This is a genomic window from Pseudomonas sp. BN102, assembly GCF_029871245.1.
GTDB lineage: Bacteria > Pseudomonadota > Gammaproteobacteria > Pseudomonadales > Pseudomonadaceae > Metapseudomonas.
This window is the reverse complement of the sequence record NZ_SSON01000021.1, coordinates 1-44,458: the sequence shown is the minus strand read 5'-3', so window position 1 is coordinate 44,458 and position 44,458 is coordinate 1. Positions and strand designations below refer to the sequence as shown.

Sequence of the window (44,458 nt, the reverse complement as noted above, 5' to 3'; positions counted from 1 at the left end):
GCGCTGACGGCCAGGCCGCCGCGCGAGGTTTCCTTGTACTTGTCGTGCATGTCGGCACCGGTGTCGCGCATGGTGCGGATCACCTGGTCCAGCGAGATGAAGTGCTCGCCGTCGCCGCGCAGCGCCATCTGCGCCGCGTTGATCGCCTTCACCGCGGCGATCGCGTTGCGCTCGATACACGGCACCTGCACCAGCCCGCCCACCGGATCGCAGGTCAGCCCCAGGTTGTGCTCCAGGCCGATCTCCGCCGCGTTCTCCAGCTGCGCCGGGGTCGCCCCCAGCACTTCCGCCAGCCCCGCCGCGGCCATCGCGCAGGCCGAGCCCACCTCGCCCTGGCAACCGACTTCGGCGCCGGAGATCGAGGCGTTCTTCTTGCACAAAATGCCCACCGCCGCCGCGCCGAGGAAGAAGTTCACCACGTCGTCCTCCGACGCCTCGGGGTTGAAGCGCATGTAGTAGTGCAGCACCGCCGGGATGATCCCCGCCGCGCCATTGGTCGGCGCGGTGACCATGCGCCCGCCGGCGGCGTTTTCTTCGTTCACCGCCAGGGCGTAGAGGTTGACCCACTCCATGGCACTCATGGTCGAGCCGATCACGTTGGGCTTGCCCAGCTCCTGCAGGCTGCGGTGCAGCTTGGCCGCGCGGCGGCGCACATTCAGCCCGCCGGGGAGGATGCCTTCGTGGCCGAGGCCGTTGCTCACGCACTCCTGCATGGCGTCCCACAGCTTGAGCAGCCCGGCACGGATCTCCGCCTCGCTGCGCCAGGCCTTCTCGTTGGCCAGCATCAGTTCGGCGATGCGCAGGTTGTGGCGCTGGCAGAGCTGCAGCAGCTCCTCGGCGCTGGAGAAGTCATAGGGCAGTGCGGTGGCGTCCTGATCCAGCTGGCCGGCCTTGGCCTGGGCCTCGTCGACCACGAAGCCGCCGCCGATCGAGTAGTAGGTGTCGCGGTGCAGTTCACCGCCCTCGCCTTCGACGATCAGGGTCATGGCGTTGGGGTGGTAGGGCAGGTTTTCTTCCAGCAGCAGCAGGTCGCGGCTCCAGTCGAACGGCACCGGCTGGCGGCCGTCCAGCAGCAGCTCGCCGGCGGCCTGCAGCGCCTCGATGCGCGGGCCGATCTGCGTCGGATCGATACGGTCCGGCCATTCGCCCATCAGCCCCATCAGCGTGGCGCGGTCGGTGCCGTGGCCGACGCCGGTGGCCGACAGCGAGCCGTACAGGCGCACCTCGACGCGGCGCACCTGCGCCAGCAGGCCGCGCTCGCGCAGCGCCGTGGCGAACAGCGCCGCCGCGCGCATGGGGCCCACGGTGTGCGAGCTGGAGGGGCCGATACCGATCTTGAACAGGTCGAACACGCTGATGGCCATGCCGGTTCCTCGACGCCGGATGGGCGCCTTGTGGGAGCGATTTCAATCGCGATGCAGGCCGCAGGCCTGCCCTTCGAAGGGCCTCAGGGGACGCTGCACGTCCCTTTCGCGAATGAATTCGCTACAGACATCCAGCTCTGGGCTCCTTGCTGGCGATTCTCCTGGCCCGGCACCCGGAAAATCTGTCCGTTTCCGACCCGAAAATGCACCTGCCCACCGCCATCGCCCACAGAATCCGGGGATCAAGCTGTGGATAAGCTGTAGACCCCCTGCCCGGCCCCAGACCCATCGCCGCCTCCGGCAGAGTGATCATTTCCTGAGCTATTTCAGGAGCTTGGAAAATAGCTGCCCCCAGAATCCGTGCATCGCACTGTGGATAAGGTGTGAGTGGACGGCTGGGGCGTGGATGGCTGGTGGCTCGGGCGAAACTGATCAGAAAGCGATCAGGCGCGGAGAGAATTAAACACGCGCTTAAATTTTGTAACCCCTGCCGCCAAGGGATTTCGCCGCTGCTATAAATGGCGACGTGCAAATATCGACCAACCTAGAACTCGATACCGAGTTCCAGTCACGCGCCAATCTTTTCCGGGACCACCATGACTCGACCCGACCCCAGCCTCGGCGGTTGCGGCTGCCTGACAGCCGCACCCTGGCCTACCAGCAATCGCAGCTGCCGCGGGCGAACCTGTGGCTTTGTCCACAGGCAGAGGGTCCTGGCGGACGTCATCCATTCCAACAAGAACGAGGAAACCTGACATGCACGACAACCTGACCTACCGCGGTGCCGTCTATCCCTGGCATTGCGACCACATGGGCCACATGAACGTGATGTGGTACGTCGGCAAGTTCGACGAGGCCACCTGGCAGCTGTTCACCCTCCTGGGCCTGGCGCCGTCGCGGCTGCGCGAGGAGAACGCCGGCATGGCCGCGGTGGAACAACAGATCGAGTATCGCCGCGAGCTGCATGCCGGTGATGTGCTGTCCATCCATTCCCAGGTGCTGGAGGTGAAGGACAAGTCCATCCGTTTCCGCCACGAAATGCGCAATGACGAAACCGGCGAGATTGCCGCCGTAACCACCCTGGTGGGCGTCCACCTCGACACTTTGGCGCGCAAGGCGCGCGCCTTCCCGGCCGATATCCGCGAGCGGGCCACCGACTGGCAACCGGCCGCCTAGGGCTTACCCCCGAAAAGGGTGGATCGAGCTGTGGACAACCTGTGTAGTCGGCCCTGCAGCCCACGTCAGGCGGGGGCTGCGGCCAACTGGTCAGATTCCGTTCAACTGGCTCAGCTGTTCAGCTGGCTCAGGCAGGACTGGGAGACCTTCAGCAGGCGCTGGTGGGTTTCCTGGGGCAGCGGGGTTTTCTGGGCCTTCAGCTCGTCCAGTTCGGCGCGGCTGAATTCGTTGCTGACCTTGTCGGCTGCGCAGCTGCAATAGCGCTGCAGCTTGTCCGGCGCGATGGTGGCCTGGGCGCTGGTCTGGCACTCCTGAATGAAATGGTCGCGCTCGCCGGCAGGCCACTCGCCGGCGACTACGGGCAGGCCGATCAGCATGGGGACGAACAAGGCGATCAGGGTCGGGTAACGCATGTCGGTACCTCCTTCCGGGACGGAGACGCGCCGCGGCACGCTCTTGAGTTCTGAGGCGGCCTGGGCCCTCGGAGTTCCTTTTCACCGACCAGGCGCAAGGCGGTGAAAAGGATGTCGCCATGAACGAAACCTGCGAATGCAACCTGGCGTAAAGTTAGCCCCCATACGCCTGTGCCTGCAGGCGAACGGACAGAAGGACCAGGAAATGACCGACCAGACCCAGCAATTCGCCAGCGACAACTATTCCGGTATCTGCCCGGAAGCCTGGGCCGCGATGGCCGAGGCCAATCGCGGCCATGAGCGCGCCTACGGCGAGGACCAATGGACGGCCCGCGCCTCCGACCACTTCCGCCAGTTGTTCGAGACCGACTGCGAAGTCTTCTTCGCCTTCAACGGCACCGCCGCCAACTCCCTGGCCCTGGCGTCGCTGTGCCAGAGCTACCACAGCGTGATCTGCTCCGAGACCGCCCACGTCGAGACCGACGAATGCGGCGCGCCGGAGTTTTTCTCCAACGGCTCCAAGCTGCTGCTGGCGAAAACCGAGAACGGCAAGCTGACCCCGGAGGCCATCCGCGAGATCGCCCTGAAGCGCCAGGACATCCACTATCCCAAGCCTCGCGTGGTCACCCTCACCCAGGCCACCGAGGTAGGCACCGTCTACCGACCCGAGGAAGTACGCGCCATCAGCCAGGTGTGCAAGGAGCTCGGCCTCAACCTGCACATGGACGGCGCGCGCTTCGCCAATGCCTGCGCCTTCCTCGGCTGCTCGCCAGCGGACCTGACCTGGAAGGCCGGCGTGGACGTGCTCTGCTTCGGCGGCACCAAGAACGGCATGGCCGTGGGTGAGGCGATCCTGTTCTTCAACCGCGACCTGGCCGAAGACTTCGACTACCGCTGCAAGCAGGCCGGCCAGTTGGCGTCGAAGATGCGCTTCCTCGCCGCGCCCTGGGTCGGCCTGTTGCAGGACGACGCCTGGATGTACTACGGCAACCACGCCAACGCCTGCGCACAACTGCTGGCGAAACTGGTGAGCGACGTGCCAGGCGTCAGCCTGATGTTCCCGGTGGAAGCCAACGGCGTGTTCCTGCAGATGTCCGAACCCGCCCTGGAGTACCTGCGCGAGCGGGGCTGGCGTTTCTACACCTTCATCGGTGCCGGCGGCGCCCGCTTCATGTGCTCTTGGGACACCGAGATGGACCGCGTGCGCGAGCTGGCGGCGGATATCCGTGCGGCGATGGGGGCCTGACGTTCCCGTCCCCAGGCCTTTCGCTCCCTGTGGGGGCGAATTCATTCGCTAAGGGCAGCGCAGCTGCCCCCTGTGATCTCGACGGCAGGCCTTCGGCCTGCAAAGCGATTGAAATCGCCCCCACAGGTGAAGCATTTCCCACCATATCTCCCGCCTTACCCCCGATTTCCGTGGACCAACCTGTGGACAATCTGTAGAGCCATGCCTGCAGCCCAGACCATCCGGGGCTTCCCGCGGTTTGGATATTTCCTGATCGATTTCAACGACTTGCCATTTCTTCACACAGTTTCTGTGCAACGAAAGGTACACAAGCTGTGGAAAAGAGCCTGGAGCCCTTGTCTCATCAGCGATACAGTCAATTGTTCTTTTTTTGACCAACAGCAGAATCTGAAGCGCTTACCCCCAGACAACGTGGATAAGTCTGTGGAAAAGCTGTTGACCGCCCTGTATAGCAAAATCCCCGTCGTTCCTGGCTTGCAGCCGGACTCATGAAAAGATCGGCTGCCTCGTGGAAAATTTGCACACAAATCCCGTGCACAGTCCTGTGGAAAAACTGTTGAGACCCGGCTCAACCTCAGTAACCACGGGCTGTACAGAGAGCAGATCAAGCCCTGACCACCCACTCTTTCACAGGCAAAATCCCGCATCCAGCCTCCAGACGCAGTGGAAAAACCCGCTATTACCCACAAAGTCCGTGGAGCGTTCTGTGGACAAGCTGTACAGACCGCGCCCAGGGCCTGGACTGCCGGGGGCTGCCGGACTTCGTTCATTTTTCGAGCGATTTCAAAAGCTTGCGCTGAAACACGAGGACCAGCTGCGGTTTACGGCAGTCCCGGGGCGCCTGCCTATACTGGAAACACCCCAGCGCGCGGAGGTGCTCATGGCGAACTACTCGGTGGAATCCATTCGAACGATCGCCCTGGTCGGCCATGGCGATAGTGGCAAGACCAGCCTGACCGAGGCGCTGCTGCAATGCAGCGGCGCCATCGCCAGTGCCGGCAGCCTGGAACGCGGCGACACGGTGTGCGACTTCGATCCCCTGGAGCGCGAATACCGCCACTCCCTAGCCTCGGCGCTGGCCCACTGCAGCCATGCCGGCGCCGAACTGAACCTGATCGACACCCCCGGCTACCCGGACTTCATCGGCCAGTCCATCGCCGCGCTGGCGGCGGTGGAAACCGCACTGGTGGTGGTCAATGCGCAGAACGGCATCGAACTCACCACCCGCCGCATGATGGCCCTGGCCGCCGAGCGTGGCCTTTGCCGCATGCTGGTGGTGAACAAGATCGACGCCGAGCGGGTGGACCTGCCCGCCCTGCTCGCCAGCCTGCGGGAAGCCTTCGGCAAGGAGGTGCTGCCGCTGAACCTGCCGGCCGACAATGCCAGCCGCGTGGCGGACTGTTTCTTCGAACCCGACGGCGCAACTGACTTCTCCTCGGTAGACGAAGCCCACCAGGCCCTGGTGGACCAGGTGGTGGAAGTGGACGAAGAGCTGATGGCACGCTACCTGGAACAGGGCGAGATCGCCCCTGCCGAGTTGCACGAGCCCTTCGAGCGCGCGCTGCGCGAAGGTCATCTGATCCCCCTGTGCTTCACTTCCGCGCGCACCGGCGCGGGGATCGCCGAGCTGCTGGACGTGTTGGCGCGCCTGGCGCCCAACCCCACCGAGGGCAACCCGCCGCTGTTCCTCAAGGGCGAGGGGGCGGAGGCCAAGGCCTTCCGCCCCCAGCCGGACCCGCAACAGCATGTGATCGCCCATGTGTTCAAGGTGGTGATCGACCCCTTCGTGGGCAAGCTCGGAGTCTTCCGTGTGCACCAGGGCACCCTGGAGCGGGATATGCAGTTGTTCGTCGGCGACGGTCGCAAGCCCTTCAAGCTCGGCCACCTTCTGCGCCTGCAGGGCAAGCGCCACGAGGAAGTGACCCGGTTGATCCCCGGCGACTTCGGCGCCCTGACCAAGGTCGACGAAGTGGAGTTCGATTCGGTGCTGCACGACTCCCATGACGAAGACCAGATCCACCTCAAGCCCCTGGATTTCCCCGCTCCCATGCAGGGCCTGGCCATCGAGGCCAAACGCCGCGGCGACGAACAGCGCATCGCCGAAGTGCTGAACCGGCTGCAGGCCGAAGACCCCTGCGTGAAGCTCGACTATCAGGCCTCCACCCAGGAGACCGTGCTGCGCGGCATGGGCGAATTGCACCTGCGCTACCTGCTCGATCGCATCACCGGCACCTACAAGCTGGAAGTGGAAACCCGCCCGCCCAAAGTGCCCTACCGCGAAGCTATTACCCGCCCTGCCGAAGGTCACAGCCGGCACAAGAAACAGACCGGCGGCGCCGGTCAGTTCGGCGAAGTGTTCCTGCGCATCGAGCCCCTGCCGCGTGGCACGGGCTTTGCCTTCACCGATGAGGTGAAGGGTGGCGTGATCCCCTCGCAGTTCATCCCCTCGGTGGAGAAGGGTGTGCGCTCGGTGCTGGCCGGCGGTCCCCTGGCCGGGCTGCCGGTGGAAGACCTCAAGGTCACCGTCCACGACGGCAAGCACCACCCGGTGGACTCCAAGGACATCGCCTTCCAGGCCGCCGGGCGCAAGGCCATGATCGACGCCCTGCGGGCGGCCGGCGAAGTGGTGCTGGAGCCGATAGTCGCGATCGAAGTCAGCGCTCCCGAAGGCAATATCGGCGACATCACCACCGACCTGATCGGCCGCCGCGGCCAGGTCACCGGCACGGAGTCCCTGTCCCAGGGCATGGCCCTGGTCCACGGCCAAGTGCCCCTGGCCGAACTGGACGGCTATGCCGGACGGCTCAAGGCGATTACCGCCGGCCATGGCGCCTTCAGCATGCTGCTCAGTCACTACAGCGCAGCGCCCCAGGACGTGCAGCAGAAGCTGGCCGGGTCCTACAAGGCGGTGCAGGAAGAGGATTGAGACAGCGGATGGCATGTCCGCGCCAGCAACAGCCTCAGACCAACCCCTCCGCCTTCAGCGCTGCCTGCACCGCCGGCCGGGCCGCGACCCGGCCCTGGAAGGCCTGCAGGTCCGGGCAGTCGGAAAGGTCGATGCCGACATGACCCGACCAGCCGGCGACGGTAAAGAGGTAGGCGTCCGCCGCCGTGAAGTCATCGCCGGTCAGGTACTGGCGACCACGCAGCTGTTCCGAGACCCACTGCAGGCGCTTGTGGGCCATGCCTGAAAAGATCGCCTTGGCGGGCTCATCCAGCGCCGGGTTGAACAGCGCACCGAAGCTCTTGTGCAACTCGCTGGTGATGAAGGACTGCCATTCCATGACCCGATAGCGCATCAGGCTGCCGGCGGCGGGCATCAGGTCGGTGCGGCCGGCCTGGTCGCACAGGTACTGGTTGATCACCGGCCCTTCGGTCAGCGTCTGGCCGTTTTCCAGTTCCAGAAGGGGTACATAGCCCTTGGGATTGTTGCGGTAGTAGTCGTCGCCGGATGCCGTCCTGTGGGCACCCAAGTCGACCTTTTCCAGGCTGAAGGGCTGACCGGTTTCGCGCAGGATGATGTGCACGGCGAGCGAACAGGCTCCGGGGGTGTAGAAGAGTTTCATCGCGATTGCTCCTCTGGCAGGCCACGGGAAACCGGCGCCGAGGTCGCGCCGGCGGGTAGGCATTGAACAAGCATAGTGGGATTACCCCCACAAGCCGTGGACCATCCTGTGGACAAGCTGTTCGCCCCTGGCGCGGGCGGCCGGCCGGCAAGGGCTCCGGAGAATTGGTCGTTTTTTCCGCGATTTCAACGAGTTGCACACAGTAGCTGTGCACCTTGGGGCGCACAAGCTGTGGACAGATGGTGCCAGCCCACGGCGGGCGCGGGCTGGCGGGAGGTGCTCAGAAAACCATCAATAATCGATGGCCACGTCGCCCTTGGGAATGCTGCAGCAGGAGAGGATGTAGCCCTCGGCCACGTCTTCGTCGGTGATACCGCCGTTGTGCTCCATTTCCACTTCGCCGGCGGTCTTCATCACCTTGCAGGTGCCGCAGATACCCATGCCGCAGGCCTTGGGGATGTGCAGCCCAAGCTTGGCGGCAGCGGAGTGCACGGTTTCGCCGGGTGCAACACGGATGCTCTTGCCGGTGCTGGTGAAGTCCACCAGGTTCATGTCGCCAGCCGGGATCTCTGCCGCTCCGGCAGCCTCTGCGGCATGTCCCTGGGCCTCTTCGCGGATTTCCGGCGGCGTCGGGCCGAAGGCTTCCTCGTGGTAGCGCCTCATGTCGAAGCCGGCGGCTTCCAGCAGGCGCTTGATCGCCGACATGTAGGGCGTAGGACCGCAGCAGAAGACCTCGCGCTCCATGAAGTCCGAGGCGATCAGGTCGAGCATCGCGCGGCTCAAGTAGCCCCGGTAGCCGGACCAGGTCTCGCCGATCTCGTACTTCTCGCAGATCAGATGCAGCTTGAAGTTCTCGATGCGCGAGGCCATATGGCGCAGCTCGCGGTGGTAGATGATGTCCTTCGGCGTACGCGCGCTATGCACGAACACCATGTCCACCGCGCCATTGGTATCGAAGAACCAGCGCGCCATGGACATCACCGGGGTGATGCCGACACCGCCAGAAAGGAACAACACCTTGTCCGCCGGGAAGTCGATGGCGTTGAACAAGCCCACCGGCCCGTGCACCGGCAATACATCGCCTTCCTTCAGGTTATCGTGCAGCCAGTTGGACACCTTGCCGCCCGGCACGCGCTTGATAGTCAGGGAGAAGCTGTAGGGCACCGAGGGCGAGCTGGAAATGGTGTAGGAACGCATGATGGGCTGGCCGTCGATCTCCAGTTCCAGGGTCACGAATTGCCCCGGCTTGAAGAAGAACACCATGGGCTGGTCGGCCATGAAGCAGAAAGTGCGCACGTCCGAGGTTTCCTGGATGGCCTTGACGCACCGCACCAAGTGGCGGCCGTTGGTCCAGGTCTGGGTGGTCACGGGATTCAGGAAGTTGTTCGTCATGGAGGCTGCTCCGCGCGCGGCCGGATATCGGCCTATTGCGGCGGATTGTGAATAACGCAAAAACGGCCCATTTACCTGTCTGCGACATTCACATGCTCATCGCGACCTGCCAGCAACCATCGGGCCTCCCGCGTCGGAAACGGATGTCCCCATGTCGCCCGCAGATAAGGTCGTGCCTGTCAGCGCCAGCACACTCAATCCCAGCCGAAACATAAGGTTTCAGAGCGAACCACCCTCGCACCCGCAGCAGGGCAGCCAGTCGGCAGGCGAGCAACGAGGGCAGGTCACGCCGCCTTGCGTGACAACCGAAACAGCCACTTTTTGCGGCGGTCGCGAATGCGACCAGCCATTGAGGAGTTACCGATGGACGTCACTTCCACCCTGAGCCTGGGCGATCCGCTTGAACCCGCACGCAAGGCCACGGCCGAAATGCTCCGCGAACGCGACCACAGCTTCTCCCTGCCGCAGCCGTTCTACAACGACGAGCGCCTGTTCCAGATCGACATGCAGGAGATTTTCCACAAAGAGTGGCTGATCGCCGGCATGACCTGCGAGATTCCCGCCAAGGGCAACTACCTGACCCTGCAGATCGGCGATAACCCGATCATCGTCATCCGTGGCGCCGAAGGTCAGGTCCACGCCTTCCACAACGTCTGCCGCCACCGCGGCTCGCGCCTGTGCGTCAGCGAAAAGGGCAAGGTCGCCAAGCTGGTCTGCCCCTACCACCAGTGGACCTACGAACTGGATGGCCGCCTGCTGTTCGCCGGCACCGAAATGGGCGCCGACTTCGACATGAAGGAATACGGCCTCAAGCCCGTACACGTGAAGAGCGCCGGCGGCTACATCTTCATCAACCTGTCGGAAAACCCGCCGGCCATCGACGACTTCCTCTCCACGCTGGCTCATTACATGGAGCCGTACGACATGGAGAACACCAAGGTGGCCGTGCAGACCACCCTGAAGGAAGCCGCCAACTGGAAGCTGGTGATCGAGAACAACCGCGAGTGCTACCACTGCAACGGTTCGCACCCGGAACTGCTGAAGACCCTGCTGGAGTGGGACGACGTCACCGACCCGCGCGCCAGCCAGGCCTTCAAGGACCAGGTCGCCGCCTGCACCAGGGCCTGGGACGAGGAGAAGATTCCCTACGCCCACGCCAGCTTCGGCCTGCGCAACCGCATCGTGCGCATGCCGCTGCTCGACGGCACCGTATCCATGACCATGGACGGCAAGCAGGGTTGCAAGAAACTCATGGGCCGCATCAAGAACCCGGACCTGGGCTCCATGCGCATCCTTCACCTACCCCACGCCTGGAACCACTGCATGGGCGATCACATGATCGTCTTCACCGTGTGGCCCATCAGCGCCCAGGAAACCGTGGTCACCACCAAGTGGCTGGTACACAAGGATGCCGTGGAAGGTGTCGATTATGACGTAGCGCGCCTGCGCGAAGTCTGGGACGCCACCAACGACCAGGACCGTCGCCTGGCGGAAGAGAACCAGCGCGGCATCAACTCCACCGCCTACCAGCCAGGCCCGTACTCCAAGACCTACGAGTTCGGCGTGATCAACTTCATCGACTGGTACAGCGAGCGGGTGCTGAACAACCTGGGCGACACCCCGGCCACCAAGCTGCGCCAGGTCGGCGCGGAGTAAAACGGAAATATCCCGAGGGGCGGTCGCAAGCGTGATCGCCCTGACGGAAGAGGACGTCAGCCATGTCGATCTGCCTCGGCTTCGCCATCCTCCTGACGTTTTATGGACTGGCCTCGAGCCTGCTCAAGGCCTGGTCCGAACGCTCACACTGAGGTCCCCTCAAGGACCACCCTCGCCCTCGTCGGGATGTCGGCCCTGACGGGGGCTTTTTTTCGCCACCCGGTTTGCACGGCGCCCCTATTCCCGACGCTCCGCTGGAGCAAGATCTCGCCTCGTGCCAATCACTTCCTGCTCCGGCACAAAAGAAACCTAACCGTGGGATTGTCGCCCTGTTGACCAGGAAGTTTCGTGTCGGATTTTTCCGATAACTTCACGACTGAGTAGTGCTCCACACTTTTCCCATCAATTTGTCGGAACCGTGGACGGTCCTAAGACGAAAACGGGATTCCTACAAAAAAAACGGAACGATCGGGCATGGAAGTGTAGGAACTATCCGACTATTACTGGACATATGTCTCAGTAAGGAGAGTCAGCCATGAAAGGATTATGGGTTTCTGCCGCGATTGCGCTCGCTGTTTCGTCAGGCGTGTCCCACGCTGGCGAACCCGGGACTCACCATGGCGTCATTCAATTTGTGGGAAGTATCGTCAGGGCGCCCTGCGATTTATCGCCAAGCGACTGGTATCAGCACCTGGGCCGCGTGCAAGGCGTCAGCCCAACCGGCGCCGACTCGGTCCCTGCTGCCAGTGGCGAGTGCGCGGGTATTGCTGATACCACCTCCATCAGTAGCCGGAAAGTGAGCAGCACAAACAGTGCCGTTCAAAGTGAGCTGGTGACCATCACGTTCAACTAGGAACCTGATGGTTCGCTGACCGTGGGGCGGCCCTTTCACCCGCCGGGCGGGGCCGCCCAACCTGCACATGACTGCAGCCTTCTAAAGTTCTGTGACAAGTGATTTCGTCCGGACACTGCCTGACGGGAGGCTGCAGCTTCAGCAACGATTCCGGTGGGAGCCAAGCCCGGCTCTTACCGGGCCTAGACGCGTCACCAACAGAACCCTGGCGCGCTAAACAATAATTTCATGCGAAATTATTTATTCAGATCTTGAAACAATTAAAACAATTCAATCACTTGTCTAAAACCGAATTACCTGATTCAGAAACAAACATATAACGACCCACTTCAGGACACATCTGATCTGGCGAGCAGATCTCCTATTTACTTCAGATCACTCCAGTCGTATCCATCCAGCTCAAATACCCGCCCCCAGCGCTCACCATAGAAAGCGGCGGAATCAACCAGGTTCCGCAACATATTCGCAATTCACCAGATCTTGCAGAAAACAGCCTTCAACTGCGCCCTCGGAAAATGACTACTGACCATGCAGTCAGTTCTTACATTGCCCAAAAGCATCGCCCGATAGTCATTGAACGGCCTGAAAACTATCGTGGTCCAGCATTTCGATGCAGCACTTTTGCCAACACTTTTGGAGTTAATGATGAAACAGTTTTCCCTGGCATTTCTGACCCTGTCCATGCTCGCAGCCACCGGTTCCGCCTTCGCTGCTGACCCGGTTACCCCGACCAAGGCAGGTAGCGGCCAGATCAACTTCACCGGCGTGATCAACAACGACGCCTGCTCGGTTGAAGGCGCGGCCGGTAAAGAAAAAGCGATTGCCGTAGACATGGGCGCCGTATCCATCAAAGACATGGGCACCGACACCGCTCCGACCGGTGGCCGCCTGGCTGCCAGCGACTTCAACCTCAAGGTCAACTGCAACCAGGGCACCAAGGTCTCCATGCTGTTCGATGCCAAGGCCGGCTCCGGTGTGGTCGCTGGCAAGAAAGTCCTGGCCCTGAACGCAGGCACCGAGTCCGCGAAGAATGTGGGTATTGCCATCCTGGACAGCAACGGCCAGGTCATCGACCTGTCCGCGCCGGCCACCGCCAAGATTGAAAGCGCGCTGAACGGTAGCGACGCCACCCTGACCTTCGCTGCGGCCTACGTAACTACCGCTGACCCGAAGACCGCCACCGCCGGTAACGGTAACGCGACCCTGCCGTTCACCCTGCAGTACGAGTAAGCAGGGCCCACGGTTCTCAAGATTGGCGAGGCCCAACGGCCTCGCCACCTCGTTCTTGCTCCAAGTGGTAAAGCCTATGCTCCGTCGCACAATTTCAGCCTGCCTGGGCGCCTTGAGCCTCGTGCTGGCGTCTCAAGTTTCCGCAGGAATCTCCCTCAACTCCACGCGCATCATCTTCAACGGCTCCGACAAGGAAGCCAGCATCACGGTTCGCAACGGCGGCCAGCAGGCCCTGATCCAGTCCTGGATCGACAACGCGGATGCGACAGATACCCCTGCGCCGTTTGCTGTGACGCCGCCCCTGGCCCGTATTCCGGCAAATGAGCAACAGCTGCTACGCCTCCTCTATGAAGGTAGCGGCATGCCGACCGACCGCGAATCGGTGGTGTGGCTGAATGTCCAGGAAATTCCCCAGGCCGTCGATGGGCAGAACACCCTGCAACTGGCTGTGCGTCAGCGGATCAAGGTGTTCTTCCGACCTGCCGGCCTTGCCGGAGAAGCCCACCAGGTCCCTGAAGAGCTGCAGTGGAAGCTGGAACTCCAGGGGGGCAAGCACGTGCTCAAGGTCAGGAATCCCAGCCGGTATCACGTTTCCATGGCCAACGTGACGCTGGGCAGCGCCAGCAGGGCGGACGTTGCAGTCGACTCCACCATGGTCGCCCCTGGTGAAGAGAAAGAGTTCACCGTCAAGCAACCCGCCTCCTCAAGCAGCGTGGAGCTCACATTCTCCAGCATCAATGACTACGGGGCACAGGTCCCCTACGCCGCAAAACTCTCGGCAGGCAACTCCGTTGGCGCAACGGCCACGCGGTCCAACCGAGATTCATAACGGGCTCTACCCGACTCGCAACTTCACCCCTGGTGGGCATCCGATGCCCCAGCGCAACGCATTTCTTTCAGGGGGGTGATTCAGGATCCTCGCAGGCATTGAGAAATGAGCAACAGACCCAATCACTCCCTTGGACGGAGCGGGCGGACTTCGGCTGAAAACCATCAGCCAGTGCCCTCCGGCAGTCCCAACCGGCTCGCGCTGGCGATCACCCTCGCGGTGCCCGCCATGGTGCTTGGCGCAGAAACTCCGGTGGTTCAGCCAACCGATGAGGCACAGGTCGAGTCATTCAACACCACTTTCCTGAAGGGTGCCCCATCGTCGGTGGACCTGCAGCTGCTGCTGCGCGAAAACAGCGTCCTGCCCGGCAACTATCGGGTTGACCTCTACAGCAACCAGGTGATCGTCGGCCGTCGCGACATCGACTTCGTGCGCAATCCGCAAACCGGCATCGTCGAGGCCTGCCTGAACTACGACCTGCTTCACCTGCTGGGCATCGACATGGCCAAGCTGATCGAGCAGGGCAAGTTGCACCCTGAGGCACCCGAGACCTGCTACGACCTGCCCACGTTGATCGACCAGGCCACGCTGCGCTACGACTCCACCCGTTTGCGCCTACTCGCCAGCGTTCCGCAAGTGGCCATGGCCCGGGGCATGCGTGGCTACGTCGATCCGGCACTGTGGGACAGTGGCGTTACAGCCGCGTTCGTCAACTACCAGTTCAACACCAACCGGAACCGGGACGATTTTGGGCGGCAGGTTTCCAACAACCTGGGCCTGCGCAATGGCATCAACCTGGGAGCCTGGCGCCTGCGCAACGAGTCCAACTACAGGACCGGTACCGGCCGCCCGAGCCAGTTCACCAGCAACCGCACCTACCTGCAGCATGACGTTACGCCCCTCAGGGGGCAGTTCAGCGTCGGCGAAATTTATTCCGACGCCGACCTGTTCGATAGCGTGCGCTACCGCGGTATCAAGCTGGCCTCAGACGAGGGCATGAAGGCGGATAGCGAACGCGGCTATGCGCCGGTGATCCGTGGCGTTGCAGAAACCAACGCCACCGTGGAGATCCGCCAGAACGACTACATCCTCTACTCGGCGACCGTTCCGCCGGGTCCGTTCGAGATCAGTGACATCTACCCCACCGGGTCCAATGGTGACCTGGAGGTGACCATCATCGAAGCGGATGGCCGGCGTCGCGTGACCAAGCAGGCCTTCTCGAGCCTGCCGACCATGGTGCGTGAAGGGCAGGTGAAGTACAGCGTTTCGGCGGGCGAGTTCAACAGCAACAGTGACGGTCTGGAAACGCCGAAGTTCGTCAGCGGCACAGTGGCTTACGGCGTGAACAGCAACCTGACGGGCATTGCGGGCGCACAGGTAACCCAGGATTTCAATGCGGTATCACTCGGGGCGGGACGGAACACTTCGATCGGTGCCTTCTCGGTTGACATGACCCACTCGTCCAGCCGGGTGAAGGGCCTCTCCGCGCAGGGCAACAGCTTGCGCGCGCTCTACGCCAAGACCTTCACTGGCACCGACACGAGCTTTACCCTGGCCGCCTATCGCTATTCCACCGAGGGTTATCGGACGCTCTCGGACCATGTGCTGGAACTCAGCGAAGGCATCCAGTCCCAAGGCAGCCGCTCGAAAATCCGTACCGACCTGACAGTCAACCAGACGCTGGGCGGGCGTAAGTACGGCAATCTTTACATCAACGCCAGCGACGAGCGCTACTGGAACCGGGGAGGATCGCGCAGCCTTTCCGCCGGCTATTCCAATGGCTGGCGGGATGTCAGCTACAGCTTCAGCGTCACCCAGACCAAGGACATTGGCAGCACGAATTCCTCAAACAACGACACGCAGGTGAACCTCTCCGTGTCCTTCCCGTTGGGGTCGAGACCACGAGCGCCCAGGGCGTACCTGACAACCACCAGCCAGAAGCACAGTGACAATACCCAGCTTGGCGTGAACGGCTACCTCTCCGAGGACAGCAATACGTCTTACTCGCTTCAGGGCGGGAACAGCAGCAACAGTGGCAATTCCGCTTCCGCCAGCCTGAACAGCCGCACCTCTATCGCGGATATCACGCTGGGCTATAGCAAGGGCCGCGACTACACCTCGGAAAACCTCAACGTGTCCGGTTCCCTGGTAGCCCACGCAGGCGGTATCAACCTGGGCCAACCTGTGGGGGAAACCTTCACCCTGGTCGAAGTACCCGACATCTCGGGCGTGGGCATCAGCAACTACACCGGTGTAAGCACCGGCTACAACGGCTACGCGGTGGTACCCAACGCCCAGCCCTACCGTGTCAACTGGATCACCCTGGACACGCGCAATCTCGGTGGCGACATCGAAATCGAAAACGCCACCCAGCAGGTGGTGCCACGCCGTGGCGCGGTAGTGCTAGCGCGTTACGTCGGCAAGAAAGGGCGCCGAGTGCAGTTCGAACTGTTCGACGCCAACCAGCAGCCCATCCCGTTTGGCGCTTCGCTCGAAGATGCCGATGGCAAGCAACTCGCCATCTCGGACCCGGGTGGCCGGGCGCTGGCACTGGTCGAGGAAGACGAGGCCACGCTGACCATCAAGTGGGGCACCCACGAGTGCCGATCCAGTTACTCGTTGCCGCCGCAAGACAAGGCGACGAACTACGAGCGCTACCGCCTCACCTGTCAGGGCTGATGGGGCAGATGAAACGCCTCCTGCAGGGCGCTAGTCCTCCCGGTGTGCGGCGAGGTCATTGCGCCGGGCAAACTCGATCAGTTCCACCAGCGAGCCAAGGTTCAGCTTCTGCAGGATACGAGTCTTGTAGGTGCTGATGGTCTTGTTGCTGAGCAGCATCCGCTCGCCGATGTCCTTGTTGGAAAGCCCCGAGGCCAGGTACTGCAGCACCATCAGCTCCTGATTGGACAGCCGTCCGACCATCTCGGCCTCGCTGGGAGCAGGTGCCTGACCACCACTCAGGACGCTGGCGGGAAAGACGGTAAAACCGGCGTTAATGGCGTTGATGGCAGTCACCAGGTTCTGCAAGTCCTCTTCCTTGCTGACGAACCCCTTGGCGCCGGCCTGGAAGCAACGCTGGGAGAAGCTGTCGACCGGCTGGGAAGTGAGCACCAGCACCTGGCTGTCGAGCCCGAGCGAGCGAATGCGCGAGATGACATTCAAGCCGTCGAGCTTAGGAATGCCGATGTCCAGGATGACGAGGTCCGGCTCATGCTGACGAATCAGTTGCAGGGCATCCACCCCATTGTCGGCCTCACCAACAATCTCCATGCCGTTGCGTTCGAGCAACATGCGAACGGCCATGCGTATGACCGGATGATCGTCGACTATCAGCGCATTTCTCATTGATACCCCTGAGTTTCTGGAAGCTCGTCCGTGCCTGGCGCGACATCGCGATCCGAAGCCGACACTGACGAATTTGTCCTACAAGCTAGCAGGAAATTTCGGCTACCAGGCAACGCCAAGCCTGCGTACCGTGACCCGCACCGCAAGCCTCCCGAGCGAATTCCCATGAAGAACATGAGCATCCTGGTGCTGGAAGACGAGCCCTTTCAGCGCCTCGTCGCCGGTACCGTCTTGCGCAAGCTCGGCGTCGGGCGCATACGCGAAGCGGCCGAAGGCGCCGAGGCGCTGCGCATACTCGAGACCTTCGGAGACGTCGACATTGTCCTGTGCGATCTGCGCATGGCCGGCATGGATGGCCTGACCTTTCTGCGTCACGCCAGCCACGCGGGGGGGATTCGCTCGGTCATTCTCAGCCGTGCCACGGTTCACTGAACCTCCAGCGCCAGATGTGCCTCCAGAGCGTGGTCCAGCTCCCGCATCGCTCGTAACAGGTCGTCAGCCCGCTCCTGAAGGAACTCAGGCTCTGGGGAGGGTGCGTGGCAGGCCTGTTCCAGGCGCTCGCATGCAGCAACCAGCCGGTCTGCACGCACCACCCGCCCCGCTCCCTTCAGCCGATGGGCCAGCTCCGCAAGCCCCATGGCGTCGCCCTGATCCGCCAGGGACGTCAGCGACCCCAGATCACGGCGGTTGGCGCTCAGCAACTCGCTCAACAGATTGCGAATGAGTCCGGCATCGCCTCCCGTCAGCGTCGCCAGGGATAAAAGGTCGAATAGGCCAGGGGCGTCTGTTGCTGCCTGCGACTGCGCGTCCGTCTCCAGCGGCAGCTCGGGTGCGGTCTGGCAAAGTATGTCCGCCAACACGTCCAGCCCAATGGGCTTGATCAGGCAGTCGTCCATACCCGCCTGGATGGCGCACTCGACTTCCTCCTGCTGGGCATCCGCGGTCAGCCCCAGGATCGAAGTCGGTGCCAACTGCCGCGCCCGCTCCTCAGCGCGAATGGCGCGGGCCAGCTCGGCGCCGTTCATCCGCGGCATGTGACAGTCGGTGACCACGACGTCGAAAGGCTCCGCACGCCAGCTCGCCAAGGCCGCCACGCCGTCCTCGGCTTCCACCACTTCGTGCCCGAGATAGCCCAGCTGCTGGGCAAGGATCTGCCGGTTCACCGGGTGGTCGTCCACCACCAGCACCCGCAGGCGACGCCACGAGCGGTCGCGCCGAACGAGTGCCGATGGCACCTCTTCAATCGGGTCCAGCCGATGCAGGCGCAGTTCCACCTCCACCCGCGTACCCTTGCCCGGCGTACTCTCGAGGCTGAGCCGTCCGCCCATCATCTCGCACAGGGAGCGGCTGATGATGAGTCCCAACCCCGCCCCTTCGGCCTGGTGGAACCCTCGCTGCACCTGGGAAAAGGGCCGGAAAAGGCGCTGCTGATCAGCCTCGGAGATGCCGATGCCGGTGTCCTCGACACAAACCTGCACCTGCAACAGGCCAGGCTCCGGCTCCTCGCCCTGGATCGACAGGCGAACGCTTCCCTCGTGGGTGAACTTGATCGCGTTGCTGACCAGATTGGCGAGGACCTGCTTGAAACGGAGCCCATCAACCAACACGTCGCCACCAATGCTGGAGTCGATATCGAGGACCAGCTCAAGGCCCTTCTGCCGGGCAAGGCCGTCGAACACGCGCGCCACCGACTCCACCAGTTCCCGCAGATTGGCGCGGCGCGGCGCCAGGCTGAGCCGGCCGGACTCGATGCGAGCAATGTCAAGAATGTCACCGATCAGCTCCAGCAGGCCGTGAGCCGAGCTGTACGCCACTACGATGCTGGCGCGGTCAATGGGCGCGTCCTCGGCACGCTTGAGGGCAAGTTCGAGAATGCCGATCACCGCGTTCATCGGCGTACGGATCTCGTGGCTCATGGTGGCGAGGAAGGTGGTCTTGGCGCGGCTGGCTTCGTCAGCCAGGTTCTTCGCCGCTTCCAGCTCCTCGATCAAACGCCGGTGTTCGGTGATGTCGAGCCAACCACCGATTATGCCCTTGACCTCGCCGGTGGAGTCCTGGAAAGGCTGGATCCAGTAGTCGACCCACAGCTCACGTCCCTGCAGTCGAATAGGATGAACGCCCTGGACCATGCGTCCTTCGGACATTGCCCGGAGGTAGAGGCGGTGGAGTTCGATTGCCGACTCGAACGTCTCTTCGGGCAGATCCAGCACGGTATGGCCACGCACCTGTTCCAGGGGCAGGCCGATGCTCTCCAGGTAGCTGCGATTGGCGGACAGCAGGCGCCCTTCGGCGTCCCGCACGTAGATCGGCGGAGGCATGCCGTCGGTGAGGGCTTCGATAAAGCGCAGCTCGTCGTTGAGCTTCCGCTCCACGTGCTTGCGCCGGCGAATCTCGCGGCGCAGGTGGAGCACCCAGGCCAGCACCAGCAACACCACCCCTGCCGCACCGAGCAGGATGCGCTGGATCAGCGTTCCGTAGTCACGCCAGGACTGCGGGCTCATGCCCGGCGTTCCACGCCAGCGGTTAGCCATGGCATTCAGCTCGTTCGGCGGAATGCCGGACAACGTCTTGTCGAGAATCGCCTGCAGCTCCCCATCGGCGCGACGCATGGCGAAGTTGTCCGTTGCCGGATCGATCAGGGCCAGCGCGGCGATCACCAACTGATCGTTGAACAGCCGCGTCGTGTAGTAGCGAGCGTTTGCCAGCGCAACCAGCGCGTAATCAGCACTTTCGGAGTGCACCAGGTTCAGGGCATCAAGCGTCGATTCCGCTTCGACCAGACGGATTCCGGGGTACGCGGCAAGCATGTGGTCCCGGGCCACATGCCCACGCGCCAGGGCCAGGCGGACGTCCTTTGCGTTCCCCGGCTCCAGCGCACGGAGCCCGGCATCGGCCTGTGCCACCAGGACGAACGGGCTGGATGAAACCGGGTGAGAGAAACGCAGCAGCTGTTCTCGTGCCTTGCTGGAGGTCATGACAGCCAGGTCCGCGTCCTCGCGCTGCAGAATCTCGATCTGCTCGGCCACACTGCCAGCCCGACTCTGTGCAACGAACTGCAACCCGGTCCGTTGGCTGACGATTTCCAGGACATCAGCGGCGATGCCGCGAAACTTCCCTTGCTCGTCGAAGAACGCCAGAGGCGCCAGATCGTCGTTGATCACCAGGCGGACCACCGGGTGCTGCTCCACCCATTTGGCCTCCTCAACGGACAATGGCAAAGACTGGACGAGGGGGATCAGGAGGCTGCCCACCCAGCCACGGCATATCTCGTCCAGGCGCGCTCGGCCAGCTGCACGCAGAGCGCCATCTAGCCCCCTTTGCAGTGCCTGGTCTTCGGCATGTACCAGAAATCCGAGTTGGGTTTCGGAATGCTCGACGGTGCGCTCGAACCTGACCAGCCCATAGAAAGCGCGGTTGAGGCGGTAATACACCGACAGCAAGTCCCCTGCGAGGAGATCGACCTGCCCGAATGCCACCATGGACAAGGCGTCCTCCACCGACGCAGCCTCAACCAGACGCGCGCGCGGGTAGCGTTGTGCGACCTGCTCAGCCAGGCCGGGAGGCGTGGCGATGGTGGTACCCGCCAGATCCTTCGGGAAAGTTCCGCTCCACTCATAGCGGCGAAACAATGCGAGACGATCCTGTGTCAGCGGCACGCTGTGGGTGATTGGCAGCCCCTGTCCCTCCTGATCGCTTCCCACGGCCAGGTCGACCTGGTGTGCAGCCAGCGCCCGCAACAGTGAGTCGCGGTCGGGGTATTGGCGTACCGTGATCTGAAGCCGCAGGAGTTGCCCGATCAGCGTGGTCGCATCTGCGGCTATGCCCTCGTACGCACCATCGCGCTGAATCATCTCCAGCGGCTCATGACCCTGGGCGGCGACCCCCAGTACCAGCTCGCGTTTTTCGCGTAACCAGTGCCAGTCCGCTTCAGCTATCGCCAGATCACGCTGATCCGCCACAAGCCGGCTGGACAGAACAAGGGGCTGAGTCTCCGCCAGAGCTGGCGGCATGCTGAGCAGCAGGGCGAGAAGGCTGGCTACGACACACAGCGCCAGACGGAACAGCGGGCGCCCGCGCGCCGACATGCCAGGTCGGAATCGCATTAACCGGAAGAATGTCACCTGGAACTCCTTGCCATTCTTAGCCCAACTCCTTTCACCTGCTGTCGCCTACAAAAGCTGTAGGAAACTTCCTAACCACCAATTCATGGTCCAGCGCAGGAATATACTCGCAACCCTACATCCCTGCTGGCCCTTACAACTCGTCTTCTGTATTTGGCGTACAGCTTTTTAAGCATTTGGAAAGTTCAACCAGCCCCTGTACGACACTTGGCGCAGACGCGCCACTCCTGGCGAGGTCGGACAAAAGGCCAATACGCCGGCCTGTTTGAACAGCACGGATTATTAGCGTCAGAAGTCTTGGCGCCATTCGGATATTCATTCCACCCAATTTTCCAATGACATCTATTCGAAGTGCTTTTCTGCCCTTCACATCATTGGGAACTCTGACAAGGAGTATGAACAGATGAGCAAAGTCCTGCTGATCGACAACCAGCCCATGATCCGCTTCGCCACCCGCATCCTGCTGGAACGTGAGGGCTATGAAATCGTCGGTGAAACCGAGGTGGGTGTCGAAGGCCTGAGCCTGGCGCGCGCACTGCAGCCCGATCTGGTGATCGTGGATATCGCCATCCCCAAACTGGATGGCCTGGAAGTCGTGGCCCGCCTGAGTGCCATGGACCCGAACCTCAAGCTGCTGGTGCTGACTTCGCTGCCAGCTTCGCTGTATGCCAACCGCTGCCTGCAGGCCGGCGCCACTGGCTACCTCTCGAAACAGGAGAGCGAGGCCAGCCTGGTATCTGCCATCAGCTCGATTCTCTCCGGGTACAGCTTGTTCCCCAGCACCGTGCACTTGCCGACCTCATCGAACGGCAAGGACAGCAACGACGTGCAACTGCTGGATAGCCTGTCTGACCGCGAGCTGGCAGTGCTGCAGAACCTGGCCAATGGCAAGAACAACAAGGAAATCGCCGAGCATCTGTTCATCAGCCACAAGACGGTAAGCACGTACAAGTCGCGGCTGATGGACAAACTGAAGACCCGCAACCAGGTCGACCTGATCGACTTCGCCCGCCGTTACGAGCTGATCGCCTGACGCGAGACTCCCACCTGTAGCAACGCCAGGGAGCGGCGTTGCCCAAAGGGTTCTCTTCAGCGTTGTGGCAGGGCGATCACCCGCCCAATGTGTACCGGACGCGACAGTCCGGCCTGTTCCGCAGCGATGCCACGGATGCGCCCGGCCACCTTCTCGACGAAGGGCGCCGAGCGCCCGGCGCTGCTGTCGATGTTCATCAACATCTGCTCGCTCGCGGCAAGCTCGGCTGCATCGTCCGGATAGTGCAGGCTGTGGTGGATGTGCAGCCGCTTCGCGTCGAAGCCCAGAATCTGGGTTCGCACCTCCACCTCCGCCCCCAGCTTTACCTCCGCCAGATAGTTCAAGTGGCACTCCAGCGTGTAAAGGGTGTGGCCGGTCTCGGCCCGCCCCGCTTCGTCCAGGCCAATCTCGTCCATCAACGCGTCGGTCGCATAACTGAAAATCAACAGGTAGAAGGCATCCCGCAGATGGCCGTTGTAGTCCACCCACTCGGCGGAGATGGTGGTGCGGTAGGTGGTCAGGGCTATGGACATGTGCGGCTCCCGTCATGCCCTCTCCCCAGCCCCCTCCCTGAATGGAGAGGGGGCCGATAAGGAGTGGCGAGTTGAATCAAGGAGCAGCGGCCCTTTCGGGCGTGCCGCCCCGGCTCCGTGGAGTGGGCTTCAGCCCACCGTCTCATTCAGCAAAAGCAAAGCCATGTTTGGCCTTGGTGTCCTTGATGGCGCCGAGCACCGACAGCAGGCAGTCATCGCGATAGCGTTCCAGCTCGGCGATGCTGCGTGAGCCTTGCTGCTCGGACGTCCCTTCCACCACCCGGTCGATCAGCGTCTCGGTCAGTTCCGGGGCCGGCAGGTAGGTCCAGGGCAGCTGCAGCGCCGGGCCGAACTGGGCCATGAAGTGGCGCATACCGGCATTGCCACCCGCCAGCGTGTAGGTGAGGAAGGTGCCCATGAAGGACCATCGCAGACCGGCGCCAAAGCGGATGGCGTCATCGATCTCGCCCGTGCTGGCCACGCCGTCGTTCACCAGATGCAGCGCCTCGCGCCAGAGGGCCTCCAGCAGACGGTCAGCGATGAAGCCTGGCACTTCCTTACGCACATGCAGCGGACGCATCCCAAGCGCGGTGTAGATGTCGATGGCCGCCTGCACGGCCTCTGGGGCGGTCTTCTCCCCGCCCACAACTTCCACCAGGGGCAGCAGATACACCGGATTGAACGGGTGCCCCACCACACAGCGCTCAGGGTGCGTGGCGTCGGCGTAGAACTCGCTGGGCAGAAGCCCCGAGGTGCTGGAGCCGATGATCACATTCGGACGCGCCGCCGCGCTGATCTTCGCGTGCAGGTCGAGCTTGAGGTCAAGACGTTCCGGAGCGCTTTCCTGGATGAAATCGGCATCGCGCACGCATTCTTCGATGGTGTCGACGAAGCGCAGGCGATCCTGCGCTGCGCCAGGCGCCAGCCCCTGCTTCTGCAGGGCCGGCCAGGCATTGGCGATGCGCGCTCGCAAGGCCGCTTCGGCGCCGGGAGCAGGGTCCCAGGCGATCACATCGAGACCGTGGGCCAGGGCACGCGCGATCCAGCCGCTGCCGATGACACCGCTGCCGAGGGCGGCGAAGGTTTTGATCTGGGTGACAAAAGTCATGGTGGCTCCTGATGGGCGAATGGGGATTCAAGCCCCCTCTCCCGCTTGCGGGAGAGGGGAAGAAATCAGCGGCGCTTGAGCTTCATCTTTTCGCGGCCTTCGGCCGGAGTCAGGGCGCGGCCGCCGAGGCGTTCGATGATCTCGATGGCACGTTCCACCAACTGGCCGTTGCTGGCATGCACGCCACGGTCCAGCCAGATGTTGTCTTCCAGGCCTACCCGCACGTTGCCGCCCAGCAGCATGGCCTGGGCGACCATGGGCATCTGCGAACGGCCGATGCCGAAGCCGGCCCAGGTGCAGCCCGCAGGCAGGTTGTCGGCCATGGCCTTCATGGTGGTGGTGTCGGCGGGGGCGCCCCACGGGATGCCCAGGCAGATCTGGAACAGCGGGTCTTCCAGCAGGCCTTCCTTGAGCATCTGCTTGGCGAACCAGAGGTGGCCGGTGTCGAAGATTTCCAGCTCGGCCTTCACGCCCAGTTCAGTAATGCGCTTGGCGCCAGCGCGCAATTGCGCCGGGGTGGAGACGTAGATGAAGTCGCCGTCGCCGAAATTCAGGGTGCCGCAATCCAGGGTGCAGATTTCCGGCAGCAGTTCTTCCACGTGGGCGAGGCGCTCCAGCGGGCCGACCAGGTCAGTGCCGGTGCCGAACTCCAGGGGCTGCTCGCCCTTGCCGATCTCCAGGTCACCGCCCATGCCGGCGGTGAGGTTGATGATGATGTCGGTATCGCTCTCGCGGATGCGCTCCACCAGCTCGCGGTACAGCGCCACATCGCGGCTGGGCTTTCCGGTCTTCGGGTCACGCACATGGCAGTGGGCGACCGTGGCGCCGGCCTTGGCCGCTTCGATGGCGGCGTCGGCGATTTCCTTCGGGGTAACGGGAATGGCCGGATGCTTGCCGACGGTATCGCCGGCGCCGGTAACGGCACAGGTGACGATGACTTCGTAGTTCACGGTTGTTTCATCCTTCTGCGAGGCGATCGGAAATCGTGCGCGGCGGACCGCGCACATGGCGTTGCGTTGATTACTTGAGGGAGGCGAAGGCGCTTTCGACGCCGTTCTTGCCGTCGAAGGTGGTCACCCCGGCAAGCCAGCCCTTGACCACTTCCGGGTTGGCTTTAAGCCATTCGCGGGCGACCTTGGCCGGGGCTTTGCGGTCCATGATCGGCTGCATCAGCTGGGCCTCCTGGTCGCTGGTGAAGCGCAGGCTGGTCAGCAGGCGGTCGGCGTTGGGGCAGCGCTGGGCGAAGTCGGGCGCGCTGACGGTAGACACCGTGGCGGCGCCGTCATTGGGGCCGAACACATCCTCGCTGCCGGTCAGGTAGGTGATGGGCATCTGGATGTTCATCGGGTGCGGCTTCCAGCCGAAGAACACCACCGGCTTGTTGTTCTTCACCGCACGCTTGACGGCGGTAAGCATGGCCGCCTCGCTGGACTCGATCAGCTTGAAGCCGCCCAGGCCGAACTGGTTGGTGTCGATCATCTTCTGGATCGCGGTATTGGCGCCGGAGCCGGATTCGATGCCGTAGATCTTGCCATCCAGCTGATCCTTGAACTTGGCGATGTCGGCGAAGGTGCGCAGGCCCTGATCGGCGGTGTAGGTGGGTACGGCGAGCACGGCGATGGCGTCGTTCAGGGACGGTTCGGCGGCCACTTTCACCGACTTTGCTTCGAGGAAGGGTTTGATGTTGTCGTCCATGATCGGCTTCCAGTAACCGAGGAAGACGTCGATCTGTTTCTTCTGGATGCCGGCAAAAATGATCTGCTGCGATGCCTGGGTCTGGGTGGTCTGGTAGCCCAGGCTGCCAAGCAGTTCGTTGGCGACGGCGGTGGTGGCGACGACGTCGGTCCAGCCGACCACGCCTACGCGGATCTTCTGGCAACTGGCGTCGTCGGCGGCGAGTGCGGCGGTACTGGACAGGGCGAACAGACAGCAACCAGCGAATGCGGTAAGACCTTTCATTGATGCTCCCCTTGCGGCCAAACGGTTGTATTTGTTGTTCAGGAGCCGGGGGCGGCCCCTTCCGTTTTCGGGCGCAACGACAACCCGATGGACACAAATTACGCAGCGCAGAATCCGCCGATTCGAACTAAAACGACCACCTGTTGAACAGGAACGACCACTTTCTTGCACTTACGGGCACACTGCCTTTTAGTGCCTTATCCCTCTCGCGGAACGCGGCCATGTCCCAGACCTTCAGCTTTCTCCTGCTGCCGGGCTTTTCCATGATCGGACTGATGTCGGCGGTGGAACCGCTGCGGGTGGCCAACCGGTTCCGCGGCGAGCTCTACCGCTGGCGGCTTCTGAGCCTGGATGGCGGCTCGGTACAGGGTAGCAATAGCATGTCACTGAACGTGGACGGCGGACTGGATGCGCCGGCCGAGGGGGATTGCCTGTTCGTGGTGGCCGGCTTCGATCCCCTGGCCACGTTCAGCCCACGCCTGGCGCACTGGCTCAACCGCGCCGAACGGGAAGGCCTGCTGCTGGGTGGCATCGACACCGGCAGTTTCGTGCTGGCCGAGGCGGAACTCTTTTCCCGCCAGCGCCTGACCCTGCACTGGGAAGCCATCGAAGCCTTCCAGGAACGCTATCCGGGGCTCAGCGTCACCCAGGAACTCTTCGAGATCGACGGCCGGCGCATCACCAGCGCCGGCGGCACCGCCAGCCTCGACCTGATGCTCACCCTGATCGGCCAGGTCCACGGCGAAGCCCTGGCGCTGCAAGTGTCGGAGCAGTTCGTACTGGGGCGCATCCGCACCCGCCAGGATCACCAGCGCATGCAGATAGCCAGCCGCTTCAATGTGCACAACAAGAAGCTGGTGCAGGTGATAGGCGAAATGGAGCGGCACAGCGAAACGCCGCTGAACTCACAGGCGCTGGCCGACCTGGTCAGCGTCACCCCGCGCCAGCTGGAACGGCTGTTCCGCCTGCACCTGAAGGAAACACCGTCGAACTTCTACCTCGGCCTGCGCCTGGACAAGGCCCGCCAGCTGTTGCGCCAGACCGATATGAGCGTGCTGGAAGTGGCCCTGGCCTGCGGGTTCGAATCATCCTCCTACTTCTCCCGCGCCTACCGGGCGCGCTTCGCCACCTGCCCGAGCCAGGACAGGCACGAGCATCCGGATCAGGAGCCGGCACGGCGGATGGGGTGATCCTGTAGGTTGGGCTGAGTTCCGCGAAGCCCAATGGGGGTTGCACCGGGTGCCCGGGAACGTTGGGCTTCGCTTCGCTCAGCGGCAACCTACGGGAGTCGTGGGGGCGAATTCATTCGCTAAGGGCAGCGCAGCTGCCCCCTGCAAGACCGATGGCAGGACTGCGTCCTGCGTAGCAAATGAATTCGCCCCTACAAGGAATGTGCCTCGGGAAAAAAAGCTAAACCACCCTCCCCTGCTCCGTCAGCGCCGCCTGCACCAGCGGGTGCAGGGCGGCGCCGCGGTGTTCCACCTGCCAGGCCATCAGCTCGATGCGCATGGCCGGGGTCCAGAAGCTCTGCAGGTGCTGGCGCACGCCGCGCACGGCCTGGTCCTTGTCCGGTTCGGTGGCGAAGAACTGGGCGATCTGGTTGGCCATCTTGATCAGGTTTTCGGTGCTCATCGACGTACCTCGGCTTTTTCCGTCTTGCGGCGTTCCTTGAGCAAGCGCCGCTGTTCGTCACTGAACTGTTGATAGCGTTTCTGCCATTCGGAGGGCTGGTAGACCCGCGAGACCTCCACCGCAGTGACCTTGTATTCCGGGCAGTTGGTGGCCCAGTCGGAGTTGTCGGTGGTGATCACGTTGGCGCCCGATTCGGGGAAGTGGAACGTGGTGTACACCACGCCCGGCGCCACCCGCTCGCTGACCTTGGCACGCAGCACCGTCTGACCGGCGCGGCTGCCCACGCCCACCCAGTCGCCTTCGACGATGCCGCGGCTCTCGGCGTCGGTCGGGTGGATTTCCAGGCGGTCCTCCTCGTGCCAGGCGACGTTGTCGGTGCGCCGGGTCTGGGCTCCGACGTTGTACTGGCTGAGGATGCGGCCGGTGGTCAACAGCAGCGGGTAGCGGTTGTTGACCTTTTCCTCGGTGGGCACGTAGCCGGTGAGCATGAAGCGCCCCTTTCCGCGCACGAATTCCTCGATGTGCATGGTCGGGGTGCCATCCGGCGACGCGTCGTTGCAAGGCCACTGCAGGCTGCCGTGGCGGTCCAGTTCGGCATAGCTGACGCGGGTGAAGGTCGGGGTCAGACGGGCGATCTCGTCCATGATCTCGGACGGATGCTTGTAGTCCATCTTGTAGCCCAGGGCGTTGGCCAGCAGCTGGGTGGCCTCCCAGTCGGCCTTGCCGCCCAGCGGATCCATCACCTTGCGCACGCGGGAAATGCGCCGCTCGGCGTTGGTGAAGGTGCCGTCCTTCTCCAGGAAGGAGCTGCCCGGCAGGAAGACGTGGGCGAACTTGGCGGTCTCGTTGAGGAAGATGTCCTGCACCACCACGCACTCCATGGCCGACAGGGCCGCGGTGACGTGCTGGGTGTTGGGGTCGCTCTGGGCGATGTCCTCGCCCTGGCAGTAGAGCGCCTTGAAGGTGCCACCGAGTGCCGCCTCGAACATGTTGGGAATGCGCAGGCCGGGGTCGGGCTGCAGGGTCACGCCCCAGGCCTGCTCGAACTGGTGGCGCACCGCGTCATTGGAGACATGGCGGTAGCCGGGCAGCTCGTGGGGGAAGGAGCCCATGTCGCAAGAGCCCTGCACGTTGTTCTGCCCGCGCAGCGGGTTCACCCCGACGCCTTCGCGGCCGATGTTGCCGGTGACCATGGCGAGGTTGGCGATCCCCATCACCGCGGTGCTGCCCTGGCTGTGCTCGGTAACCCCGAGGCCGTAGTAGATGGCCGCGTTGCCGCCGGTGGCGTAGAGCCGCGCAGCGGCGCGGATGTCGTCGGGCGACACGCCACAGATCGGCCCCAAGGCCTCGGGCGAGTTTTCAGGCAGGCTGACGAAGTCGCGCCAGCGGGCGAAGTCCGCCGCCTCGCAGCGGGCATCGACGAACGGCTGGTTGACCAGGCCTTCGGTGACGATGACGTGGGCCAGGGCATTGAGCATGGCCACGTTGGTGCCCGGACGCAGCGCCAGGTGCAGCTCGGCGCGGGCGTGGGGCGAATCCACCAGGTCAATGCGCCGCGGGTCGATGACGATCAGCCGCGCGCCCTGACGCAGGCGACGCTTGAGCTGGGAGCCGAACACCGGGTGGGCGTCGGTGGGGTTGGCGCCGATCACCAGCACCACGTCGGCCTGCATCACTGAGTCGAAGCTCTGGGTGCCTGCGGACTCACCGAGGGTTTGCTTGAGGCCGTAACCGGTCGGCGAATGGCAGACCCGCGCGCAGGTGTCGACGTTATTGTTGCCAAAGCCGGCGCGCACCAGCTTCTGCACCAGGTAGGTTTCTTCGTTGGTGCAACGGCTGGAGGTAATGCCGCCGATGGAGTCACGCCCGTACTTGAGCTGGATGCGACGGAATTCGCTGGCCGCGTAGGTCACCGCCTCGTCCCAGCTGACTTCCTGCCAGGGATCGCTGATGTGCTTGCGAATCATCGGCTTGGTGATGCGGTCCGGGTGCGTGGCGTAGCCGAAGGCGAAGCGCCCCTTCACACAGGAATGGCCGTGGTTGGCCTGGCCGTTCTTGTCCGGGACCATGCGCACCAGCTGGTCCCCCTTCATTTCCGCGCGGAAGGAGCAGCCCACGCCGCAATAGGCGCAGGTGGTGATCACGCTGCGTTCCGGCTGGCCCATTTCCACCACACTCTTTTCCATCAGGGTGGCGGTGGGGCAGGCCTGCACGCAGGCGCCGCAGGAAACGCATTCGGAGTCGAGGAAGTTCTCGCCGCCAGTCGCTGCCACGCGGGACTCGAAGCCGCGCCCGCTGATGGTCAGGGCGAAGGTGCCCTGGGTTTCCTCGCAAGCGCGTACGCAGCGGTTGCAGACGATGCATTTGCTCGGGTCGTAGTCGAAATAAGGGTTGGAAACGTCCTTCTGCTCATCCAGGTGGTTGGCGCCTTCGTAGCCGTAGCGCACCTCGCGCAGGCCCACCTGGCCGGCGACGGTCTGCAGCTCGCAATTGCCGTTGGCCGAGCAGGTCAGGCAGTCCAGCGGGTGGTCGGAGATGTACAGCTCCATGACGTTGCGGCGCAGGGTGGCGAGCTTGGGCGTCTGGGTGTGGACCGTCATGCCCTCGGCCACCGGCGTGGTGCAGGAAGCCGGGTAGCCGCGCATGCCATCGATCTCCACCAGGCACATGCGGCAGGAGCCGAAGGCTTCCAGGCTGTCGGTGGCGCAGAGCTTGGGGATCGTGGTGCCGAGCAGCGCGGCGGCGCGCATCACGGACGTGCCAGCCGGCACGCTGATCTCGCGGCCGTCGATGGTCAAGCTGACCTGCACCTCGCTTTCGCGGGCCGGGGTGCCGAGGTCGATATCGCTGGCGGGGTCGAAGATGTTGATCATTGGTCGGTCTCCGAGGTCTCCAGACCAAAGTCGGCGGGGAAATGCTTGAGGGCGCTGGTCACCGGGTAGGCGGTCATGCCGCCCAGGGCGCAGAGCGAGCCGTAGGTCAGGGTGTCACAGAGGTCCTTGAGCAGAATCACCTGCTCGCCCCGCGACTTGGCGTCGGGCGCCGCCAGCAGGCGGTCCACCACTTCCACGCCACGGGTGGAGCCAATGCGGCACGGAGTGCACTTGCCGCAGGATTCCTCGGCGCAGAATTGCAGGGCGAAGCGGGCCATGTGGGCCATGTCGAGGGTATCGTCAGCCACCACCACGCCACCGTGACCGAGCATCGCGCCCATGGCAGCGAAGGCCTCGTAGTCCAGCGGCGTATCGAATTGCGCCGGTGGCACCCAGGCGCCGAGCGGCCCGCCCACCTGCGCGGCCTTCAGCGGCCGGCCACTGGCGGTACCGCCGCCATAGCCTTCCACCAGCTCGCGCAGGGTCAGGCCGAAGGCCCGCTCCACCAGTCCGCCGTGGCGGATGTTGCCGGCCAACTGGAAGGGCATGGTGCCCAGCGAGCGGCCCATGCCGAAATCACGGTAGAACTGGGCGCCACGGGCCAGGATGACCGGCACCGAGGCCAGGGTGAGCACGTTGTGCACCAGCGTCGGCAGCCCGAACAGGCCTTGCAGCGCCGGCAGCGGCGGTTTGGCGCGAACCACGCCGCGCTTGCCTTCGAGGGAATCCAGCAGCGCGGTTTCCTCGCCGCAGATGTAGGCGCCGGCGCCTACCCGTACGTCGAGGTCGAATGCGCGACCGCTGCCGCCGACATTGGTGCCGAGGTAACCGGCATCACGAGCGATCTGCAGGGCGGCGCGCAGGGTTTCCACCGACTGCGGGTATTCGGAGCGCACGTAGATGTAGCCCATGCTCGCGCCGACGGCGACGCCGGCGATGGCCATGCCCTCGATCAGCAAAAAGGGGTCGCCCTCCATCAGCATGCGGTCAGCGAAGGTGCCGGAGTCGCCTTCGTCGGCATTGCAGACCACGTACTTCTGTTCGGCGACGGCCCCGCGCACGGTGCGCCACTTGATGCCGGCCGGGAAGGCGGCACCGCCACGACCACGCAGGCCGGAATCCAGCACGGCGGTGACGATCTCGTCGCCGCTCAGTGCAATGGCGCGTTCCAGTCCTTCGAAACCACCCTGGGCACGGTAGTCATCCAGGGACAGCGGCCGGGTAATGCCGGCACGGGCGAAGAGCAGGCGCTGCTGGCTCTTCAGGTAGGGAATTTCCTCCACAGGCCCCAGGGCCAGGGGGTGGTTGCTGGCATCGCCGGTGAGGGCGTCCAGCAGCGAAGGGACGTCTTCAACGCCCAGCGGGCCGAAGCCAAGGCGGCCTTCGGCGCTGTCCAGCTCCACCAGCGGTTCCAGCCAGTAGAGACCTCGGGAGCTGGTGCGTTTGATTTCCAGCGGCAGGCTCCGTCGATCGGCCTCACGGGCAAGCGCCAGGGCCAGATCGTCGGCACCGACAGCGCGGGCGACGGAATCACAGGGAATGCACAGCTTCAGCATGAACCGTCCTCCAGGCAGGCCTTCACCAGCGCGCTCAGGCGCTCAGGGGTCAGTCGCGCGTGCAGGCGGCCGTCCAGCTCCAGGGCCGGCGAGCAGGCACAGGCGCCCAGGCAATAGACCGGCCGCAGGCTGATCTGCCCATCGGCGCTAGTGCCGTGGTCGTCCAGTTCCAGCTGCTCACGCAGCTGCGCAGCCAGGTGCTCGGCGCCCATGCTCTGGCAGGACTCGGCACGGCACAGGCGCAGGGTATGGCGCGCCGGCGGCGTGGTGCGGAAGTCGTGGTAGAAGCTGATCACCCCGCGCACCTCGGCCAGGCTGAGGTTGAGGGCATGGGCGATCTCGGGGATGGCGACGTCGGGGATGTACCCGGCATCCTCCTGAATGGCGTGGAGGATCGGCAGCAGGGCACCGGGGGTGTCCTTCTCGCGTTCCAGCACGCTGTGAATCAGAGGCAGGTGAAGCGTCTCATCGGGCATACAGCGTTCCTCGCGGTCACGGACAATGGACCGGTGCCGGTCGTCCGGAGGTCGTCGGCTGCGGCTCGCCCGCCACGTCACGGTTGCGTGGCCTCGCTGGCGGCCGTCCTTGCGCCCCGGCCGGGCGTCTTCGCGCACTTGTTGGGGCATTCGGGGAGCTTGCCATCCCAGCCATTCGGAGATTGCATCCCAGCGACCCTTCGCATCCTGAAACCGACCTCGGGCGCCGGGGCGGGAAATCGAGCTCCGGTTCCTTCTTTATAGGCGGTATGGAGGCAAGGCTGGGGAAGGACGGACCTGTGGTTGACGCCGGATTGCCTGTAGGGGCGAATTCATTCGCCAAGGGCGTCGCAGTTGCCCCCCCGTGCACGTCAGAAGGGCGGTCCTGCGGTCCGCTTGGCGATTGAATTCGCCCCTACAAGGTCTCGCGCCCCCTGAAGAAACCGCAGTTCCGAACCCGGCTTGCCCATTCGCGACCGCCTTGACGCTTTCGGCAATACCCCGGTCGCTTTTGCGCGATAGCGCCAGATTCCCCGGGGATATGCTCCCCCCAAAGCGCCGGCAGAAGATTCGGCGCATGGATAACAGGGGACAGCCTGATGAGCCCAGCCGAACTGCACGCCGACAGCATCGTCATCGACGGTCTGATCATCGCCAAGTGGAACCGTGAACTCTTCGAAGACATGCGCGTCGGCGGCCTGACCGCCGCCAACTGCACCGTCTCCGTCTGGGAAGGTTTCCAGGCGACGGTGAACAACATCGCCGCCAGCAGCAAGCTGATCCGCGAGAACAGCGACCTGGTGATCCCGGTGCGCACCACCGCCGACATCCGCAAGGCCAAGGAGCTGGGCAAGACCGGCATCATCTATGGCTTCCAGAACGCCCATGCGTTCGAGGACCAGATCGGCTACGTGGAAGTGTTCAAGCAGCTGGGCGTGGGCATCGTGCAGATGTGCTACAACACCCAGAACCTGGTGGGCACCGGCTGCTATGAGCGCGATGGCGGGCTTTCCGGCTTCGGCCGCGAGATCGTCGCCGAAATGAACCGCGTTGGCATCATGTGCGACCTCTCCCACGTGGGCTCCAAGACTTCCGAGGAAGTCATCCTCGAATCCAAGAAGCCGGTCTGCTACTCCCACTGCCTGCCGTCCGGCCTGAAAGAACACCCGCGCAACAAGTCCGATGAAGAGCTGAAGTTCATCGCCGACCACGGCGGTTTCGTCGGCGTCACCATGTTCGCCCCCTTCCTCGCCAAGGGCATCGACTCGACCATCGACGACTACGCCGAGGCCATCGAATACGTGATGAACATCGTTGGCGAAGACGCCATCGGCATCGGCACCGACTTCACCCAGGGCCATGGCAAGGAATTCTTCGAGTGGCTGACCCACGACAAGGGTTACGCCCGCCGCCTGACCAACTTCGGCAAGATCGTCAACCCGCTGGGCATCCGCACCGTGGGCGAGTTCCCCAACCTCACCGAGACCCTGCTCAAGCGCGGCATGCCCGAGCGCGTGGTGCGCAAGGTGATGGGCGAGAACTGGGTCCGCGTGCTGAAGGACGTCTGGGGCGAGTGATCCCGCCACTCGGCGCCACGTAGGTTGGCGCCGAGGAACGAGGCCCAACAAGGAGCGCGCAGCGCTCCCACGATTTCACCGACAAAGCCGCTGGCCGGTTCTGCGAACCGGATGTTGGGCTTCGCAAGCTCAGCACCAACCTACGAGACAGGCCGGCGCCAATTGCAAATCGAATTCCGGAGCTAAAACAACATGGCCAAACACGCCCCCGAACTGCCCATCGAAGTCGACAGCGAAACCGGTGTCTGGACCACCGACGCCCTGCCGATGCTGTACGTGCCCCGTCATTTCTTCGTCAACAACCACATGGGCATCGAAGCCGAGCTGGGCCCGGAGCGCTACGCCGAGATCCTCTACAAGGCCGGCTACAAGTCCGCCTGGCACTGGTGCGAGAAGGAAGCGGAATGCCACGGCCTGGAAGGAGTCGCGGTGTTCGAGCACTACATGAAGCGCCTGTCGCAACGTGGCTGGGGCCTGTTCCAGATCGAGCAGATCGACCTCGACAAAGGCACCGCCCAGGTGCGCCTGAAACACTCCGCCTTCGTCTACGTGTACGGCAAGGTCGGCCGCAAGGTCGACTACATGTTCACCGGCTGGTTCGCCGGCGCCATGGACCAGATCCTCCAGGCCCGCGGCAGCAGCATCCGCACCGTTGCCGAGCAGGTCTACGGCGGCTCAGAAGAAGGCCACGACGACGGCCTGTTCATCGTCAAACCTCTGTAAGGCGAGGCTAGGGCAATGGCATTCGAAGCAATGTTCCAGCCGATCCAGATCGGCAAACTCACCATCCGCAACCGTGTGCTGTCCACCGCTCACGCCGAGGTCTATGCCACCGACGGCGGCATGACCACCGAGCGCTATGTGAAGTACTACGAAGAGAAGGCCAAGGGCGGCATCGGCCTGGCCATCTGCGGCGGTTCCTCGGTGGTCGCCATCGACAGCCCGCAGGAGTGGTGGAGCTCGGTGAACCTGTCCACCGACCGCATCATCCCGCACTTCCAGAATCTGGCCGACGCCATGCACAAGCATGGCGCCAAGATCATGATCCAGATTACCCACATGGGCCGCCGCTCGCGCTGGGACGGTTTCAACTGGCCAACCCTGATGTCGCCCTCCGGCATCCGCGAGCCCGTGCACCGCGCCACCTGCAAGACCATCGAGGTGGAAGAGATCTGGCGTGTGATCGGCAACTACGCCCAGGCCGCGCGCCGGGCGAAGGAAGGCGGCCTGGACGGCGTCGAGCTGTCCGCCGTGCACCAGCACATGATCGACCAGTTCTGGAGCCCACGCGTCAACAAGCGTACCGACGAATGGGGCGGCAGCTTCGAGGGCCGCATGAAGTTCGGCCTGGAAGTGCTCAAGGCCGTGCGCGCCGAAGTGGGCGACGACTTCTGCGTTGGCATGCGCATCTGCGGTGACGAGTTCCACCCGGACGGCTTGTCCCATGAGGACATGAAGCAGATCGCCAAGTACTACAGCGATACCGGCATGATCGACTTCCTCGGCGTCGTGGGTTCGGGTTGCGACACCCACAACACCCTGGCCAACGTGATCCCCAACATGAGCTACCCGCCGGAGCCCTTCCTGCACCTGGCGGCCGGCATCAAGGAAGTGGTCAACGTGCCTGTTCTGCACGCGCAGAACATCAAGGATCCGAACCAGGCCACCCGCATCCTCGAAGGCGGCTACGTGGACATGGTCGGCATGACCCGCGCGCACATCGCCGACCCGCACCTGATCGCCAAGATCAAGATGGGCCAGGTCGACCAGATCAAGCAGTGCGTGGGCGCCAACTACTGCATCGACCGCCAGTACCAGGGCCTGGACGTGCTGTGCATCCAGAACGCCGCGACCTCCCGTGAATACATGGGCGTGCCGCACATCATCGAGAAGACCACTGGCGTGAAGCGCAAGGTAGTGGTCGTCGGTGGCGGCCCGGCGGGCATGGAGGCAGCCCGTGTGGCAGCCGAACGTGGCCACGACGTGACTCTGTTCGAGAAGAAGGACCAGCTCGGCGGCCAGATCACCATCGCCTCCAAGGCACCGCAGCGCGACCAGATCGCCGGCATCACCCGCTGGTACCAGCTGGAAATCGCCCGCCTGGGCGTGGACCTGCGCCTGGGTACCGCGGCCGATCCGGACACCATCCTGGACCTGCGCCCGGATATCGTGGTGCTGGCCAACGGCGGCCACCCCTACCTGGAGCAGAACGAGCACTGGGGCGCGGCCGAAGGCCTGGTGGTGAGTAGCTGGGACATCCTCGACGGCACCGTGGCGCCGGGCAAGAACGTGCTGGTGTACGACACCATCTGCGAATTCGGCGGCATGTCGGCGGCGGACTTCCTGGCCGACAAGGGCGCCCAGGTGGAAATCGTCACCGACGACATCAAGCCGGGCATCGCCATGGGCGGCACCACCTTCCCCACCTACTACCGCAGCATCTACCCGAAAGAAGTGATCATGACCGGCGACCTGATGCTGGAGAAGGTCTATCGCGAGGGCGACAAGGTGGTGGCGGTGCTGGAGAACGAATACACCGGCGCCAAGGAAGAGCGGGTGGTGGACCAGGTAGTGATCGAGAACGGCGTGCGCCCGGACGAAACCCTGTACTACGCGCTCAAGGAAGGTTCGCGCAACAAGGGCCAGATCGACGTCGAAGCGCTGTTCGCGATCAAGCCGCAGCCCTGCCTCTCGCAGGCCGGCGACGGCTACCTGCTGTTCCGCATCGGCGACTGCGTGGCCCAGCGCAACACCCACGCGGCGATCTACGACGCCCTGCGTCTGTGCAAGGACTTCTAACCCAAGCCCGCACGGAAGGCCCCCTCTCCCGCTTGCGGGAGAGGGCGGGGGGAGAGGGTAAACCGGCAGCTCCAGGGCTCCCGACCCCCTCTCCCTAACCCTCTCCCCCAAAGGGGCGAGGGGACTGGTTCGGAGCACCCCTTTCGGTCCCTGCAAGGAGACCAATTCGAATGTTGAACACCATTCTTCCCATCCTGCTCTTCGCCGCCCTCGGCCTTGCCGTGCTGGGCGCCGCGAAGCGCTTCTTCATGTGGCGCCGGGGCCGACCGTCCAAGGTCGACTGGATTGGCGGCCTCATGGCCATGCCGCGCCGTTACCTGGTGGACCTCCACCACGTGGTCGAGCGCGACAAGTACATGTCCAAGACCCACGTCGCCACCGCCGGCGGTTTCGTGCTGTCGGCCGTGCTGGCCATAGTCGTGCACGGCTTCGGCCTGCACAGCCGGATCCTCGGCTTCGCCCTGCTGGCGGCAACGGTGCTGATGTTCGTCGGCGCCCTGTTCGTCGCCAAGCGCCGCCGCAACCCGCCGGCACGGCTGTCGAAAGGGCCCTGGAATCGCCTGCCGAAGAGCCTGCTGATGTTCTCGGTGAGTTTCTTCATCGCCACTCTGCCCGTGGCCGGCATCCTGCCGGAAGGCTTCGGCGGCTGGTTCCTCGCCGGCCTGCTGGCCATCGGCGTGGCCTGGGGCGTGTCCGAGCTGTTCCTCGGCATGACCTGGGGCGGCCCGATGAAACACGCCTTCGCCGGTGCCCTGCACCTGGCCTGGCACCGCCGCGCCGAGCGTTTCGGTGGCGGTCGCTCCACCGGCCTCAAGGCGCTGGACCTGACCGACCCGCAAGCTCCGCTGGGCGTCGAGAAACCCACCGATTTCACCTGGAATCAATTGCTCGGCTTCGACGCCTGCGTGCAGTGCGGCAAGTGCGAGGCGGTGTGCCCGGCCTTCGCCGCCGGCCAGCCGCTGAACCCGAAGAAGCTGATCCAGGACATGGTCATCGGCCTGGCCGGTGGCGATGACGCCAAGTTCGCCGGCAGCCCCTACCCGGGCATCCCGCTGGGCGAACACGGCGGCGGCCCGCACCAGCCGATTGTGGTCCAGGGCGGCAAGGGCCTGGTGGAAGCGGATACCCTCTGGTCCTGCACCACCTGCCGGGCCTGCGTCGAGGAGTGCCCGATGATGATCGAGCACGTCGACGCCATCGTCGACATGCGCCGCCACCTCACCCTGGAAAAGGGCGCCACCCCGAACAAGGGTGCCGAGGTGCTGGAAAACCTCATCGCCACCGACAACCCCGGCGGCTTCGCCCCCGGCGGTCGCCTGAACTGGGCCGCGGACCTGAACTTGCCGCTGATGAGCGAGAAGAAATCCACGGACGTGCTGTTCTGGGTCGGCGACGGCGCCTTCGACATGCGCAACCAGCGCACCCTGCGCGCCTTCGTGAAAGTCCTGAAAGCCGCCAACGTCGACTTCGCCGTGCTCGGCCTGGAAGAACGCGACAGCGGCGACGTCGCCCGTCGCCTGGGTGACGAGGCCACCTTCCAGCAGCTGGCCAAGCGCAATATCGCCACGCTGAACCAGTACCGCTTCAAGAAGATCGTTTCCTGCGACCCGCATAGCTTCCATGTGCTGAAGAACGAATACGGCGCCCTCGGTGGCAACTACGACGTCCTGCACCACAGCACCTTCATCGATGAGCTGATGCAGCGCGGCAGCCTCAACCTGGGCCAGCACAAGGGCGGCAGCGTGACCTACCACGATCCCTGCTACCTGGGCCGCTACAACGGCGAGTACGAGGCACCGCGCAACGTGCTCAAGGCCATCGGCATCGAGGTGAAGGAAATGGAGCGCTCCGGCTTCCGCTCGCGCTGCTGCGGCGGTGGCGGCGGCGCGCCGATCACCGACATCCCCGGCAAGCAGCGGATTCCCGACATGCGCATGGTGGATATCAAGGAAACCGGCGCCGAACTGGTGGCCGTGGGCTGCCCGCAGTGCACCGCCATGCTCGAAGGCGTGGTGGCGCCGCGCCCGGAGATCAAGGACATCGCTGAATTGGTGGCCGATGTGCTGATCGAGTCGCAGGTGGAAGTAAAAAAGCCGTCGGCGGCTAAAGCTGCCGTGGAGGTGGCGTGATGAAGACGCCCCGCTTGCTGACCTCCCCTCTCCCGCTTGCGGGGCGAAACGGCACGCTTTGGAAGCATGCTTCCAGTGCCGATGAGCGCCTGGTCGCGAAGCGATCAGGCCGGGGCGTGAAACGGGGGCCGGGGGAGAGGGCCGTCAGCCGCTCCGTGCCCACCCATTACCCCCTCACCCTAACCCTCTCCCCCTGGGGGGAGAGGGGACTGTCTGTACCTGAGCAGGAGTCCGCCCCATGAGCGACATCATCCGCCGCGACCCGCGCGCCGAGTGGATCGCCCGCAACCGCCTGCACCCGCTGCATGCCGCCATGCAGCAGCAGGGGCAGACGAGCTGGATGGGCCCCAACGGCATCATCCGCAAGAATCCCCATGCGATCGCCGCCGGCTTCATCGGCCCCAACGGCCTCAAGCGAATCGACCGCAGTGGCGCCCAGCAGGGCACTGCTGGCAAGCGCAGCGCCGCCAGTGAGGTGGTGCAGCTGCCGCTGCATGTGGTCGAGCAACCGGCCTTCCACATCTGCGTAGTGCCGGACATGGTCGGTGGCCGCCTCTCCAGCCACGACAAGGACCTGCTCGGCCTGGCCAACAAACTGGCCGGCAGCGAAGGCGCCGTGGTTGCGGTGCTGTTCGGCGAGGACAAGGAAGCCGCCTTCGAAACCGCAGGCGTGGACCGCATCCTGCGCATCCAGGGCGACGCCTTCGACGGCTACGCACCGGAGGCCCGCGTCCTGGCCCTGAGCGCCGTGGAAAGCCAGCTGGCTCCGCGCCACTGGCTGCTGCCCGACAGCCGCACAGGTGGCGGAGAACTGGGCCGCCGCCTGGCCGCCAAGCTGGGCGAGCGACCGGCCACGCGCGTCTGGCAAGTGGCCAACGAGCAATGCAGCGGACGTGCCGGCGCTGGCCGCGAGGACCTGGTGCGCGCCGTGCCACGCCTGATCCTGGCCGCCGCAGAATGCGCCGAGCCGGTCAGCGAGACGCGCCATGAGGCCCGCCCGCTGGAACTGAGCGCGAATATCGCCCACAGCCTGCCGCGCATCGAAGACCTCGGCCCGGTGGCCGTGGACCCGGCGCAGATTCCCATGGCCGAGGCGGAGTTCATCCTTTCCGGCGGCAACGGGGTCAAGGACTGGGACCAGTTCCACCAGGCCGCCGCCGCCCTCGGCGCCACCGAAGGCGCCTCCCGCGTGGCGGTGGACGACGGCTTCATGCCGCGCAACCGCCAGGTGGGCGCCACCGGTACCTGGGTCACCGCACGGGTCTACCTGGCGGTGGGCATCTCCGGCGCCATCCAGCACCTGCAAGGCATAGGCGCCTGCGACAAGGTGGTGGCGGTGAACATGGACCCGGGCTGCGACATGATCAAACGCGCCGATCTCTCGGTGATCGGCGACTCCGCCGCGGTTCTCGCCGCACTGATCCAACTGGCAACCGAATACCGTCAGGGAGGTGCGCGCGATGCCGCATGACGCACTGAAGATCGTCAGCCTGGTCTCCATCGGCGCACACCCCACCTCGGGCCGTGCACGCCGTGCCGACCAGGACGCCCGCGCCGTCGAACTGGGCCTGCGCCTGGCAGGCCCGCGCCTGCGCGTGGTGCATGCGGGCAACCCCCATGAAGAGGCCCTGCGTTCTTACCTGGGCATGGGCCTGGATGAACTCATCGTCCTCGAACAGGGCCAGCAGGATGACGCACTGCCACCGCTGAGCGACTTCCTCCGCGAAAGCGGCGCCCAGCTTGTACTCACCGGCAGCCAGGCGGAAACCGGCGAAGGCTCGGGGCTGCTGCCCTATCTGCTGGCCGAACGCCTGGGCTGGCCCCTGGTGGTGGGTCTGGCCGAAGTGGAAAAGGTGGAGAACGGTGTGGCCCAGGTGCTGCAGGCCCTGCCCCGCGGCCAGCGGCGCCGGCTGAAGGTGCGCCTGCCCTTCCTCGCCAGTGTCGACAACGCCGCCCCGACAGCGCGTCAGAGCGCCTTCGGCCCGGCCCGTCGCGGCCGCATCGAGGCCGAAGACGTCGAGCTGGTGGAGGATGTATTGTTCGCCGAGGCCCAGCTGCAACCGGCTCGCCCACGGCCCAAGCGCCTCAAGGTGATCAAGGCCAAGACTGGCGCCGAACGGATGAAGGCGGCGACCGCCAAGGCATCCGGCGGTGGCGGCCAGGTACTCAAGGACGTCTCGCCGCAAGCGGGCGCCGAAGCTATCTTCAAACTGTTGCTGGAAGAGGGTGTGCTGCGCTGACCGTGCGGCACCATTTGGGAGGAATAGGGCGATGATGCATGCCGATCTGATCGACCAGGAAGATTTTCGCGAGCGTCTGGTGGCGCTGGGTTTCAGCGTCCCACCGGGGGTCACTGCCGAACAGGCCTGCGAACAGGCCGTGAGCGGCCTCAGCCCGGAGCGCGCGCTGGCCCTGCGGCGCCTGGTGGAGGAGCTGCTGGGCGGCAGCGCCACCCTGCTGCCGAACGTGCGCGAAGCGATTTCGCGGACCCTGCTGCCGGCACTGGTGCCGCGCTGAGAGGGAACACCCGTAAATGAAAAAGGGCGCCATTGGCGCCCTTTTTCGTTGCAGTTGTAACTCACGAAAGGAATTCACGGCCTGTAGCCCGGATGCAATCCGGGACGGGGCGTAGGCATTCCCCGGATTTCATCCGGGCCACGAAGCCTACCCTTGTGGGAGCGAATTCATTCACGATTGAAATCGCTCCCACAGGCGCCCCTTACACCACCCTCACACTCGCGAAGGTCGACTCGCCCTGGGCGCGGCTCAGGGCCACACCGGCGGTGGACGGCGCTGCACGCACCAACTCTTCCGGAACCGGCATCAACGCCACCAGGTTCGCGTTCTGGCCGGCGCGCTCGTCACGCGGCGGAATGCCGAAATACTCGCGGTAACACTTGGAAAAGTGCGGGGTGGAAACGAAGCCACACACCGACGCCACCTCGATGATGGACATGGCGGTCTGCTTCAGCAGCTGGCGCGCGCGGATCAGGCGCAGCTTGAGGTAGTAGCGCGACGGCGAGCAGTGCAGGTACTTCTGGAACAGGCGCTCGAGCTGCCGACGCGAGACGTCGACGTAGCAGGCCAGCTCGTCGAGGTCGATGGGCTCCTCCAGGTTGGCCTCCATCAGCGCGACGATTTCCTGGAGCTTCGGCTGGTTGGTGCCGAGCATGTGCTTGAGCGGCACGCGCTGGTGGTCCTGCTCGTTGCGGATGCGCTCGTAGATGAACATCTCGGAAATCGCCGCCGCCAGTTCGCGGCCGTGCTCGCGGGCAATCAGGTGCAGCATCATGTCCATCGGCGCGGTGCCGCCGGACGAGGTGTAGCGGTTGCGGTCGATGGAGAACAGGCGGGTGCTGACGCCAGCGCGGGGGAAGGCTTCCTGCATGGCCGCGAGGCACTCCCAGTGCACGCTGCATTCGAAGCCGTCGAGCAGGCCGGCCTTGGCCAGCGCCCAGCTGCCCGTGCACACGGCGCCCAATTGGCGGCCCTGGCGGGACTGGGACTGCAGCCACTGCACGTGCTCGCGGCTGACGCTGTGCTGGATATCGACGCCGCCGCAGACGATCACGGCATCCAGCGCCGGGCCATTGTCCAGACCGCTGTCAGGGGTGATCTGCAGGCCGTCGCTGGCGCTGACAGGGCGACCGTCCTGGCTGAGGGTGTGCCAGCGGTAGAGCTCGCGGCCGGAAAGATGGTTGGCCATGCGCAGCGGTTCCACCGCAGAGGCCAGGGAAATCAGGGTGAAGTTGTCCAGCAGCAGGAAACCGATGGACTGGGGAACACGGTTCTGGGGTTGGGCCCCTTGGTTGAACTGTGACATCAGTGAAACCCTCAGGCTAGGCACGGGCGGAGCCTCGTTTGGAGGCTTTTTTGTTATGGCCTGGTACTGCGAAACCAGGAAGTCCTTTTCCTACGCAAAGGTCGTGCCTAAATTGATTGATCGTTCAATTAAAAACCAGCGAATTCATCCAAGGCCCGTGCCACAGGGCCTAGGCGAGAACGACAGAATCATTCTGTTTACGACCGCCAGGTCCCGCGTCAATTGGGCCCTGGGGACTTAGGTAGCACTGGCGGTGGCAGAAAATGTCACCGCGTGCTGTAGGGGAATACCTTCAGTAACAGACTAAAGGTTCGATCAATGACCATATGGTCACCATCTCCGCCCACCGCATCACGCACCAAAAAATGGCAGCGGCGGGCGACCTGACCGATCGTGTGTCAGCATTCGATTGCGCTGACGGCCAGGCCGCCGCGCGAGGTTTCCTTGTACTTGTCGTGCATGTCGGCACCGGTGTCGCGCATGGTGCGGATCACCTGGTCCAGCGAGATGAAGTGCTCGCCGTCGCCGCGCAGCGCCATCTGCGCCGCGTTGATCGCCTTCACCGCGGCGATCGCGTTGCGCTCGATACACGGCACCTGCACCAGCCCGCCCACCGGATCGCAGGTCAGCCCCAGGTTGTGCTCCAGGCCGATCTCCGCCGCGTTCTCCAGCTGCGCCGGGGTCGCCCCCAGCACTTCCGCCAGCCCCGCCGCGGCCATCGCGCAGGCCGAGCCCACCTCGCCCTGGCAACCGACTTCGGCGCCGGAGATCGAGGCGTTCTTCTTGCACAAAATGCCCACCGCCGCCGCGCCGAGGAAGAAGTTCACCACGTCGTCCTCCGACGCCTCGGGGTTGAAGCGCATGTAGTAGTGCAGCACCGCCGGGATGATCCCCGCCGCGCCATTGGTCGGCGCGGTGACCATGCGCCCGCCGGCGGCGTTTTCTTCGTTCACCGCCAGGGCGTAGAGGTTGACCCACTCCATGGCACTCATGGTCGAGCCGATCACGTTGGGCTTGCCCAGCTCCTGCAGGCTGCGGTGCAGCTTGGCCGCGCGGCGGCGCACATTCAGCCCGCCGGGGAGGATGCCTTCGTGGCCGAGGCCGTTGCTCACGCACTCCTGCATGGCGTCCCACAGCTTGAGCAGCCCGGCACGGATCTCCGCCTCGCTGCGCCAGGCCTTCTCGTTGGCCAGCATCAGTTCGGCGATGCGCAGGTTGTGGCGCTGGCAGAGCTGCAGCAGCTCCTCGGCGCTGGAGAAGTCATAGGGCAGTGCGGTGGCGTCCTGATCCAGCTGGCCGGCCTTGGCCTGGGCCTCGTCGACCACGAAGCCGCCGCCGATCGAGTAGTAGGTGTCGCGGTGCAGTTCACCGCCCTCGCCTTCGACGATCAGGGTCATGGCGTTGGGGTGGTAGGGCAGGTTTTCTTCCAGCAGCAGCAGGTCGCGGCTCCAGTCGAACGGCACCGGCTGGCGGCCGTCCAGCAGCAGCTCGCCGGCGGCCTGCAGCGCCTCGATGCGCGGGCCGATCTGCGTCGGATCGATACGGTCCGGCCATTCGCCCATCAGCCCCATCAGCGTGGCGCGGTCGGTGCCGTGGCCGACGCCGGTGGCCGACAGCGAGCCGTACAGGCGCACCTCGACGCGGCGCACCTGCGCCAGCAGGCCGCGCTCGCGCAGCGCCGTGGCGAACAGCGCCGCCGCGCGCATGGGGCCCACGGTGTGCGAGCTGGAGGGGCCGATACCGATCTTGAACAGGTCGAACACGCTGAT

General features: G+C 64.3%; 33 protein-coding genes and 1 pseudogene. 18 read left to right on the top strand and 16 right to left on the bottom strand.

The window, feature by feature from the left end; genetic code table 11:
- Positions 1 to 1,364 (bottom strand): L-serine ammonia-lyase (locus E8F12_RS02555; RefSeq protein ID WP_280323728.1); only part of this gene is annotated, 1,364 nt, incomplete at its 3' end.
- A 756-nt stretch (positions 1,365 to 2,120) separates the two neighbouring features.
- Here E8F12_RS02555 and E8F12_RS02550 point away from each other — a divergent pair.
- On the top strand, positions 2,121 to 2,540 hold the full coding sequence (locus E8F12_RS02550) for a thioesterase family protein (RefSeq protein ID WP_280323727.1): 420 nt from the start codon (positions 2,121 to 2,123) through the stop codon (positions 2,538 to 2,540).
- A gap of 110 nt (positions 2,541 to 2,650) precedes the next feature.
- Here the strand turns inward: E8F12_RS02550 and E8F12_RS02545 are convergent, their stop codons facing one another.
- Positions 2,651 to 2,953: a hypothetical protein gene (locus E8F12_RS02545; protein WP_280323726.1), complete on the bottom strand. Its 303-nt coding sequence runs from the start codon at positions 2,951 to 2,953 to the stop codon at positions 2,651 to 2,653.
- 205 nt (positions 2,954 to 3,158) lie between these two features.
- On the opposite strand from E8F12_RS02545, the gene E8F12_RS02540 reads away from it, so the two are divergent.
- On the top strand, positions 3,159 to 4,199 hold the full coding sequence (locus E8F12_RS02540; protein ID WP_280323725.1) for a low specificity L-threonine aldolase: 1,041 nt from the start codon (positions 3,159 to 3,161) through the stop codon (positions 4,197 to 4,199).
- A gap of 880 nt (positions 4,200 to 5,079) precedes the next feature.
- Positions 5,080 to 7,125, top strand: a complete 2,046-nt coding sequence (gene fusA / locus E8F12_RS02535) for an elongation factor G (protein WP_280323724.1) — start codon at positions 5,080 to 5,082, stop codon at positions 7,123 to 7,125.
- A 34-nt stretch (positions 7,126 to 7,159) separates the two neighbouring features.
- Here the strand turns inward: fusA and gstA are convergent, their stop codons facing one another.
- Together gstA and gbcB are read right to left on the bottom strand one after the other, a co-directional pair.
- Positions 7,160 to 7,765, bottom strand: coding sequence for a glutathione transferase GstA (gene gstA / locus E8F12_RS02530; RefSeq protein ID WP_280323723.1), 606 nt, complete (start codon positions 7,763 to 7,765; stop codon positions 7,160 to 7,162).
- Between the two features lie 291 nt (positions 7,766 to 8,056).
- Complete coding sequence (gene gbcB / locus E8F12_RS02525) at positions 8,057 to 9,157, bottom strand: glycine-betaine demethylase subunit GbcB (RefSeq protein ID WP_280323722.1); 1,101 nt, start codon at positions 9,155 to 9,157, stop codon at positions 8,057 to 8,059.
- Between the two features lie 363 nt (positions 9,158 to 9,520).
- Between gbcB and gbcA the strand changes: the two genes are divergently transcribed.
- From gbcA to E8F12_RS02500, 5 genes are all read left to right on the top strand, one after another.
- Entirely contained in the window at positions 9,521 to 10,813 is a 1,293-nt protein-coding gene (gene gbcA / locus E8F12_RS02520; protein ID WP_280323721.1) for a glycine-betaine demethylase subunit GbcA, read from the top strand.
- A gap of 535 nt (positions 10,814 to 11,348) precedes the next feature.
- Complete coding sequence (locus E8F12_RS02515) at positions 11,349 to 11,666, top strand: hypothetical protein (protein WP_280323720.1); 318 nt, start codon at positions 11,349 to 11,351, stop codon at positions 11,664 to 11,666.
- A 645-nt stretch (positions 11,667 to 12,311) separates the two neighbouring features.
- The gene (locus E8F12_RS02510) at positions 12,312 to 12,896 is read left to right on the top strand and encodes a fimbrial protein (RefSeq protein ID WP_280323719.1); all 585 of its coding nucleotides are present in this window, start codon (positions 12,312 to 12,314) and stop codon (positions 12,894 to 12,896) included.
- 76 nt (positions 12,897 to 12,972) lie between these two features.
- On the top strand, positions 12,973 to 13,725 hold the full coding sequence (locus E8F12_RS02505) for a molecular chaperone (protein WP_280323718.1): 753 nt from the start codon (positions 12,973 to 12,975) through the stop codon (positions 13,723 to 13,725).
- A 228-nt stretch (positions 13,726 to 13,953) separates the two neighbouring features.
- A complete protein-coding gene (locus E8F12_RS02500) occupies positions 13,954 to 16,404 on the top strand; it encodes a fimbria/pilus outer membrane usher protein (protein ID WP_280323729.1) in 2,451 nt (816 codons plus the stop codon).
- A 30-nt stretch (positions 16,405 to 16,434) separates the two neighbouring features.
- On the opposite strand, the gene E8F12_RS02495 is transcribed toward E8F12_RS02500, so the two are convergent.
- Positions 16,435 to 17,070 carry a response regulator transcription factor gene (locus tag E8F12_RS02495; protein ID WP_280323717.1) on the bottom strand — a complete coding sequence of 212 codons (636 nt, stop codon included), beginning with the start codon at positions 17,068 to 17,070 and terminating at the stop codon, positions 16,435 to 16,437.
- A 165-nt stretch (positions 17,071 to 17,235) separates the two neighbouring features.
- Between E8F12_RS02495 and E8F12_RS02490 the strand changes: the two are divergent.
- Positions 17,236 to 17,484: pseudogene (locus tag E8F12_RS02490) on the top strand (response regulator); the annotation flags it as partial.
- A gap of 11 nt (positions 17,485 to 17,495) precedes the next feature.
- On the opposite strand, the gene E8F12_RS02485 reads toward E8F12_RS02490, so the two are convergent.
- Positions 17,496 to 21,191, bottom strand: coding sequence for a transporter substrate-binding domain-containing protein (locus tag E8F12_RS02485; RefSeq protein WP_280323715.1), 3,696 nt, complete (start codon positions 21,189 to 21,191; stop codon positions 17,496 to 17,498).
- A 403-nt stretch (positions 21,192 to 21,594) separates the two neighbouring features.
- Between E8F12_RS02485 and E8F12_RS02480 the strand changes: the two genes are divergently transcribed.
- Positions 21,595 to 22,224 carry a response regulator transcription factor gene (locus E8F12_RS02480; protein ID WP_280323714.1) on the top strand — a complete coding sequence of 210 codons (630 nt, stop codon included), beginning with the start codon at positions 21,595 to 21,597 and terminating at the stop codon, positions 22,222 to 22,224.
- 56 nt (positions 22,225 to 22,280) lie between these two features.
- On the opposite strand, the gene E8F12_RS02475 is transcribed toward E8F12_RS02480, so the two are convergent.
- The 4 genes from E8F12_RS02475 to choX all read right to left on the bottom strand — a co-directional run bounded on the left by E8F12_RS02475 (position 22,281) and on the right by choX (position 25,824).
- Entirely contained in the window at positions 22,281 to 22,757 is a 477-nt protein-coding gene (locus tag E8F12_RS02475; protein ID WP_280323713.1) for a thioesterase family protein, read from the bottom strand.
- A 142-nt stretch (positions 22,758 to 22,899) separates the two neighbouring features.
- Positions 22,900 to 23,865 (bottom strand): L-carnitine dehydrogenase, encoded by a 966-nt coding sequence (locus E8F12_RS02470; protein ID WP_280323712.1) that lies wholly within the window; start codon positions 23,863 to 23,865, stop codon positions 22,900 to 22,902.
- A 65-nt stretch (positions 23,866 to 23,930) separates the two neighbouring features.
- Positions 23,931 to 24,815, bottom strand: coding sequence for a 3-keto-5-aminohexanoate cleavage protein (locus E8F12_RS02465; RefSeq protein WP_280323711.1), 885 nt, complete (start codon positions 24,813 to 24,815; stop codon positions 23,931 to 23,933).
- A gap of 70 nt (positions 24,816 to 24,885) precedes the next feature.
- Positions 24,886 to 25,824: a choline ABC transporter substrate-binding protein gene (gene choX / locus E8F12_RS02460; RefSeq protein ID WP_280323710.1), complete on the bottom strand. Its 939-nt coding sequence runs from the start codon at positions 25,822 to 25,824 to the stop codon at positions 24,886 to 24,888.
- A 221-nt stretch (positions 25,825 to 26,045) separates the two neighbouring features.
- Here choX and E8F12_RS02455 point away from each other — a divergent pair, with 221 nt between their 5' ends.
- Positions 26,046 to 27,014: a GlxA family transcriptional regulator gene (locus E8F12_RS02455; RefSeq protein WP_280323709.1), complete on the top strand. Its 969-nt coding sequence runs from the start codon at positions 26,046 to 26,048 to the stop codon at positions 27,012 to 27,014.
- Between the two features lie 220 nt (positions 27,015 to 27,234).
- Here E8F12_RS02455 and E8F12_RS02450 read toward each other — a convergent pair whose 3' ends face one another.
- Genes E8F12_RS02450 through E8F12_RS02435 form a run of 4 tightly spaced genes read right to left on the bottom strand, consistent with a single transcriptional unit; the run spans position 27,235 to position 32,361 of the window.
- Complete coding sequence (locus E8F12_RS02450) at positions 27,235 to 27,456, bottom strand: formate dehydrogenase subunit delta (RefSeq protein WP_280323708.1); 222 nt, start codon at positions 27,454 to 27,456, stop codon at positions 27,235 to 27,237.
- On the bottom strand, positions 27,453 to 30,329 hold the full coding sequence (gene fdhF, locus E8F12_RS02445) for a formate dehydrogenase subunit alpha (RefSeq protein ID WP_280323707.1): 2,877 nt from the start codon (positions 30,327 to 30,329) through the stop codon (positions 27,453 to 27,455). Before fdhF ends, E8F12_RS02450 begins: the two co-directional genes overlap by 4 nt.
- Entirely contained in the window at positions 30,326 to 31,885 is a 1,560-nt protein-coding gene (locus E8F12_RS02440; RefSeq protein ID WP_280323706.1) for an NADH-quinone oxidoreductase subunit NuoF, read from the bottom strand. The genes fdhF and E8F12_RS02440 overlap by 4 nt, the downstream gene beginning before the upstream one ends.
- Complete coding sequence (locus tag E8F12_RS02435) at positions 31,879 to 32,361, bottom strand: formate dehydrogenase subunit gamma (protein WP_280323705.1); 483 nt, start codon at positions 32,359 to 32,361, stop codon at positions 31,879 to 31,881. Before E8F12_RS02435 ends, E8F12_RS02440 begins: the two co-directional genes overlap by 7 nt.
- Before the next feature lie 599 nt (positions 32,362 to 32,960).
- On the opposite strand from E8F12_RS02435, the gene E8F12_RS02430 reads away from it, so the two are divergent.
- The 7 genes from E8F12_RS02430 (at position 32,961) to E8F12_RS02400 (ending at position 41,383) form a co-directional block, all read left to right on the top strand.
- Positions 32,961 to 33,938, top strand: a complete 978-nt coding sequence (locus E8F12_RS02430) for a dipeptidase (protein ID WP_280323704.1) — start codon at positions 32,961 to 32,963, stop codon at positions 33,936 to 33,938.
- A 192-nt stretch (positions 33,939 to 34,130) separates the two neighbouring features.
- Positions 34,131 to 34,661: a DUF5943 domain-containing protein gene (locus E8F12_RS02425; RefSeq protein WP_280289183.1), complete on the top strand. Its 531-nt coding sequence runs from the start codon at positions 34,131 to 34,133 to the stop codon at positions 34,659 to 34,661.
- 15 nt (positions 34,662 to 34,676) lie between these two features.
- Complete coding sequence (gene dgcA, locus E8F12_RS02420) at positions 34,677 to 36,737, top strand: dimethylglycine demethylation protein DgcA (RefSeq protein ID WP_280323703.1); 2,061 nt, start codon at positions 34,677 to 34,679, stop codon at positions 36,735 to 36,737.
- A gap of 170 nt (positions 36,738 to 36,907) precedes the next feature.
- Positions 36,908 to 38,866: a dimethylglycine demethylation protein DgcB gene (gene dgcB / locus E8F12_RS02415; RefSeq protein ID WP_280323702.1), complete on the top strand. Its 1,959-nt coding sequence runs from the start codon at positions 36,908 to 36,910 to the stop codon at positions 38,864 to 38,866.
- A 238-nt stretch (positions 38,867 to 39,104) separates the two neighbouring features.
- Positions 39,105 to 40,337 (top strand): electron transfer flavoprotein subunit alpha/FixB family protein, encoded by a 1,233-nt coding sequence (locus E8F12_RS02410; protein ID WP_280323701.1) that lies wholly within the window; start codon positions 39,105 to 39,107, stop codon positions 40,335 to 40,337.
- Positions 40,327 to 41,106, top strand: a complete 780-nt coding sequence (locus E8F12_RS02405; protein WP_280323700.1) for an electron transfer flavoprotein subunit beta — start codon at positions 40,327 to 40,329, stop codon at positions 41,104 to 41,106. The genes E8F12_RS02410 and E8F12_RS02405 overlap by 11 nt, the downstream gene beginning before the upstream one ends.
- Positions 41,107 to 41,137: 31 nt before the next feature.
- Positions 41,138 to 41,383 carry a hypothetical protein gene (locus E8F12_RS02400; protein WP_280289188.1) on the top strand — a complete coding sequence of 82 codons (246 nt, stop codon included), beginning with the start codon at positions 41,138 to 41,140 and terminating at the stop codon, positions 41,381 to 41,383.
- Positions 41,384 to 41,585: 202 nt separating this feature from the next.
- Here the strand turns inward: E8F12_RS02400 and E8F12_RS02395 are convergent, their stop codons facing one another.
- Both E8F12_RS02395 and E8F12_RS02390 read right to left on the bottom strand, forming a co-directional pair.
- Positions 41,586 to 42,689, bottom strand: coding sequence for a GlxA family transcriptional regulator (locus E8F12_RS02395; protein ID WP_280323699.1), 1,104 nt, complete (start codon positions 42,687 to 42,689; stop codon positions 41,586 to 41,588).
- 398 nt (positions 42,690 to 43,087) lie between these two features.
- A partial coding sequence (locus tag E8F12_RS02390; RefSeq protein ID WP_280323698.1) for an L-serine ammonia-lyase occupies positions 43,088 to 44,458 on the bottom strand: 1,371 nt, incomplete at its 5' end.

Coding starts and splice junctions, on each gene's coding strand:
- E8F12_RS02550 (WP_280323727.1), top strand. CDS start 2,121: ATGCACGACAACCTGACCTACCGCGGTGCCGTCTATCCCTGGCATTGC.
- E8F12_RS02545 (WP_280323726.1), bottom strand. CDS start 2,953: ATGCGTTACCCGACCCTGATCGCCTTGTTCGTCCCCATGCTGATCGGC.
- E8F12_RS02540 (WP_280323725.1), top strand. CDS start 3,159: ATGACCGACCAGACCCAGCAATTCGCCAGCGACAACTATTCCGGTATC.
- fusA (WP_280323724.1), top strand. CDS start 5,080: ATGGCGAACTACTCGGTGGAATCCATTCGAACGATCGCCCTGGTCGGC.
- gstA (WP_280323723.1), bottom strand. CDS start 7,765: ATGAAACTCTTCTACACCCCCGGAGCCTGTTCGCTCGCCGTGCACATC.
- gbcB (WP_280323722.1), bottom strand. CDS start 9,157: ATGACGAACAACTTCCTGAATCCCGTGACCACCCAGACCTGGACCAAC.
- gbcA (WP_280323721.1), top strand. CDS start 9,521: ATGGACGTCACTTCCACCCTGAGCCTGGGCGATCCGCTTGAACCCGCA.
- E8F12_RS02515 (WP_280323720.1), top strand. CDS start 11,349: ATGAAAGGATTATGGGTTTCTGCCGCGATTGCGCTCGCTGTTTCGTCA.
- E8F12_RS02510 (WP_280323719.1), top strand. CDS start 12,312: ATGAAACAGTTTTCCCTGGCATTTCTGACCCTGTCCATGCTCGCAGCC.
- E8F12_RS02505 (WP_280323718.1), top strand. CDS start 12,973: ATGCTCCGTCGCACAATTTCAGCCTGCCTGGGCGCCTTGAGCCTCGTG.
- E8F12_RS02500 (WP_280323729.1), top strand. CDS start 13,954: ATGGTGCTTGGCGCAGAAACTCCGGTGGTTCAGCCAACCGATGAGGCA.
- E8F12_RS02495 (WP_280323717.1), bottom strand. CDS start 17,070: ATGAGAAATGCGCTGATAGTCGACGATCATCCGGTCATACGCATGGCC.
- E8F12_RS02480 (WP_280323714.1), top strand. CDS start 21,595: ATGAGCAAAGTCCTGCTGATCGACAACCAGCCCATGATCCGCTTCGCC.
- E8F12_RS02475 (WP_280323713.1), bottom strand. CDS start 22,757: ATGTCCATAGCCCTGACCACCTACCGCACCACCATCTCCGCCGAGTGG.
- E8F12_RS02470 (WP_280323712.1), bottom strand. CDS start 23,865: ATGACTTTTGTCACCCAGATCAAAACCTTCGCCGCCCTCGGCAGCGGT.
- choX (WP_280323710.1), bottom strand. CDS start 25,824: ATGAAAGGTCTTACCGCATTCGCTGGTTGCTGTCTGTTCGCCCTGTCC.
- E8F12_RS02455 (WP_280323709.1), top strand. CDS start 26,046: ATGTCCCAGACCTTCAGCTTTCTCCTGCTGCCGGGCTTTTCCATGATC.
- E8F12_RS02450 (WP_280323708.1), bottom strand. CDS start 27,456: ATGAGCACCGAAAACCTGATCAAGATGGCCAACCAGATCGCCCAGTTC.
- fdhF (WP_280323707.1), bottom strand. CDS start 30,329: ATGATCAACATCTTCGACCCCGCCAGCGATATCGACCTCGGCACCCCG.
- E8F12_RS02440 (WP_280323706.1), bottom strand. CDS start 31,885: ATGCTGAAGCTGTGCATTCCCTGTGATTCCGTCGCCCGCGCTGTCGGT.
- E8F12_RS02435 (WP_280323705.1), bottom strand. CDS start 32,361: ATGCCCGATGAGACGCTTCACCTGCCTCTGATTCACAGCGTGCTGGAA.
- E8F12_RS02430 (WP_280323704.1), top strand. CDS start 32,961: ATGAGCCCAGCCGAACTGCACGCCGACAGCATCGTCATCGACGGTCTG.
- E8F12_RS02425 (WP_280289183.1), top strand. CDS start 34,131: ATGGCCAAACACGCCCCCGAACTGCCCATCGAAGTCGACAGCGAAACC.
- dgcA (WP_280323703.1), top strand. CDS start 34,677: ATGGCATTCGAAGCAATGTTCCAGCCGATCCAGATCGGCAAACTCACC.
- dgcB (WP_280323702.1), top strand. CDS start 36,908: ATGTTGAACACCATTCTTCCCATCCTGCTCTTCGCCGCCCTCGGCCTT.
- E8F12_RS02410 (WP_280323701.1), top strand. CDS start 39,105: ATGAGCGACATCATCCGCCGCGACCCGCGCGCCGAGTGGATCGCCCGC.
- E8F12_RS02405 (WP_280323700.1), top strand. CDS start 40,327: ATGCCGCATGACGCACTGAAGATCGTCAGCCTGGTCTCCATCGGCGCA.
- E8F12_RS02400 (WP_280289188.1), top strand. CDS start 41,138: ATGATGCATGCCGATCTGATCGACCAGGAAGATTTTCGCGAGCGTCTG.
- E8F12_RS02395 (WP_280323699.1), bottom strand. CDS start 42,689: ATGTCACAGTTCAACCAAGGGGCCCAACCCCAGAACCGTGTTCCCCAG.